This is a genomic window from Rummeliibacillus sp. JY-2-4R, assembly GCF_053847205.1.
Genome location: NZ_CM132623.1, coordinates 922,747 through 980,417 on the forward strand (window position 1 = coordinate 922,747; position 57,671 = coordinate 980,417).

The 57,671-nt window shown below is 36.5% G+C and carries 55 protein-coding genes (2 of these 55 only partly in view); 50 read left to right on the forward strand and 5 right to left on the reverse strand.

Annotated elements, in window-relative coordinates:
- The 14 genes from ileS to ACWV26_RS04335 form a co-directional block, all read left to right on the forward strand.
- On the forward strand, positions 1-2,045 hold the 3' portion of the coding sequence (gene ileS / locus ACWV26_RS04270; RefSeq protein ID WP_455897138.1) for an isoleucine--tRNA ligase. Its footprint begins 727 nt before the window's first position; only the last 2,045 of its 2,772 coding nucleotides appear in the window; the start codon falls outside the window, past its left edge; it ends in the stop codon at positions 2,043-2,045.
- 154 nt (positions 2,046-2,199) lie between these two features.
- A complete protein-coding gene (lspA, locus tag ACWV26_RS04275; RefSeq protein WP_455897139.1) occupies positions 2,200-2,676 on the forward strand; it encodes a signal peptidase II in 477 nt (158 codons plus the stop codon).
- Positions 2,676-3,587 (forward strand): RluA family pseudouridine synthase, encoded by a 912-nt coding sequence (locus ACWV26_RS04280; protein WP_455897140.1) that lies wholly within the window; start codon positions 2,676-2,678, stop codon positions 3,585-3,587. Before lspA ends, ACWV26_RS04280 begins: the two co-directional genes overlap by 1 nt.
- A gap of 242 nt (positions 3,588-3,829) precedes the next feature.
- Positions 3,830-4,372 (forward strand): bifunctional pyr operon transcriptional regulator/uracil phosphoribosyltransferase PyrR, encoded by a 543-nt coding sequence (gene pyrR, locus ACWV26_RS04285; protein ID WP_455897141.1) that lies wholly within the window; start codon positions 3,830-3,832, stop codon positions 4,370-4,372.
- A 39-nt stretch (positions 4,373-4,411) separates the two neighbouring features.
- Positions 4,412-5,746, forward strand: coding sequence for a uracil-xanthine permease family protein (locus ACWV26_RS04290; protein ID WP_455897142.1), 1,335 nt, complete (start codon positions 4,412-4,414; stop codon positions 5,744-5,746).
- A 158-nt stretch (positions 5,747-5,904) separates the two neighbouring features.
- Positions 5,905-6,786, forward strand: coding sequence for an aspartate carbamoyltransferase catalytic subunit (locus ACWV26_RS04295; protein WP_455897143.1), 882 nt, complete (start codon positions 5,905-5,907; stop codon positions 6,784-6,786).
- Positions 6,787-6,788: 2 nt separating this feature from the next.
- A complete protein-coding gene (locus ACWV26_RS04300) occupies positions 6,789-8,066 on the forward strand; it encodes a dihydroorotase (protein WP_455898172.1) in 1,278 nt (425 codons plus the stop codon).
- Entirely contained in the window at positions 8,063-9,166 is a 1,104-nt protein-coding gene (locus ACWV26_RS04305; protein ID WP_455897144.1) for a carbamoyl phosphate synthase small subunit, read from the forward strand. The genes ACWV26_RS04300 and ACWV26_RS04305 overlap by 4 nt, the downstream gene beginning before the upstream one ends.
- Positions 9,159-12,362 carry a carbamoyl-phosphate synthase large subunit gene (gene carB, locus ACWV26_RS04310; protein ID WP_455897145.1) on the forward strand — a complete coding sequence of 1,068 codons (3,204 nt, stop codon included), beginning with the start codon at positions 9,159-9,161 and terminating at the stop codon, positions 12,360-12,362. Before ACWV26_RS04305 ends, carB begins: the two co-directional genes overlap by 8 nt.
- Positions 12,359-13,135 carry a dihydroorotate dehydrogenase electron transfer subunit gene (locus ACWV26_RS04315; RefSeq protein WP_455897146.1) on the forward strand — a complete coding sequence of 259 codons (777 nt, stop codon included), beginning with the start codon at positions 12,359-12,361 and terminating at the stop codon, positions 13,133-13,135. The genes carB and ACWV26_RS04315 overlap by 4 nt, the downstream gene beginning before the upstream one ends.
- Positions 13,132-14,043, forward strand: a complete 912-nt coding sequence (locus ACWV26_RS04320; RefSeq protein ID WP_455897147.1) for a dihydroorotate dehydrogenase — start codon at positions 13,132-13,134, stop codon at positions 14,041-14,043. The genes ACWV26_RS04315 and ACWV26_RS04320 overlap by 4 nt, the downstream gene beginning before the upstream one ends.
- On the forward strand, positions 14,044-14,751 hold the full coding sequence (gene pyrF, locus ACWV26_RS04325; protein WP_455897148.1) for an orotidine-5'-phosphate decarboxylase: 708 nt from the start codon (positions 14,044-14,046) through the stop codon (positions 14,749-14,751).
- Between the two features lie 2 nt (positions 14,752-14,753).
- Complete coding sequence (gene pyrE / locus ACWV26_RS04330; protein WP_455897149.1) at positions 14,754-15,383, forward strand: orotate phosphoribosyltransferase; 630 nt, start codon at positions 14,754-14,756, stop codon at positions 15,381-15,383.
- A 214-nt stretch (positions 15,384-15,597) separates the two neighbouring features.
- Entirely contained in the window at positions 15,598-16,536 is a 939-nt protein-coding gene (locus tag ACWV26_RS04335) for a VOC family protein (RefSeq protein ID WP_455897150.1), read from the forward strand.
- 48 nt (positions 16,537-16,584) lie between these two features.
- Here the strand turns inward: ACWV26_RS04335 and ACWV26_RS04340 are convergent, their stop codons facing one another.
- From ACWV26_RS04340 to ACWV26_RS04355, 4 genes are all read right to left on the reverse strand, one after another.
- Complete coding sequence (locus tag ACWV26_RS04340) at positions 16,585-17,700, reverse strand: Ger(x)C family spore germination protein (protein WP_455897151.1); 1,116 nt, start codon at positions 17,698-17,700, stop codon at positions 16,585-16,587.
- Complete coding sequence (locus ACWV26_RS04345; RefSeq protein ID WP_455897152.1) at positions 17,697-18,776, reverse strand: GerAB/ArcD/ProY family transporter; 1,080 nt, start codon at positions 18,774-18,776, stop codon at positions 17,697-17,699. Before ACWV26_RS04345 ends, ACWV26_RS04340 begins: the two co-directional genes overlap by 4 nt.
- Positions 18,777-18,793: 17 nt before the next feature.
- Positions 18,794-20,266, reverse strand: coding sequence for a spore germination protein (locus tag ACWV26_RS04350; protein ID WP_455897153.1), 1,473 nt, complete (start codon positions 20,264-20,266; stop codon positions 18,794-18,796).
- A gap of 125 nt (positions 20,267-20,391) precedes the next feature.
- A complete protein-coding gene (locus ACWV26_RS04355) occupies positions 20,392-22,086 on the reverse strand; it encodes an Rqc2 family fibronectin-binding protein (protein WP_455897154.1) in 1,695 nt (564 codons plus the stop codon).
- A gap of 338 nt (positions 22,087-22,424) precedes the next feature.
- On the opposite strand from ACWV26_RS04355, the gene ACWV26_RS04360 reads away from it, so the two are divergent.
- The 15 genes from ACWV26_RS04360 (at position 22,425) to spoVM (ending at position 36,929) form a co-directional block, all read left to right on the forward strand.
- The gene (locus ACWV26_RS04360) at positions 22,425-23,303 is read left to right on the forward strand and encodes a YicC/YloC family endoribonuclease (RefSeq protein WP_455897155.1); all 879 of its coding nucleotides are present in this window, start codon (positions 22,425-22,427) and stop codon (positions 23,301-23,303) included.
- 50 nt (positions 23,304-23,353) lie between these two features.
- Positions 23,354-23,971: a guanylate kinase gene (gene gmk, locus ACWV26_RS04365; protein ID WP_455897156.1), complete on the forward strand. Its 618-nt coding sequence runs from the start codon at positions 23,354-23,356 to the stop codon at positions 23,969-23,971.
- A gap of 3 nt (positions 23,972-23,974) precedes the next feature.
- Positions 23,975-24,199 (forward strand): DNA-directed RNA polymerase subunit omega, encoded by a 225-nt coding sequence (gene rpoZ, locus ACWV26_RS04370; protein ID WP_455897157.1) that lies wholly within the window; start codon positions 23,975-23,977, stop codon positions 24,197-24,199.
- Positions 24,200-24,279: 80 nt separating this feature from the next.
- Positions 24,280-25,485, forward strand: coding sequence for a bifunctional phosphopantothenoylcysteine decarboxylase/phosphopantothenate--cysteine ligase CoaBC (gene coaBC, locus ACWV26_RS04375; RefSeq protein WP_455897158.1), 1,206 nt, complete (start codon positions 24,280-24,282; stop codon positions 25,483-25,485).
- The gene (gene priA, locus ACWV26_RS04380; protein ID WP_455898173.1) at positions 25,482-27,890 is read left to right on the forward strand and encodes a primosomal protein N'; all 2,409 of its coding nucleotides are present in this window, start codon (positions 25,482-25,484) and stop codon (positions 27,888-27,890) included. The genes coaBC and priA overlap by 4 nt, the downstream gene beginning before the upstream one ends.
- Positions 27,891-27,924: 34 nt before the next feature.
- Positions 27,925-28,425, forward strand: coding sequence for a peptide deformylase (def, locus tag ACWV26_RS04385; protein ID WP_455897159.1), 501 nt, complete (start codon positions 27,925-27,927; stop codon positions 28,423-28,425).
- Complete coding sequence (gene fmt, locus ACWV26_RS04390) at positions 28,425-29,366, forward strand: methionyl-tRNA formyltransferase (RefSeq protein WP_455897160.1); 942 nt, start codon at positions 28,425-28,427, stop codon at positions 29,364-29,366. Before def ends, fmt begins: the two co-directional genes overlap by 1 nt.
- Positions 29,363-30,736, forward strand: a complete 1,374-nt coding sequence (gene rsmB / locus ACWV26_RS04395; RefSeq protein WP_455897161.1) for a 16S rRNA (cytosine(967)-C(5))-methyltransferase RsmB — start codon at positions 29,363-29,365, stop codon at positions 30,734-30,736. Before fmt ends, rsmB begins: the two co-directional genes overlap by 4 nt.
- A complete protein-coding gene (gene rlmN, locus ACWV26_RS04400; RefSeq protein WP_455897162.1) occupies positions 30,736-31,833 on the forward strand; it encodes a 23S rRNA (adenine(2503)-C(2))-methyltransferase RlmN in 1,098 nt (365 codons plus the stop codon). The genes rsmB and rlmN overlap by 1 nt, the downstream gene beginning before the upstream one ends.
- A gap of 14 nt (positions 31,834-31,847) precedes the next feature.
- Positions 31,848-32,597, forward strand: a complete 750-nt coding sequence (locus tag ACWV26_RS04405) for a Stp1/IreP family PP2C-type Ser/Thr phosphatase (protein ID WP_455897163.1) — start codon at positions 31,848-31,850, stop codon at positions 32,595-32,597.
- A gap of 2 nt (positions 32,598-32,599) precedes the next feature.
- Entirely contained in the window at positions 32,600-34,561 is a 1,962-nt protein-coding gene (gene pknB, locus ACWV26_RS04410) for a Stk1 family PASTA domain-containing Ser/Thr kinase (RefSeq protein ID WP_455897164.1), read from the forward strand.
- An 11-nt stretch (positions 34,562-34,572) separates the two neighbouring features.
- Positions 34,573-35,454 (forward strand): ribosome small subunit-dependent GTPase A, encoded by an 882-nt coding sequence (gene rsgA, locus ACWV26_RS04415; RefSeq protein WP_455897165.1) that lies wholly within the window; start codon positions 34,573-34,575, stop codon positions 35,452-35,454.
- 2 nt (positions 35,455-35,456) lie between these two features.
- On the forward strand, positions 35,457-36,122 hold the full coding sequence (gene rpe, locus ACWV26_RS04420) for a ribulose-phosphate 3-epimerase (RefSeq protein WP_455897166.1): 666 nt from the start codon (positions 35,457-35,459) through the stop codon (positions 36,120-36,122).
- Positions 36,119-36,781: a thiamine diphosphokinase gene (locus ACWV26_RS04425; protein WP_455897167.1), complete on the forward strand. Its 663-nt coding sequence runs from the start codon at positions 36,119-36,121 to the stop codon at positions 36,779-36,781. Before rpe ends, ACWV26_RS04425 begins: the two co-directional genes overlap by 4 nt.
- Before the next feature lie 4 nt (positions 36,782-36,785).
- Complete coding sequence (spoVM, locus tag ACWV26_RS04430) at positions 36,786-36,929, forward strand: stage V sporulation protein SpoVM (RefSeq protein WP_455897168.1); 144 nt, start codon at positions 36,786-36,788, stop codon at positions 36,927-36,929.
- Between the two features lie 197 nt (positions 36,930-37,126).
- On the opposite strand, the gene rpmB is transcribed toward spoVM, so the two are convergent.
- Positions 37,127-37,315, reverse strand: coding sequence for a 50S ribosomal protein L28 (gene rpmB / locus ACWV26_RS04435; RefSeq protein WP_397537474.1), 189 nt, complete (start codon positions 37,313-37,315; stop codon positions 37,127-37,129).
- A 224-nt stretch (positions 37,316-37,539) separates the two neighbouring features.
- Here rpmB and ACWV26_RS04440 point away from each other — a divergent pair, with 224 nt between their 5' ends.
- From ACWV26_RS04440 to lepB, 21 genes are all read left to right on the forward strand, one after another.
- Positions 37,540-37,902: an Asp23/Gls24 family envelope stress response protein gene (locus tag ACWV26_RS04440; RefSeq protein WP_455897169.1), complete on the forward strand. Its 363-nt coding sequence runs from the start codon at positions 37,540-37,542 to the stop codon at positions 37,900-37,902.
- Positions 37,903-37,920: 18 nt separating this feature from the next.
- Entirely contained in the window at positions 37,921-39,585 is a 1,665-nt protein-coding gene (locus ACWV26_RS04445) for a DAK2 domain-containing protein (protein WP_455897170.1), read from the forward strand.
- Between the two features lie 261 nt (positions 39,586-39,846).
- On the forward strand, positions 39,847-40,509 hold the full coding sequence (sdaAB, locus tag ACWV26_RS04450; protein WP_455897171.1) for an L-serine ammonia-lyase, iron-sulfur-dependent subunit beta: 663 nt from the start codon (positions 39,847-39,849) through the stop codon (positions 40,507-40,509).
- Between the two features lie 12 nt (positions 40,510-40,521).
- Positions 40,522-41,418 carry an L-serine ammonia-lyase, iron-sulfur-dependent, subunit alpha gene (gene sdaAA, locus ACWV26_RS04455; RefSeq protein WP_455897172.1) on the forward strand — a complete coding sequence of 299 codons (897 nt, stop codon included), beginning with the start codon at positions 40,522-40,524 and terminating at the stop codon, positions 41,416-41,418.
- Complete coding sequence (gene recG / locus ACWV26_RS04460) at positions 41,411-43,456, forward strand: ATP-dependent DNA helicase RecG (RefSeq protein WP_455897173.1); 2,046 nt, start codon at positions 41,411-41,413, stop codon at positions 43,454-43,456. The genes sdaAA and recG overlap by 8 nt, the downstream gene beginning before the upstream one ends.
- Before the next feature lie 110 nt (positions 43,457-43,566).
- Positions 43,567-44,142, forward strand: a complete 576-nt coding sequence (gene fapR, locus ACWV26_RS04465; RefSeq protein ID WP_455898174.1) for a transcription factor FapR — start codon at positions 43,567-43,569, stop codon at positions 44,140-44,142.
- Positions 44,142-45,140: a phosphate acyltransferase PlsX gene (gene plsX, locus ACWV26_RS04470; RefSeq protein WP_455897174.1), complete on the forward strand. Its 999-nt coding sequence runs from the start codon at positions 44,142-44,144 to the stop codon at positions 45,138-45,140. Before fapR ends, plsX begins: the two co-directional genes overlap by 1 nt.
- Before the next feature lie 40 nt (positions 45,141-45,180).
- Complete coding sequence (gene fabD, locus ACWV26_RS04475; protein WP_455897175.1) at positions 45,181-46,125, forward strand: ACP S-malonyltransferase; 945 nt, start codon at positions 45,181-45,183, stop codon at positions 46,123-46,125.
- Position 46,126: 1 nt separating this feature from the next.
- Complete coding sequence (gene fabG, locus ACWV26_RS04480; RefSeq protein ID WP_455897176.1) at positions 46,127-46,873, forward strand: 3-oxoacyl-[acyl-carrier-protein] reductase; 747 nt, start codon at positions 46,127-46,129, stop codon at positions 46,871-46,873.
- A 59-nt stretch (positions 46,874-46,932) separates the two neighbouring features.
- Positions 46,933-47,169: an acyl carrier protein gene (locus tag ACWV26_RS04485; RefSeq protein ID WP_455897177.1), complete on the forward strand. Its 237-nt coding sequence runs from the start codon at positions 46,933-46,935 to the stop codon at positions 47,167-47,169.
- Positions 47,170-47,307: 138 nt separating this feature from the next.
- Positions 47,308-48,069: a ribonuclease III gene (rnc, locus tag ACWV26_RS04490; RefSeq protein ID WP_455897178.1), complete on the forward strand. Its 762-nt coding sequence runs from the start codon at positions 47,308-47,310 to the stop codon at positions 48,067-48,069.
- Positions 48,070-48,071: 2 nt separating this feature from the next.
- Positions 48,072-51,635, forward strand: a complete 3,564-nt coding sequence (smc, locus tag ACWV26_RS04495) for a chromosome segregation protein SMC (protein WP_455897179.1) — start codon at positions 48,072-48,074, stop codon at positions 51,633-51,635.
- 19 nt (positions 51,636-51,654) lie between these two features.
- Complete coding sequence (gene ftsY / locus ACWV26_RS04500; RefSeq protein WP_455897180.1) at positions 51,655-52,887, forward strand: signal recognition particle-docking protein FtsY; 1,233 nt, start codon at positions 51,655-51,657, stop codon at positions 52,885-52,887.
- Positions 52,888-53,032: 145 nt separating this feature from the next.
- Positions 53,033-53,368, forward strand: coding sequence for a putative DNA-binding protein (locus tag ACWV26_RS04505; protein WP_455897181.1), 336 nt, complete (start codon positions 53,033-53,035; stop codon positions 53,366-53,368).
- Between the two features lie 12 nt (positions 53,369-53,380).
- Positions 53,381-54,736 (forward strand): signal recognition particle protein, encoded by a 1,356-nt coding sequence (gene ffh / locus ACWV26_RS04510; protein WP_455897182.1) that lies wholly within the window; start codon positions 53,381-53,383, stop codon positions 54,734-54,736.
- 107 nt (positions 54,737-54,843) lie between these two features.
- Complete coding sequence (gene rpsP / locus ACWV26_RS04515; protein ID WP_455897183.1) at positions 54,844-55,116, forward strand: 30S ribosomal protein S16; 273 nt, start codon at positions 54,844-54,846, stop codon at positions 55,114-55,116.
- 14 nt (positions 55,117-55,130) lie between these two features.
- A complete protein-coding gene (locus tag ACWV26_RS04520) occupies positions 55,131-55,364 on the forward strand; it encodes a KH domain-containing protein (protein ID WP_455897184.1) in 234 nt (77 codons plus the stop codon).
- A gap of 302 nt (positions 55,365-55,666) precedes the next feature.
- The gene (rimM, locus tag ACWV26_RS04525) at positions 55,667-56,188 is read left to right on the forward strand and encodes a ribosome maturation factor RimM (protein WP_455897185.1); all 522 of its coding nucleotides are present in this window, start codon (positions 55,667-55,669) and stop codon (positions 56,186-56,188) included.
- Positions 56,188-56,916 carry a tRNA (guanosine(37)-N1)-methyltransferase TrmD gene (trmD, locus tag ACWV26_RS04530; RefSeq protein ID WP_455898175.1) on the forward strand — a complete coding sequence of 243 codons (729 nt, stop codon included), beginning with the start codon at positions 56,188-56,190 and terminating at the stop codon, positions 56,914-56,916. The genes rimM and trmD overlap by 1 nt, the downstream gene beginning before the upstream one ends.
- 132 nt (positions 56,917-57,048) lie before the next feature.
- Positions 57,049-57,393, forward strand: coding sequence for a 50S ribosomal protein L19 (rplS, locus tag ACWV26_RS04535; protein WP_102692685.1), 345 nt, complete (start codon positions 57,049-57,051; stop codon positions 57,391-57,393).
- Positions 57,394-57,501: 108 nt separating this feature from the next.
- A protein-coding gene (gene lepB / locus ACWV26_RS04540) for a signal peptidase I (RefSeq protein WP_455897186.1) crosses the window boundary here: on the forward strand, positions 57,502-57,671 show its start. 400 nt of this gene lie beyond the right edge of the window; only the first 170 of its 570 coding nucleotides appear in the window; the start codon lies at positions 57,502-57,504; its stop codon lies off the right edge, out of view.

The following is a 57,671-nucleotide window of genomic DNA, read 5'->3' on the forward strand; positions in this document are numbered from 1 at the left end:
TTTCAGTTAACCCTGAATTCACTTATGTTGTAGTAAAAGCAAATGGTGCTAAATACATTGTTGCTAAAGGCTTACTTGAAAAAGTTGCAGAAAAAATTGGCTGGGAAAATCCTGAAATTGATCGTGAAATCCAAGGTGCTGACCTAGAAAATGTAACAGCTAAACATCCGTTATATGATCGTGAATCACTAATTATGCTAGGTGACCATGTCACACTTGAAGCTGGTACTGGTTGCGTTCATACTGCTCCAGGTCACGGGGAAGATGACTATCAAGTTGGTAAACGCTATGGTTTAGAAATTCTTTCAGTAGTTGACCATAAAGGTTGCTTAACTGAAGATGCTGGCGAATTTGCAGGTATGTTCTACGATAAAGCAAATAAACCAATCTGTGAAAAACTTGATGAAGTGGGTGCGTTATTAAATCTTTCATTCTTTACACACTCATATCCACATGATTGGCGTACTAAAAAACCTGTTATTTTCCGTGCTACACCACAATGGTTTGCATCTATTGATAAATTCCGTCCAGAATTACTTCAAGCAATTCGCGACACAAGTTTCACACCAGTTTGGGGCGAAACTCGACTTTACAATATGATTCGTGACCGTGGTGATTGGTGTATCTCTCGTCAACGTGCATGGGGTGTACCAATTCCAGTCTTTTATGCTGAAAATGGCGAAGAAATTATCACAGAAGAAACAATTTCACACGTACAAGAATTATTCCGTGAACATGGTTCTAATATTTGGTTCCAAAAAACAGCAAAAGAATTACTTCCTGAAGGATTTACACACCCAGGTTCTCCAAATGGCGAATTCACAAAAGAAAATGACATCATGGATGTTTGGTTCGATTCTGGTTCAACTCACCAAGGTGTGTTAGAAGAACGACCAGAACTTCGTTACCCAGCTGATTTATATCTGGAAGGTTCTGACCAATACCGTGGATGGTTTAACTCATCATTAATCACTTCAGTTGCAATGAATGGTCATGCCCCTTATAAAGGCTTACTATCTCATGGTTTCGTATTAGATGGCGACGGACGTAAAATGAGTAAATCACTAGGTAATATCATTGCCCCAAGTAAAGTCATGAATCAATATGGTGCAGATATTCTTCGTTTATGGGTAGCATCTGTTGACTATACAGCTGATGTTCGTATTTCTATGGATATGTTGAAACAAGTTTCAGAAGTGTACCGTAAAATTCGTAACACACTGAAATTCTTACATGGTAATTTACATGACTTCAATCCAAATACAGACTATGTTGCTTACGAAGATCTTCGTGAAGTCGATCAATATATGTACATGGAATTACAAAACTTAATCAAAACGGCTCGCGTTGCCTATGATAACTATGAATTTGCGACTGTATACAAAGCTGTAAACAATTTTGTAGCAACAGAACTAAGCTCATTCTACTTAGACATAGCAAAAGACGTTGTATATATCGAAGGTGTAGATCAACACGCTCGCCGCGCAATGCAATCGGTTATGTATGATACATTAGATGCATTATTAAAATTGTTGACTCCAATCATCCCTCATACTACAGATGAAATGTGGTCATATTTACAATATACAGATGTAGAAAGCGTACAACTTACTGATATGCCAGCTGCTGTTGAAAAGGAAAACTTTGCAGCCTTAACAGAAAAATGGGCAAAAATCATGAACGTTCGAAATGTAGTATTAAAAGCATTAGAAGAAGCTCGTAATGCAAAAACAATTGGTAAGTCTTTAGAAGCAAAAGTAACTGTTTATGGTGTTGATGAAGCATTAGAACTTCTAAACGATGCCAATATTAACTTTGCACAATTAAATATTGTTTCAGAGTTTGTTGTCGGCACTTCTTTAAATGACGCTCCAGAAAATGCAGTGAAAACTGAAAAAGTTGCAGTAACAGTAGAAAAAGCAGAAGGCGAAAAATGCGAACGCTGCTGGACTATTTCAAAAACTGTAGGACACAATCACAATCATCCGACATTATGTGAACATTGTGCAGATGTGGTTGAAAAATATTATTCAGAAGTCGAATAAGTAAAATTAAATAATTTATGGCTGTTCACTTAAGGTGAGCAGCTTTTTTTTATTTTGCAGTAAAATATAGAACATCATTTGAATGGTCTGTTTTTGTCTTCAGGGCATTATATGATAAAATAGGTTAGATTCGGGAGTAAACGGAGGCTTTGCTGTGTATAAATATTATGGAATAGCTATTTTCGTGATTATACTAGATCAACTGACAAAATGGAGTGTTGTCAAAAATATGGAATATGGTGAAAGTATTTCAATCATTGATCCTTATTTTGGCTTATACTCTCATCGAAATCGTGGTGCTGCTTGGGGGATGCTGCAAGGGCAATTTTGGCTATTTGCATTAATAACTATTGTTGTTATTGTTGGTATTATTTATTACTACCATAAGGAAGCTAAAGGAAAGCCATTGTTCCAAACAAGTTTAATGTTTTTACTTGGTGGTGCCATTGGAAACTTTATTGACCGAGTATTTCGAGGAGAAGTAGTAGACTTTGTACATGTCATTATTCCAGTTATTAACTATGATTTTCCTATATTTAATATAGCTGATGCATCATTGACAATTGGCGTAATCATGCTTATTATCTACTTACTATTTGAAGACAAACAAGAAAAGAAAAAGGTGAAATAATGTCAGTCACATTTACTGTAACAGAAGAGGTCAAAGGGGAACGAATTGACAAAGCCCTTGCCTCACTGCAACAAGACTGGTCTAGAACTCAAATTCAAGGATTCGTACAAGAGGGTCTTGTAGTCGTGAACGGACAAGAAATTAAGCAAAAGTATAAAGTGCAAGTTGGAGATATTATTACGGTAACTCCTCCAGAGCCAGAACCACTTGAAATTATTGCAGAAGATTTGAATCTTGATATTGTGTATGAAGATTCAGATGTACTAGTTGTCAACAAACCAAAAGGTATGGTTGTCCATCCAGCACCTGGTCATACAACAGGTACTTTAGTTAATGGATTAATGTATCATTGTAAGGATTTATCAGGTATTAATGGTGTCATGCGTCCTGGTATTGTACATCGTATTGACAAAGACACATCAGGGCTTTTAATGGTTGCCAAAAACGATAAGGCGCACGAATCCCTTGTACAACAATTAGTAGATAAAACGGTAACGCGCCGTTATACTGCATTAGTTCATGGCCATATCCCGCATGATAAAGGTACAATTGATGCACCGATTGGTCGCGACCAAAAAGATCGTCAGAAAATGGGGGTTGTTGATAATGGCAAGCATGCCGTTACACATTTCCAAGTAATCGGTCGATTTGGAGTAGACTATACTTTAGTCGAATGTCGTCTTGAAACAGGTCGTACACACCAAATTCGTGTTCATATGAATTATATTGGTTATCCTTTAGTAGGAGATCCGAAATATGGTCCAAAGAAAACAATTGATTTTGGTGGACAAGTTTTGCATGCTGGCATTTTAGGTTTTGTACACCCAGCAACAAAAGAATATCTAGAATTCGAAGCACCACTTCCTGAAGATTATCAAGATCTATTGGATGAATTGAAAAAGAACTATTGACACTTTAAGTCATATGGGCATATAATGAGTTCAGTGAAAATCTAATATTCACCTTTTAAAGACAGTCCAGAGAGGCTGAAAAGGGATGCGAAGAATGTTAAGATTACTGTACATATTTTACAGTCTATTTGACATATCTATCAGTATACCTATATCCTCTTGGGCAAACTTGCTCAAGAGGTTTTTTTCTTGTAAAAAGAGGAAAACTTACGATTAGCTTTAAAGAAAAGGAGGTAGAAAAAATGACAGCAAAAAAAGCCGAACTTCTTGATCAAGCTGCGATGAACAGAGCGCTAACTCGAATTGCACATGAAATCATTGAACGAAATGAAGGAATTGATGAGTGTATCCTTGTAGGCATTAAAACAAGAGGAGCATTTCTTGCAAAACGATTAGCACAAAAAATTAACTCAATTGAGAAAAAAGAAATTCGTTCAGGAGAATTAGACATTTCTCTTTATCGAGATGATTTATCGGTTAAAACTTCCAATGGAGAAGCACTTGTACAACAAGTTGATATTACGGATGATGTAACAAATCAAAAAGTAATCTTAGTTGATGATGTTCTATATACAGGCAGAACTGTTCGTGCAGCAATGGATGCTGTGATGGATATCGGTAGACCTTCTCAGATTCAGCTAGCTGTGTTAGTGGATCGCGGTCATCGTGAATTACCAATACGTGCAGACTATGTTGGGAAAAACATACCAACAGCAAGCCATGAACGAATTGTCGTTAGTATGGTTGAAGTTGATGAAGAAGATTTAGTCGCAATTTATGAATAATATACGATAGATATTGTATGAATGTGAGGAAGTTTTGATATGTCAAATGCTGTTTTAGATATTAACGACAAGCCTTCGGGTGGTCAGTTGATTACATTAAGTTTACAACATATGTTCGCGATGTTTGGTTCAACAATTCTGGTACCAACTTTAACAGGTTTATCACCCGCAATTGCTTTACTTACAAGTGGTATCGCAACAATAGTATTCTTGCTAATAACAAGATTTAAAGTACCAGCTTACTTAGGTTCGTCATTCGCTTTTATAGCACCAATTCAAGTAGCATCTTCAACTGGCGATGGGCCAGGTAGTGCAATGATAGGCGCGATGGCAGTTGGTTTAGTATATGGAATCGTTTCATTACTCATTTGGAAAACGGGTTATAAATGGATTATGAAAGCTTTACCACCAATTGTTGTAGCACCAGTCATAATGGTCATCGGCCTAGGGCTAGCTGCAACCGCTGTTCATATGGCGATGTATAAGCCAATCAGTGATACAGAAGAAGTATATAGCGCATCATACTTCGTCATTGCTTTAATTACACTAGCAATCGCGATACTATGTAACAACTTCTTTAAAGGTGTAATAAGTACAATGCCAATTTTAATTGGAATGATTGGTGGATACATTGCTTCAATAATTTCCGATGCTATATTTGGTACTAACTTAATAGATTTTGGTAAAGTAATGCAAGCAAGTTGGTTCAAATCACCAAACTTCTTAATACCAGGAGTTGATTATGACTTTAAAGTAACTTCAACATTATTATTAGCAATGGTACCAATAGTCATTGTAACGATTTCAGAACACATCGGTCACCAACTAGTACTTGGTAAAGTTGTACACCGTAACTTCATTAAAGAACCTGGCTTAAATCGTTCACTATTAGGTGATGGTCTAGGAACATTAATTAGTTCAGTAATTGGTGGTCCACCAAAAACAACTTATGGTGAAAATATTGGAGTGCTAGTGTTAACACGAATTTTCAGCGTTTGGGTAATAGGTGGTGCAGCTGTTTGTGCAATTCTCCTATCCTTCTCTGGAAAATTAATGGCACTAGTCAGCACAATACCAACGCCTGTACTTGGTGGAGTGTCCATCTTACTATTCGGTATTATCGCTTCAAGCGGTTTAAGAATGTTAGTAGAAAACAAAATCAATTTTGATGATAAACGTAACTTAGTAATAGCTTCAGTGATTTTGATTCTAGGCATCGGTGGTGCAAAGCTAGCATTTACAGAAACCTTCTCAATTGAAGGAATGGCACTAGCAGCAATAGTAGGAGTACTATTAAACATCATTTTACCTGGAAAAGCACAACCTGATCTCGAACTTCAACAAGAAGAACTTAATGAAAAAATAGCAAAATAATATAATTGATCTACCTTTTAAAGGTTGCCCAGAGAGGCACAGAAGGGTGATTCGATACGATAACAATAGGTGAACTAGCCTAAAGTATCATGTCAAATCCTTTCTTTTGCCTCCTTGTATTCCAAGGAGGCTATTTTTAAAAAATCAGGAGGCACATGATGAAAAATTTACTGTCAATGGAAGAAGTATCTAACGAGCAAATTCAAGCAATACTGAAACGCGCTGCAGAGTTTGAAGCAGGTGCTAAACCACATCTAGAGAGAGACTACTTAGTAGCTAACCTATTTTTTGAACCAAGTACAAGAACAAAGACTAGCTTTGAAACCGCTGAACGCAAAGTAGGTGCAACTGTCATCCCATTTGAAGCTGGATTTTCAAGTACTCTAAAAGGCGAGACATTATATGATACTGTCAAAACGTTAGAATCGATCGGCATGGATGCAGTAGTTATTCGTCATAAAAAAGATGCCTATTATGAAGAATTATTAGAGGGAATTAACGTATCTGTAATTAACGCTGGTGATGGGGCAGGACAACATCCTTCTCAATCTATGCTTGATTTATACACAATTTTCAAAGAGTTCGGGAAATTTGAAGGATTAAATGTTACAATTGCAGGTGATATTTCGCATAGCCGCGTAGCTAAATCCGATGTAACAGCACTCGAAAGATTAGGTGCGAATGTGAATTGTGTTTGTCCACCTGAATGGCAGGGAGAATACAAAGAATCTCATTCTGAATGGGGAGATTTGATCGGCACAAGCGATGTGATTATGCTACTTCGTGTCCAACATGAACGCGATGCAGCATACGATGGATTTACAACAGAAAGCTATCATGCAAAATACGGTTTAACTGTTGAGCGTGAAAAACAAATGAAAGACGGTGCGATTATTATGCACCCTGCGCCAGTAAATCGCGGAGTAGAAATTGATTCGTCTTTAGTCGAATGTGAACGTTCCCGAATCTTCAAACAAGTACAAAACGGTGTATTTGTGCGAATGGCAATAGTAGAAACCATCTTAAAGGAGAGAAGATAGTGATGACCAAACTCATTCAAAATGTACAGTTAGTTGACGCGAAAGGGTTACTAACAGTAGGCGAAATCTTCATTGAAGATGGAAAGATTTCAGCAATTGGTGAAAATTTAGGATTGCAAGCAGACGAAGTAATCGATGGTAAGGGCTATGTTGCTTCACCAGGTTTTGTTGATGTTCATGTTCATTTACGGGAACCAGGATTTGAACATAAAGAAACAATTGCAACAGGTACTGCTTCAGCTGCAAAAGGTGGTTTTACAACAATTTGCGCAATGCCAAATACAAAACCAGTACCAGATTCAGTTGAAAACTTGCAATTGATTAATAGTTTAATTGAAAAAAGTGCTACTGTTCGAGTTTTACCATACGGCTCATTAACAGTTGCACAATCTGGAGATGCTCGCACAGATTTAAAAGCATTAAAAGAAAATGGCGCAGTTGCTTTCTCTGATGATGGAGTTGGAGTGCAAAATGCTGCAACTATGTTTGAACAAATGAAGGATGCAGCTTCGATTAACATGGCGGTTGTAGCTCATTGCGAAGATAACTCACTCATTTACGATGGGGTAATGCATGATGGAAAGCGCAATAAGGAACTTGGCCTACCGGGTATTCCTTCCATTTGTGAATCTGTTCAAATTGCACGTGATGTTCTTTTAGCAGAAGCAGCAGGAGCTCACTACCATGTGTGCCACGTATCAACAAAAGAATCCGTACGAGTTGTGCGTGATGCAAAAGCGGCTGGCATTAATGTGACTGCAGAAGTATGTCCGCACCACTTGCTGTTAGAAGAAATGGATATACCAAGTGATGACGCAAATTGGAAGATGAATCCACCTCTACGAGCAAATGATGACTGGCAAGCATTACATGAGGGACTCCTTGATGGAACAATCGATTGTATCGCAACAGATCATGCGCCACATACAAAAGAGGAAAAATGCTGTGGCATGGTTGGTGCACCGTTTGGAATCGTAGGTTTCGAGACAGCATTTCCATTACTATATACTCAATTTGTCAAATCAGGTAAATGGACATTACGACAACTGATTGACTGGATGACAGTTAAACCAGCAAAACTCTTTGATTTACCTTATGGAATATTAGAAGTAGGATCATCAGCTGATATAGTACTAATCGATATAGAAAAAGAAAAGTCTGTAAATGCAGAAGATTTTGTATCTAAGGGTAGAAATACACCATTTAATGGCTGGAAAGCAGTTGGTTGGCCAGCACTAACTATCTACAATGGAAATATCGTATGGGAGGATGCACAATGACAACAAGAAAACTCATTTTAGAAACAGGCGAAGTATTTGAGGGACAAGCTTTCGGAAGTGACAAAGGATCAGATGGTGAAGTCGTATTTACTACTGGTATGACTGGTTACCAAGAAACGATTTCTGACCCATCATTCTGTGGTCAAATTGTTACGATGACCTATCCACTAATCGGAAACTACGGTATAAACAGAGATGACTTTGAAACCATTTCACCAGCTATCAAAGGTTTTGTCGTTCATGAATTAGCAAAAGCTCCATCTAATTTCCGTAATGAAGGAACGTTAAACGATTATTTCAAATTAAAAGACATTCCAGGAATTGAAGGTATTGATACAAGAAAACTTACTCGATTAATTCGAAGTGTTGGTGCAGTAAAAGGATATTTATCTGCAGCAGGAGAGGAAGTAAATGTAGAAGAAGTGGTTGAACGTTTGCATAATACGACTTTCCCAACTAATCAAGTAGCGCAAGTATCTACAAAAGCAGCCTATCCATCACCAGGTCGTGGTAAACGCGTTGTATTAATGGATTTCGGTATGAAGCATGGTATTCTTCGTGAGCTAAACAAACGTGACTGTGATGTCATTGTTGTACCATATAATACAACAGCAAAAGAAGTACTAGCATACCATCCAGACGGAATTATGTTATCTAATGGACCTGGGGATCCACTTGATGTACCAGAAGCAATTGAAACTGTTAAAGAACTAATCGGAAAAGTCCCAATGTTCGGCATTTGCTTAGGACATCAATTATTTGGACTTGCATGTGGTGCAAAATCATTCAAATTGAAATTCGGTCACCGCGGTGCGAACCATCCTGTAAAAGATCTTCGCACTGGTCGTACAGAGTTAACTTCTCAAAATCATGGTTATGCAATTGATAGCGACTCACTTGAGGGAACAGATTTAGAAGTTACTCATATTGCATTAAATGATGGCACGTGTGAAGGATTACGCCATAAAAAACACCCAGTATTCACTGTGCAATATCATCCTGAAGCATCACCAGGACCTGAAGATCCAAACCACTTATTCGATGAATTCATTGAATTAATGAATAGCAATACTAGAGAGGAGTCTTTACAACATGCCTAAACGTCACGATATTAAATCCATTTTAGTAATTGGTTCTGGTCCAATTGTAATTGGCCAAGCAGCTGAATTCGACTATGCAGGAACTCAAGCTTGCTTATCTCTTAAAGAGGAAGGGTACCGAGTTATTCTGATTAACTCAAATCCTGCAACGATTATGACAGATACAGAAATTGCAGATACAGTGTATATCGAGCCAATTTCCCTTGAATTTGTCTCACGTATTTTACGAAAAGAACGTCCGGATGCCATCCTTCCAACACTTGGTGGGCAAACAGGATTGAATATGGCAATCGAGCTTCACAATTCTGGAATTCTAGATGAATTAGGAATAGAAATTCTTGGTACAAAATTAGAGGCAATTAATCAAGCTGAGGATCGTGACTTATTCCGTAATTTAATGTATGAATTGGATGTCCCAACACCTGAATCAGAGATTATCCACAATTTGGAAGAAGCTGAGAGCTTCGTAGAGAAAATTGGCTATCCAGTAATCGTACGTCCTGCTTTCACACTAGGAGGAACTGGTGGTGGTATTTGCTACAATGAACAAGATCTTCACGAAATTGTTTCATCTGGTTTGAAATATTCTCCAGTAACACAATGTCTACTAGAAAAATCAATTGCAGGATTCAAAGAAATTGAATATGAAGTAATGCGTGACTCAAAGGATAATGCCATTGTTGTATGTAATATGGAAAATGTCGATCCGGTTGGAATTCATACAGGTGACTCGATCGTAGTTGCTCCATCACAAACATTATCTGACCGTGAGTATCACATGCTTCGAAATGTGTCACTTAAAATTATTCGTGCACTAGGCATTGAAGGTGGATGTAATGTTCAATTAGCTCTAGACCCTAATAGTTTCAACTACTACATTATCGAAGTAAACCCTCGTGTATCGCGTTCATCAGCGCTAGCTTCAAAAGCAACTGGCTATCCAATTGCAAAACTTGCTGCTAAAATTGCTGTCGGCTTAACACTTGATGAGATGCTTAACCCAGTAACTGGTAAAACATATGCGTGTTTTGAACCAGCACTTGACTATGTTGTAGCGAAAATTCCACGTTGGCCATTTGATAAATTCGAAACAGCTAAACGTAATTTAGGTACACAAATGAAAGCAACAGGTGAAGTAATGGCAATCGGCCGTAACTTTGAAGAAGCAATTCTAAAAGCCGTTCGTTCTTTGGAAACAGGTCATAAACATATTTCAATGAAAAATGCAGAAGATTTAACAGATGCATGGATTGAAAAACGAGTGAAAAAAGCGGGAGATGAACGTCTATTCTTCTTAGGTGAAGCACTTCGCAGAGGTGTGACAATCGAGCAAATTCATGAATGGAGTAAAATCGATTTATTCTTCTTGGATAAATTCAAAAACATCGTTGATTTTGAAACAACTTTAAAAGAACATCCACAAGATTTAGAAGTCTTACGTCAAGCAAAGAAATTAGGATTTGCTGATGAAACAATTGCTAAACTGTGGGGTATGAAATCAGAAGAAGTATATGACTACCGTAAAGAAAATGGAATTATCCCAGTTTACAAGATGGTAGATACATGTGCAGCAGAATTTGAATCAGAAACTCCATATTTCTACGGCACTTATGAAGATGAAAATGAATCGATTCGTTCAGACCGTGAATCTGTCATTGTATTAGGATCAGGGCCAATTCGTATTGGACAAGGGGTTGAATTTGACTATGCAACTGTACACTCAGTTTGGGCAATTCAAGAGGCTGGGTACGAAGCAATTATTATCAACTCAAATCCTGAAACTGTATCAACTGACTTCTCAATCTCAGATAAACTTTATTTTGAACCATTAACAATAGAAGATGTTATGCATATTATTGAGCTTGAAAAACCTCTTGGTGTTGTCGTTCAATTTGGTGGACAAACAGCTATTAATCTAGCAGATAAATTAGAAGCACGCGGTGTGAAAATATTAGGTACTTCACTTGATTCAATTGACCGTGCGGAATCACGTGACCGCTTCGAAGAAGCACTTCATGAATTAGGAATTCCTCAACCAATGGGGAAAACAGCTACAAATACACCTGAAGCAATCACAATTGCAGAAAGTATTGGCTACCCAGTACTTGTTCGCCCTTCATACGTACTTGGTGGACGTGCAATGGAAATTGTCTATAATACGGAAGAATTAAAACATTATATGGAAAATGCTGTTGAAGCATCTCCAGAACATCCTGTATTAATCGACAGATACTTAACAGGTAAAGAAATTGAAGTAGATGCCATTTGTGATGGTGAGAATGTTTTAATCCCAGGAATCATGGAGCATATTGAACGTGCAGGAGTTCACTCTGGTGACTCAACGGCTGTATATCCTCCACAAAATCTATCAGAGAAACATATTGAAACACTAGTAGATTACACTACTAGACTAGCAAAGGGTCTAGGAATTATAGGGTTAATGAACATTCAATACGTTATCTCAAAAGATGTTGTTTATGTGATTGAAGTAAACCCTCGTGCATCACGTACAGTACCGTTCTTAAGTAAAATTACGAATATACCAATGGCAAATGTGGCGACAAAAGCAATCCTTGGTCAAACGATTCCACAACAAGGATATAGTGTAGGATTAGCTCCTGCTAAAGAAGGCGTATTCGTAAAAGTACCAGTATTCAGCTTTGCAAAACTCCGTCGTGTCGATACTACATTAGGACCTGAAATGAAATCAACAGGTGAAGTAATGGGAAAAGATAGCACACTTGAAAAAGCATTATATAAAGGATTTGTAGCAGCAGGTATCAAGATTAAAGACCACGGTTCAGTATTAATGACTGTAGCAGATAAAGATAAAGCAGAAGCAATTGAACTTGCAAAACGATTTGTTGAAATCGGCTACTCCATTCTTGCAACGCCTGGAACAGCGCAAAGCTTGCAACAAGCTGGGATAAAATCAACAATTGTTGATAAAATCGGTTCTAATGGTCCGACATTGCTTGATGTTATTCAAAAAGGTGAAGCACAATTAGTAATCAATACACTTACAAAAGGTAAACAACCTGCTCGTGATGGCTTTAGAATACGTCGTGAGTCAGTAGAAAATGGCATTGCATGTCTAACTTCTCTTGATACTGCAGAAGCCATTCTACGAGTAATTGAATCTATGACATTTACATCAAGTGCTATGCCAAAAGCAGAGTTAGAGGTGCACGCATGATCATCCAAGAAAAAATGAAAGTTGTTCGTCAAAAACAAATTGCAGACGATATTTACGAGCTGACCTTAATTGGTCAGCTTGCACTTCAAATGAAACAACCAGGGCAATTTGTACACATTCGTATTTCAGATAGTTATGAACCACTACTAAGAAGACCTATAAGTATTTGTTCAATTGATCCGGAACACATGGAATTTACGATGCTTTATCGTGCAGGAGGTCGAGGAACAAAGCTACTCGCTTTAAAACAACCTGGAGATGAAGTAGATGTATTAGGTCCATTAGGAAATGGTTTCCCCGTTGAAGAGGCTACTCCTGGACAAACCGCATTGCTAGTAGGAGGGGGAATTGGTGTACCTCCGTTATACGAGCTTTCAAAACAACTAAATGCCAATGGTGTTCATACCATCCACGTTTTAGGTTTCCAATCTGAATGCAATGTCTTTTATGAAAATCAATTTAATGAACTTGGTGAAACTTATATTGTCACTGCAGATGGTAGCCATGGCTCAAAAGGTTTTGTGACAGATTTATTGGCACAGCGTAATCCTGAATTTGATGTTTTCTATAGCTGTGGCCCCATTCCAATGCTAAAAGCATTAGAGCAAAGCTATCCCGATAAAAAAGGTTTCTTATCATTTGAAGAGCGAATGGGCTGTGGCATAGGTGCTTGTTATGCTTGTGTATGTGATACGACTGATGCAGTAGAACAAGATTATGTAAAAATCTGCTCTGATGGCCCAGTCTTTCCGAGAGGAGTGCTTGCACTATGAATCGATTACAAGTTGAATTACCAGGTTTAACACTAAAAAATCCAATTATACCTGCATCTGGCTGTTTTGGATTTGGTCAAGAATACGCGAAGTTATATGACTTATCAAAACTTGGCGCGATTATGATTAAAGCGACAACTTTGGAAACACGTAGAGGAAATCCAACTCCTCGTGTAGCAGAAACATCGTCTGGTATGTTAAATGCAATTGGCTTACAAAATCCAGGGTTAGCGCATGTAATGGAGTATGAACTACCTTGGCTAGAACAATACGATGTACCAATCATTGCAAATGTAGCCGGGACTGAAACTGCTGATTATGTTGCAGTCGCAGAAAAAATCTCAACAGCAAAGAATGTATTGGCATTAGAATTAAATATCTCATGTCCAAATGTAAAATGTGGTGGGATCCAGTTTGGAACGGATCCAAAAACTGCTAGCGAACTTACAGCTGCAGTCAAAGCTGTATCAAGTGTCCCTGTATATGTAAAATTATCTCCAAATGTTACAAACATAGTAGATATTGCGAAAGCAGTAGAAGCAGGCGGGGCAGATGGCATCACAATGATAAATACATTGATTGGCATGCGACTTCATCCCAAAACAGGGAAACCAGTTATCGCAAATGGAACTGGAGGATTATCAGGTCCTGCTGTAAAACCTGTTGCCATTCGAATGGTTTATGATGTAAGTAAACAAGTGGATATTCCAATCATTGGTATGGGTGGTATTTCAAATGCAGAAGATGTTATAGATTTCTTATCTGCAGGTGCAAGTGCAGTAGCAGTAGGCACTGCAAACTTTGTAGATCCTTTTGTATGCCCAAATATCATTGATGAATTACCACAAAAGTTAGATGAATTAAATTGTGAATTTATAACAGACATCATCGGAAGGAGCCATCGATAAATGACAAATAAGCCAATCATCGCATTAGACTTCCCCACAGAAGAGAACGTCACAAACTTTCTCTCACAGTATCAAGAATCACTATTTGTGAAAGTAGGTCTAGAACTTTATCTTCAAGAAGGTCCTTCTATTATAAAAAAAATAAAAGAACAAGGACACGAAGTATTTCTAGATTTAAAACTGCATGATATCCCAAATACGGTTAAATCTGCAATGCGTGGTTTAGCGAAATTGGGCGTAGATATTGTCAATGTACATGCTGCAGGTGGAAGTACAATGATGAAAGCAGCGCTAGAAGGTTTACAAGAAGGCACTCCTGCAGGAAAGAAACGTCCAAGCATAATAGCTGTTACACAATTAACTTCAACTAGTGAAGAACAAATGCAACAAGAACAACGAATAGAAACAACACTAGAAGAATCCGTTTTAAACTATGCAATATTAGCAAAAGAATCCGGACTTGATGGAGTAGTATGTTCGGTCTTAGAGGCTAAAGCTATTGAAGAAGTTTGTGGAAAAGAATTTTTAAAAGTAACGCCTGGCATTCGCCTATCTGGAGGTGCTACGCATGATCAAAAACGTGTGGCAACACCTGCATTTGCTAAGGAAAATGGCTCAACACATATCGTAGTAGGACGTGCTATTACGCAAGCTGATGACGTAGTAGAAGCATATCATACAGTACAAGCACAATGGGGAGGACAATAAACATGACAATACAAAAAGACGTAGCACAAGGATTATTAGAAGTAGGCGCAGTTACTTTAAGTCCAAATGATTTATTTACTTGGGCATCGGGTATAAAATCTCCAATATATTGCGACACACGACTAACAATCTCTTATCCAAAAGTTCGTAAAATTATCGCAACAGGTCTAGCTGAATTGATCAAAGAAAACTTCCCTGAAACGGATGTTGTAGCAGGAACAGCAACAGCAGGTATACCACATGCCGCATGGGTAAGTGATATCTTAGAATTACCAATGGTATATGTACGTTCAAAACCAAAAGATCATGGCCGTGGCAATCAAACAGAAGGTAAACTTCAAAATGGTCAGAAAGTAGTCGTTGTAGAAGATATTATTTCAACAGGTGGTTCAAGTATTAATGCGGTAGAAGCACTTCGTCGTGAAGGTGCAGAAGTTTTAGGTGTTGTCTCCGTTTACTCTTACATGCTACCTCGTGCACAAGAAAACTTTGATCAAGCAGAAGTACCATACAAAAGCCTATCAAATTTCGAAGCATTAGTAGAAGCTGCAAAAGAAACAGGTGCGATTGATGAATCAGATATCCCTGGTCTACTTCAGTGGCATGCTGATTTGAAAGCAGGAAAACTGTAAGATTAATTTTGCAAAAATAATAAAACGAATCATAGGACCTTTTGTGAATTTTTACAAAAGGTCCTTTTAAATTGCTTAATAACAGATGTTTAAAGAATGTAACAATTGGATATAGAACATGGGGAAAATAAAAAGTTGTTATATTTTCAAATATATAATAAAATTATATAAAACCTATAGAAAAACTATGCATTAATGAGAAAGAGGTTTATAAATGACTGAACAATTAGAAGAATATTTACCACAATATACATTAGATGCAGCTACAACAGTAGAACGTGTAGTGTTAAAAGTAATAGATTTAGCAAGACAAATAGCGTTTTACGAACAAGTTGTCGGCTTATCTGTAATTAGTAAAACCGATGACTATGCATTCTTAGGGGCAAAAGATGATTCAAAAGTACTTTTAGAATTACGCAAAACTGCTGAAAAATTACAACCTGCTAAAAGTACAGGTCTATTTCATATTGCATTCCTTGTGCCAACTAGAGAAGCGTTCGCTACCAAATTCTTCGAAATTTTACGCAATAAAAATACAGTAGACAGTCCTTTAGAACAATCAGATAGATATCCACATTTTGAACGAATGATTCCAATCGCTAAACTTGATAGTGCAAGTGATCATGGATATAGTGAAGCATTCTATATATCTGATATTGAAGGAAATGGTATCGAAATTTATGCGGATCGTCCAAAAGATCAATGGGATAAACATCCTCAAGGTAGTCATCCACTTAATTTTAAAGAGCTTGCTCAACTTGCGGAATTTGATACAGATGGTAAGTTGCCAAAAGGTACAACAGTAGGTCATGTGCATTTACGCGTTGATGATTTCGATGAAACATTAGCATTTTATGAACAAGTATTAGGCTTTGAACCTCAAGTTGTTTTAGATGATGTTTTCTTTATATCAGCAGGTGGGTATCATCACCATATTGCTGGTAATACTTGGTCAGGAAACAACGTTGCTCGCCCCCTTGCTATGCATAGCGGATTGCAAGAAGTACAATTTCAACTCCCAACCAAGAAAGCTTATTATGAGCTGAAAAATCACGTGAAACAATTTGTCCAAATGCAGGACTTAGAAAATTATTTTGCGGTTATTGATCCAAGTGGTAATCGGCTAGTATTTTTAATAGGTGCAGTTGAATAAAAATTAAAAGAGTGCGAACCAAAAAAGTTCGCACTCTTTTTTGAAAAGTTATTTTAATGTTCCAGTACTTAAAATCGATGAGTCGACATGAACATCTACTTTAACTTTTTTGATTAAATCTACTGTCATTTGTTGTGTCCACTTACCATGATAATGCATTCGGAAATTATCGGTAAAACCAATTGGATCGATTTCCTTTTCCTTAACTTTACCTAAAAATTCGAGAATTTCTTTTTCCACTTCTTTATTTACAGCATTTTCAAGGATGGCTAAATTCCTGGGATTATCGATTTCATTTTGCATTTCCCCTTTATACTCGGATAATAAGCCTTTTAATTTCAATGTAATCTTTAGCTTTGGTGATGATAGGTTACGGTTTGGTGTTGCCCTGATATTAGCTTTAATTAAATCAAGCATAACTTTTCCTTTTATTGCCTCTAAATTCAATTTGACGGGAGCAAGATTTTTCTTTCCTTGTAAAGCTTGAATGATAACAGCTTCGGATGGGGAGATTGTATCAATCATCTTATCATTTTTGAATAATGCGACGCCTTCAATTTCGATGTGTTCGCCTTTTTTCGCTATCACCGGAAGAATGGGATCATAAACTTTACTCGTAGATGTAAACATAAAAAAGTGGATATTTGTATTGGGATTAAATGCGGTAGTCATAGAAGGCTGTAGGAGATCCTTTAAATAATAGATAACGTTTTGTTTATCAGGATAATTCCCTTTGATTATATCTTCTGCACTTCCCTTTACAACAGCTATATAAGCTCTGTTCCCAACCTCAGCTTTTCTATAAAGATATTCAATAATTTTGCGCATATTCGTTTTCCGAGCGAACTCCTCATTAACTAGAATTACACGCAATTGATTGAGCACCACTTTTTTTTCGGACATTCTTCCAACTTTCACAATACCATTTGAAACTAAATCCGTAGTAACGGAAGAAATCTGAACGTTTTTTTTCACATTAGGTGAATATTGCGGAACAGCAACCGTTAATTTCATTTTATTATCTTCCAAATAATCGAATGACATAACACCTACCATTGCTTCATCTTCAATTGGAATTCTTGATCGATTCGATGATTCTTGTGAGCAGCTCACTAAAAGGGGAATCATCAAAAGTAAAAGAACTAAAAACAGTTTCTTTATCACGATTGCATCCCACCTTTTCGAAGTAAATAGATCAGGCATAAGAACACAGGCCAAATGACGATAGTGTAAGAAAGTAGATCTGTAATATCAAAAATTCGTTCTTGCAAGCTTCTACTAAATGGTATTTTTATGATGCAAAAGATGATAATCACCATTAGATAATAATAGAATGTTTGACGTTTTGAAAAAAGGCACTCTATTCCCTTTTTTGCGGACCAAAAGTATAGTGTTACCGTTGTAAGAATGAGGAATACCCATAGTGTAATGCCGAATATATCAATACGTTCTACAAAAGAAAATCCACCTGCTTTAAATAAATTTAAAACAGGAAACTCAACATGTTTTAGCTGCCAGGGAGAATTATATACGACAGATGTTGCTGTTGTGGCAAAGTATATAAGTGTACTAATCCAAATACCAATTGTGCCATGTTTAAATGCTTTTTTTTGATCCTTGATATTCGGAAAGTAGAACATCATTAGTTCAAATCCAAGCATACTAACAAAACCATTTTTAAACGCATGATAAAATTCTGGTCCCGTAAAGTTAAACAAAGGAAGGAGATGTCTCATATCTCCTTGTTGTAATCCCCAAGACAAAAAGAAAATCATTGGAATCGTTAAAAAGAAAGTGAGTATACAAAAACGTGCTATTGTTAAAACACCGCCATTGACAATATAAATAAGCAAAAGCAGTAGTACGAATATCGGAGCAGTGGTAGTTTGAAGTGGTAGTGCGGTACTCTGAATGAGATGCATGTAGTTATTAATAATCCCTGCTATAAAGAAAAGGTACACAACCACGATGTAAATATTGATAATTTTCCCTATAAACTTGCCGAGTAATTTTTCATTAATTTGAAATATGTTGTCATTTGGAAATCTCCTAAGGAGCCAAGTAATCATCCAAAAAATAACAGTTGCTATTAAACCAAACAATAGTGGAGCAAACGCTTGACTGATACCCAGGGGACTAAGCAGTTGCGGAAGTGTGAGCAGTCCCACTCCGACCATTGAACTTTGTACCAAAAAAATAACGTGATATTTATTAAGGATTTTTTCTTCTTTAGTAGTCACCTAATAACATCTCACTTTCATTCTGGTTTTTTACTTTCTTGCGCTTTCGAGACGCCGGTCTTAAATCTTAAAAACGCAATTGGAAAGCGAATAATATTATTTAATAAATCAGTCGCTTTTCGCGGAATAACGGGTGCCATATATTCTTCACCTAATGATTTGACGCGAAGTAAATGAGTCAATACCCAAGCAAAGGCAAGCATCTGGCCAAATAATCCAAAAAATCCTGCCGAAACAATGAAAATATAGCGTACGAATCGACTGGAATTACTCATTAAGAAAATAGGTGGCAGGAAGGAAAGTAAAGCGGATGTGGCCACTAATACAATCAAGAAATTACAAAATAATCCCGCTTGTACTGCTGCCGTTCCAATAACAATACCTCCTACAATACCGATTGTTTGACCTACCTTGGTCGGCAGCCTCGAGCCAGCTTCCCTTAACACTTCGATAATGAGCTCAATAAATAATACTTCACCTAGCGGGCTAAACGGGACTCTACTCCTAGATTCCTGTAAATTCATTAAGAGTTCATAAGGTAAAATTTCAGGGTGAAAAGTTAAAGCTGATATATAAGTTGGCGTAATAATGATCGTTAAGAAGAATCCCATGAACCTGAGAAAACGAAGTAATGAAGCAGTTGTCCAGCGGTTATAATAATCTTCCGAAGAAATGAAAAATTCAAAGAAGGTTGTCGGACAAACTAGTGCATAGGGGCTATTATCCATTAATACAACAATTCTTCCATCTATTAAGACCTTGTTGATTAAATCAGGTCTCACAGTCAAATAATATTGAGGAAAAGGAGAAAATGGATTATCTTCAATTAATTGCTTCAACATTGAAATATCCAAAAAAGTCGGAAAATGGACATTATCTAACCGCTTTTTTAAACGCTCTAAATGATCTTTATTTGCAATATTATCCATGTACATCACTGTCATTTTAACCGGAGCATCATCCCCCATGATTCGATCTTCATTTTTTAAATGAGAGTTCCGGATACGTCTTCTAATTAAAGAAATATTGGTTTCTAAGGATTCTGTAAATGTATCTTGTGGTCCAATAACAGTTGACTCTGTTTCTGAATTGGTGATAGTACGTGTAGGAGCACTATAGGTCTCAATAATTAGTAAATTATTCGTTTGATGGAAATATAAAAGGGATTGCCCAGCATTTAATTTATTTAAAATATTTTCAGTATCCTGCAGCTCTATTTTTTCACCTATTTGGTAGATTTGATTGATATGATTGGTTAAAGGAATCATTATGGTTGACTGCATGACCAGTTTCTCTATAAGTGACTTAGAATAGATGACAGTAACAGTTCCCTCAATCGTTTGAACTTTTTTAAAAGTAATATCATTCACGTTTTTAGTTAGTTCTTTTATCTTCTCAATCGTAAAATCTTCAGGTATACTTTGTATATTTTGTTCAGCTTTAAATGGGGATAACTTACCATCTGTGGTACGAGCTAATCTATATTTCATGATTATCTACCACGCCTTTCTTCATTGATTACCTTAATGTGCACATATTTCCTTTTAATATGCATAAAAAGGCAAAGAAAAAGACCAGAATTTTACCTGTATCATAAGGTTCTGGTCTTTTTGAATTAATCTTTTTTTAATTTCATAACGAGTTCTTCATCAGGCGTTACATAAATTGTTTTTTGTTCAAAATAGATAACAAATCCGGGTTTTGCTCCATTTGGCTTTTTCACTTGGCGAACTTCTGTGTAATCAACAGGCACTGATGAGGATTCTCTAGCCTTACTAAAATATGCAGATAAGGTTGCTGCTTCAAGCAGTGTTTGGTCATCAGGGTTGTCGTCATGTATGACCACATGGGATCCTGGTATATCCTTAGTGTGCATCCAAATTTCATACCTTTTAGCAAGTTTAAATGTTAAATAATCGTTTTGTTTATTGTTCTTGCCAACTGAAATCCGAATACCTGAAGAGGAGGCAAATTCTTCTGGCGCCGGTTTTGTAGGTTTTTTTCGGCGCTTGGAAGCTTTCATCTTCATAAATTCTTGTTCTGCTAACTCCTCACGTATTTCCTCAATATCATGTGGTGAAGCTTGTTGTACTTGTTGTGAAAGCATTTCGAAATATGCTAAATCTTCATCAGTTTTATCGATTTGTTGTTGCACCATAATAAGTGCATTTTTTGCTTTATTGTATTTTGTGTAATAGCTTTGGGCATTTTCAATGGGTGTTTTACGTTCGCTTATTGGAATTTTTACTTGTGCACCATTTTCATCATAGTAATTTGTTACGATTACTTCTTTTTGTCCCTTTTCGAAGTTATAGAGATTGGCCATTAATAATTCACCAAAAAGTTGATATTGGTCTAAATTGGATGCGTGATTTAAGTCTTTTTGGAGCTTTTTCAATTTTAATTTCAACTTACTAATTTCATTTTGTAGCCATCGCTCTAAATCACCTGCTTGCTGCTTTACGCGGTCTCGTTCAGCTCTTGCAAAGAAAACGCGGTCTAGTAAAGTGCTCAAAGTAGGATAAATTGTAGGCTTTCCTTCTAAATGAGTTAAAGCGATAGGGGAAAATTGAGTTTTCCCGTTTACTTCGATATAAGTAGGGTTACTTCCACCGTTCTTAAATTCATCTATAAATATTGGAAATAAATCACTAGCAGATTTCCCATTTTGTTTCACGCGATATAAAAATTCGTTGGCATGAAGTGTTGAAAATCCTGTGAAATGTTGGACCAATTCTTGTGCTGTTTTTTCTGTATCAAAGAATGTCTGTAACTCTTCGTAGGAAGGATTTACAGGATTTACTTTGTCTTGAGCTGGTGGTGCTACATATTGTTGGCCTGGTAAAACAGTACGGTAACTGTTCACAGTTGGTGGTAAGTGTTTTAAACTATCTACGATTTTTTGTGTTTCTTTTTCTACTAAAATCAGATTACTATGTCGTCCCATTATTTCAGCGTGTAATTCTCGAATAATCGGATCGCCGATTTCATTTTTACTTGAAATTGTTAATATAATAATACGGTCGCCATCAATTTGTTTAATCGATTCGATAAAGCCACCTTCAATATGCTTTCTAAGTAACATACAAAACATTGGTGGTTCGGCTGGATTTTCAACAGCCTGTTCAGTTAAATGTACGCGTGCGTAAGATGAATGTATTGAAAATAATAATTTATTGTTACTACCATTCGCTCGAATTGTTAAGATTATTTCTTGTGCATTCGGTTGATGCACTTTTGCAATGCGACCAGTAACAAGTTGTTGCAGTTCTTTGGTCATTGCTAGTGTAAATAAGCCATCATATGCCATATGTAATTCCTCTTTCAAAGCGTTTTGTTCTATCTTATCATTTTTTATTGCAAAATTGAAAAACGTTGAATTTTATTATGCAAATTTAGCTTTAATTTACGAACAGGAGATGCCATCTGCTGGTTTATAGTCATTTTTTATTTTTTTATGGTAATAAACTGTAAAAATATGGAGAGAATTAAGTCTGTAAAATTAAAAATTTTCTTTCTTTTATAAAAAGACAACAAAAAAAGGATTTTTAGCGTACAATGGAAAGATAACCAGTTAATCATTATACGCAATAACGTATATCTTATGCTATACTTATGGATAGTATGCAAAGAAGGATGTGACTGACCTTGGTGCGAAGTATGACTGGATTTGGCAGGGGTGTCACGACAACGGATCAAGTACAAATAACCGTAGAAATCCGTTCAGTAAATCATCGGTTTCTAGAAGTATCTACGAAGTTTCCGAAAGATTGGACAGAAGCGGAAAGTTTTGCGAAAAAAGTACTCTCTACTAAAGTAGCTAGAGGAAAACTCGATGTGTCCGTCTATGTGAAAGAATTAACGCCGCTTGGACAAGTAGTAAAGATTAATTGGCCGCTTGTCAATGCCTACAAACAAGCAAGAGAAGAGTTAAAACAACAACAAATTCCACTCGAAGAAAATTGGTCAATGTCAGAAATTTTACAACTTGAACAAGCTTTGATTATGGAAGCAAAAGAACTTCCAAAAGAAAATCTTTTAAGTGCAGTGGAAAAAGCAATCAATGAGGCAGCAACAGCTCTTATTCTAATGCGAGAAAGAGAAGGTCAGGAACTACTAGAAAAAGTAACGGGCTTTAAACAATCATTAGAAGAACAGATTGCGATTATTCAAAGTGTTTCTCAAAATGCAGTAGAAAAATATCGTCTAAAACTTGTAGAACGTATAAAGGAAATAAGTGAAGCAGATAATTTAGAAGAGCGTATTTTGACAGAGGTAGCAATTTTTGCGGAAAAGGCAGATATTGCGGAAGAATTAGATCGTCTAGCAAGTCACTTTAAGCAATTAGACGAAACACTAAAAGAAGATACATCAATTGGTCGAAAACTTGACTTTTTGATGCAAGAAATACATCGAGAAATTAATACAATTGGTTCTAAAAACCAATCAGTTGAAGCAGCAGCTACTGTTGTTCAAGCAAAGACAATATTAGAGAAAATGCGAGAACAAGTTCAAAATATTGAATAATAGCATCAATTAAAGTATGATTTATTATTTGGAACGATGAGGGAGAGTTAATGAGAAGAGAACGTGGATTATTGATTGTTTTATCTGGTCCATCAGGTGTTGGAAAAGGCACTGTGCGTAAGGAATTATTCTCACAACCAGATACGAATTATGAATACTCTATTTCTATGACTACTCGTAAGCCACGCGAAGGAGAAGTCGATGGCGTAGATTATTTCTTTAAAAGCAAAGAGGAATTTGAGGCATTAATCGAACAAGGTAAATTACTTGAATATGCACAATATGTAGGTAATTATTATGGAACACCTATTGATTACGTTAATGCAACATTAGATGCAGGTCGAGATGTTTTCCTTGAAATTGAGGTACAGGGAGCTGCACAAATTCGTGAAAAAGTCCCAGATGGCTTATTCATTTTCCTTGCACCACCTAGCCTTTCAGAATTGCAACAACGTTTAGTAGGTCGTGGAACAGAAACCGAAGAAGTGATTGCAACTCGTATAGCTGAAGCAAACAAAGAATTGGAAATGATGAATTTGTACGATTATGTCGTAGAAAACGATGAAGTACAATTAGCATGTGAACGTGTTAATGCGATTGTTTTAGCTGAGCATTGTAGACGCGAACGTGTAGAAAAACAATATTTAGCCATGTTGAGAGGAGAATAATAGATGTTATATCCATCTGTTGACGTATTAAAAACAAAAATTGATTCAAAATATTCACTTGTAAGCCTTGCTTCTAAAAGAGCCCGTGCAATGCAAGAAGGAAGTCCACAACTATTAAATTCATATGTTTCTTATAAAAACGTAGGAAAAGCACTTGAAGAAGTAGCTGCAGGTGTTCTTACAAAAGAAGAACAAGATGAAACACAAGTTTATGAAGATGAAATTTAACCTATTTGATTGACTAAAACGCTGTAGCTCCCAGAGATTTCTTCTTTGGGGGCTTGTGTTGTTTCGAGAGGATGTAAAACATGATTGCAAATAAGAACATTTTACTTTGTGTCTCTGGCGGGATCGCAGTTTATAAAGCAGTTGCACTTGTTAGTAAGCTTACACAAGCAGGTGCTCATGTAAAAGTAATAATGACAGAATCTGCAACCCGTTTTGTTGCCCCATTAAGCTTTCAAGTCATGTCAAAACATGATGTATATATAGATACATTTGATGAAAAAGATTCAAGCGTCATCGCACATATAGATTTAAGTGATTGGGCTGATCTAGTCATTGTAGCTCCAGCTACAGCGAACATAATTGGCAAGCTAGCAAATGGCATTGCTGATGATATGGTCACAACTACATTACTTGCAACAACAGCAAAAGTATGGATTGCTCCTGCTATGAATGTTCATATGTATGATCATCCTGCAGTTAAACGAAATATAGCACGTTTAGCAACAGACGGCTATGAATTTATAGAACCTTCCGAAGGCTTTTTAGCTTGTGGATATGTGGGAAAAGGCCGTTTAGAAGAACCAGAGAAAATCGTATCATTAGTTAATGAATATTTTACGCCGAAAACACTTCCTTTAACTGGAAAGAAAGTGGTGGTTTCTGCTGGGCCGACTCTAGAAAGAATTGATCCTGTAAGGTATTTATCGAATTTTTCCTCAGGGAAAATGGGTTATGCCATGGCTAGGGCAGCACAAAAACTTGGAGCAGAAACTATATTAGTTTCAGGTCCTGTATCACTTACTCCGCCAGCTGGAGTAAAACTAATTGCTGTCGAAAGTGCTGAAGAAATGTTGCAAGCTATTTTACAAGAATACGATTCTTCAGATATCGTCGTAAAAGCAGCAGCAGTAGCAGATTATCGTCCTAGAAATATTCAAACTCAAAAAATGAAAAAACAACCTGGTGATGCAAAAATTGAGTTAGAGCGCACAACCGATATTCTACTTACATTAGGTGAAAAGAAAAAAAATCAACTTTTAATTGGTTTTGCTGCAGAAACAAATGATGTATTGGATTATGCTAAAGGTAAATTAAAAAAGAAAAACGCAGATTATATTATTGCAAATGATGTTTCAAAATCGGATCGCGGTTTTGGTACTGATTCAAACACTGTTACATTAGTAGGGAAAGAAAATTTTTTAACATCATTTGATTCACTTCCAAAAGAGGAACTTGCAATTAAATTATTTGAGACCATTTTAAAAAGAGAAGGTTTATGGCAATGATTGCCCAAGTCATAGTCGATGTCTCAGCTTATCCAGTGGATAGGCCATTTGATTATGCAGTTCCTAAAAACCTTGAAGAGTTAGTAGAGTTAGGCTGTCGAGTGAAAGTACCTTTTGGACCACGGAATGTTCTGGGTTTCATAACAGCATTAAAAGACGAAACAGATGTACCAATAAATAAGCTTAAAAGTATTGCGCAGCTTTTAGATATAGAACCTGTGTTAACAGAAGAAATGTTAGAGTTAGCGAAATGGATGACGGAACATACTTTATGCTATGAAATTGATGCATTGCAAGTAATGTTGCCATCAGCAATGCGAGCAAAATATGAAAAATCTATTTTGCTTAAGACAGATCTGTCTAATTTACCGGATGAACTACAAGCTTTATTTGGTAAAAAAGAAATGATTCCATATAAAAAGGTTGAAGCGGCTAATCTACTAAAGCCGCTTAAATATTGTATGAAGCAAGGATTTATAGAACAAAAAACGATTGTTAAACAACAGGGGCAAGTTAAAGAAGTGCGCAAATTGAAAATTTTAGAGGATACGCTAAAATTACAAGAAATTGCTTCTTCTATTTCAAATAGAGCAAAAAAACAAGCCCAAGTTGTAGATTGGATGGTACATCATGCTGGCGAAGTGTTCATACCACATGAACTTTGTGAGCAATTAAATATAACACAAGCTGTTTTAAATGCGGTTGTTGAAAAAGGAGCGGCAAACTATTTTCAAGAGGAAGTTTATCGCGACCCATTTTCAAAAGATGCAAAGAAATCTACAGCACTTGATTTAACAGATGAGCAGAGTGTTGCATTAACGCAAATAATCGATTCTATGAAAAGTCAGAAGTCTACCACGTTCTTATTACATGGTGTAACAGGAAGTGGTAAGACAGAGGTATATTTACAGGCTATTCAAAAAGCGATAAATCACGGTCAAGAAGCAATTGTATTAGTACCGGAAATTTCATTAACACCTCAAATGACTGAACGGTTCCGAGCTCGATTTGGAGATTTAGTAGCAGTCATGCACAGTGGATTATCAAAAGGTGAAAAGTATGATGAATGGCGGAAAATTGACCGTGGAGAAGTAAAAGTTGCTGTTGGTGCTAGATCTGCCATTTTCGCTCCTTTTACAAATTTAGGATTAATTATTTTAGATGAAGAGCATGAATCTACGTATAAACAAGAAGATACACCGCGATATCATGCTAGAGATGTGGCCATTTGGCGTAGCCATTTTCATAATTGTCCAGTGATATTGGGGAGTGCAACGCCATCTCTTGAATCATTTGCACGTGCAAAGAAAAACGTCTATACATTATTAACATTATCTAAAAGAGCAAAGCATCAATCTCTTCCTGCAGTGCAAGTAGTTGATATGCGTGAGGAACTTCATAATGGGAATCGTTCAATGTTCTCTACTGCATTGACTGAAGCCATTCAAGCAAGACTTGAAAGAAAAGAACAAATGGTATTATTTTTAAACCGTCGTGGGTTTTCTTCATTTGTTTTATGTCGAGATTGCGGAACCGTTATTCAATGTAAAAACTGTGATATCTCGATGACTTATCATCGATCTACGGAAAGGTTAAAATGTCATTATTGTGGATATGAAGAGCATGTTCCATCAGAATGTCCAGAATGTCACAGTGAACATATTCGATTTTTCGGTACGGGAACTCAAAAGATTGAGGCTGAAATTCATAAAGTCTTTCCTGAAGCAAGAGTGTTACGTATGGATGTCGATACAACTAGACAAAAGGGTGCGCATGAACGCATTCTAGAGGATTTTGGTTCCTTTAAGGCAGATATTTTGTTAGGCACTCAGATGATTGCTAAGGGACTTGATTTTCCAATGATTACGTTAGTAGGGGTACTAAGTGCAGATACTTCATTAAATTTACCTGACTTTCGTGCAGCAGAAAGAACTTTTCAATTATTAACGCAAGTTAGTGGACGAGCTGGACGCCATGATTTACCTGGTGAGGTTATTATTCAAACATATACACCGGAACATTATGCAATTCAGTTATCAAAAGAGCAACATTACGAACCGTTCTATGAGCAAGAAATGGCAATGCGTCATAAGTTTGCCTATCCACCGTATTTTTACGTAGTACTTATTCAAGTTTCCCATGAAGATGTTATGATGGCAGCTGAATATGCAGGAAAAGCAATGGATTGGTTAAAATTGAAACTATCAAAACAAGTAGGATTGATAGGCCCTACAGCAGCATCCATTAGCCGAGTCCAAAATCGATATCGCTATCAATGTTTGATAAAATATAAAAAAGAACCGAATTTGACGGAAACATTACAACAACTAATTCGGATTTATCGTACGGAATGGATTAAAAAAGGAATTCAACTATCTGTTGATTTAGATCCTTCATCCATTTAATTTATACTTTATATGTTTAGAAAAGAGGTCCAAAATGGCATTATTAGAAATTGTAAAAAACCCCGCAAAAGTATTAGAAACGAAGGCGGTTGAAGTAACCACATTTGATAAGAAATTGGCACAATTACTTGATGATATGTATGAAACAATGGTAGAAAATGACGGAGTAGGAATTGCCGCTCCACAAGTAAACAAAAGCATACAAGCTGCAGTAGTAGAGCTTGGAGAAGAGCGTGACGTGTTAGAACTAATCAATCCTGTCATTGTTGCAAAATCTGAGGATACAGATGTAGATATTGAAGGCTGTTTAAGTTTCCCAGATTTATATGGGGATGTTGAACGCCCTGTATATGTAAAAGTACAAGCTCAGGATCGTAATGGCGAATTGTATGAATTGGAAGCCTATGATTATGATGCACGAGTTATTCAACATGAAATTGATCATTTACATGGAATATTATTCGATAAAAAAATAACAAAAACCTACACATTAGAAGAAATAGAAGCAATGGTTGCAGAGGAGGATGAAGAATAATGATCTCGATTGTCTTTATGGGAACACCGGATTTCTCTGTACCTGTCCTAAAAATGCTTCACGAAGAAGGCTATGATATTAAAGCTGTAGTCACACAACCGGATCGTCCAGTTGGTCGCAAACATGTATTAACTCCACCTCCTGTAAAGGCTTGTGCAGTAGAACTTGGATTGCCTGTTATTCAACCTGAGCGTTTAAAGGGCTCTAAAGAACTACAAGAAATCATTGATTTAAATCCTGATTTAATTGTCACTGCTGCATTTGGTCAAATCTTACCAAAAGAACTACTAGATACCCCAAGACTTGGTTGTATCAATGTCCACGCATCATTACTTCCAGCATATCGCGGTGGAGCTCCCATTCATCAAGCTGTCATGGATGGACAAAAAGAAACTGGCGTTACCATTATGTATATGGCCGAAAAACTAGATGCTGGAGATATTATTTCACAACAATCCCTTCCAATTGAAGAAGAGGACTATACAGGTTTACTATTTGAAAAATTAAGTATTGTAGGTCGTGATTTATTAAAAGAAACATTACCTTCTATTATTGAGGGAACTAATCAACGTATTCCTCAAGATGATTCGAAAGCAACTTTCGCACATAATATTTCTCGCGACCAAGAGCGCATTGATTGGTCAAAAAGCAATACAGAAATTTATAACCAAATCCGCGGTTTGCATCCATGGCCAACAGCTTATACAACGCAAAATGGACAAAACGTAAAAATCTGGTGGGCAAAGAAATCAACTGCTACGCATAACGAAAAACCTGGTACAGTCATTGGAATCTCTAAAAAATCCTTCACAGTTGCAACTGGTTTTGGTCAAGCAATTGATATTCTAGATTTACAACCATCCGGTAAAAAACGTATGGAAGCTGTCAATTACTTAAATGGAGTAGGGTCAAAATTACAGATTGGGGATCATTTTGAATGAGTAAAAAGAAAAATGCAACACCGATTTGGAATGGAAATGTACGTGATGCAGCGCTAACCATTCTGCTTGCTGTTGAAAAACAACAAGCTTACAGTAATTTGCTATTACACCAAACAATAGAGAAATATCAAATAGAGACAAAAGACCGTGGTCTACTAACAGAGATTACGTACGGTACATTACAATATAAAATGACGCTAGATTATTATTTAGAGCCCTATATTCGAGGGAAACTAGAAGATTGGGTACGCTGTTTGTTGCGTTTATCTTTATATCAAATTGTATTCTTAACGAAAATCCCTGACTTTGCAGCAGTAAATGAAGCGGTTGAAATTGCAAAACATAGAGCAAGACACAGAGGAATTAGTGCTACTGTAAATGGAATTCTACGTTCTATAATACGTGATGGAATTCGTGACACAACAGAAATTACTGATGATGCTAAACGTTTAGCAATTGAAACAAGTCATCCCGAATGGCTAGTGCGACGTTATATTGATGGCTTTGGAGTAGAAAAAACGACTGAAATGTTATTTGAAAATAATCTACCACCTATTCAAACAGTGCGTGTTAATACGACAAAAGCTACTGTAGAAGAAGCGCTACGCAGTTTATGGGATGATCAATTTTCGGTGAAGCGGAGTACTGTAATGCCAGAATGCTTACACATTCTTGAAGGGCAAGCAGCTCGTTCTACAGCGTTTAAAGAAGGTTTAATTACAATCCAAGATGAAAGTTCTATGTTACCAGCTAATGCATTAGAAGTTCATCCGGGTATGAGAGTTTTAGATATGTGTGCAGCTCCTGGTGGTAAAACAACGCATATTGCTGAAAAAATGCACAATAATGGGGAACTTTTTGCGACAGACTTGCATCCTCATAAGATCAAGTTAATACAACAAAATGCAGAGCGTCTTGGTTTATCAATCATACAGGCGCAAGTGTTAGATGGAAGAAAAGCAGATGAAGTCTTTGAGAAAGAATCATTTGATCGTATTTTAGTTGATGCTCCATGTAGCGGACTGGGTGTTATACGTCGTAAACCAGATATAAAGTACACAAAAAAAGAAGAAGATTTTGATTCCTTACAAAAAATTCAGCTTCAATTATTAAATACTGCATATACTTTATTAAAAAATGAAGGAAAAATGGTTTACAGTACTTGTACAATTGATAAAATGGAGAACAATGGTACTGTTGAAGCCTTCTTACAGGGACATCCTGATATGGAATTATCTCCAGTTCAAAATGTACCAGAACGCATGCAAACACTTAAAACAAAAGGGATTATGCAAATTTTCCCACAAGATTTTGGTAGCGACGGCTTTTTTGTTGCTGCTTTTAGAAAAAAAGGAGGATCCACAAACTAATGGATCAGGATATAAAAACAGTTAAAGTAAAAAAAGAAAAACCACAGCTTCGTGAATCAATTTATTCATTATTGCCTAATCAACTTCAAGACTGGCTAAAAGAACATGGTGAAAAACCATTTAGAGCAGGTCAAATTTTTGATTGGCTATATAACAAACGCGTCAAGAGTTTTGATGAAATGTCAAACCTTTCAAAAGATTTACGTGAAAAATTGCAACAAGAATTTGCATTTAGTACATTAAATACATTAGTCAAACAAGAATCAAAAGATGGTACAATCAAGTTTTTATTCCAATTACAGGATGGATTTTCAATTGAAACTGTATTAATGGCACATGATTATGGGAATTCTGTATGTGTAACTACTCAAGTCGGCTGTCGAATTGGATGTACTTTCTGCGCATCTACACTAGGAGGATTAAAACGTCACCTACTACCAGGTGAAATAGTTGAACAGGTAGTTAAAGTTCAACAAGCTTTAGATGAAAAAGACCAACGTGTAAGCTCAATCGTTATTATGGGAATTGGAGAACCATTTGATAATTATGATTCGATGATGCAATTCTTAAAAGTCGTTAATCACGAAAAAGGATTAAATATCGGTGCACGCCATATAACTGTTTCAACAAGTGGTATCATTCCGAAAATCTACAAATTTGCAGATGAACAATTGCAAATCAATTTTGCATTATCACTTCATGCTCCTAACCAAGAATTACGTCAACAATTAATGCCGATTGCCAAAGCTTACAAACTTCCTGAATTAATGGAAGCAGTAAAGTATTATACTGAAAAGACAGGACGTCGTATTAGTTTTGAATATGGTTTGTTTGGAGGTGTCAATGACTCAGTTGCACATGCAGAAGAATTAGCAAAGCTTGTTAAGGCTATAAAATGTCATGTCAATTTAATCCCGGTAAACTATGTACCTGAACGTGACTATGTTCGTACACCAAGAAATAAGATTTTTGAATTTGAAAAAACATTAAAAAATCATGGTGTTAACGTTACAATCCGTCGTGAGCACGGTTCTGATATTGATGCAGCTTGTGGTCAATTGCGTGCTAAGGAGAGAAAAGAAGAGACAACACACTAATGAGGTGATACGTTGTGAGATATACAGTTGTAAGTGATATTGGAAAGAAAAGAGCAGTTAACGAAGACTCAGCAACGTTTATCTCCCGTGACGATTCATACCAGCTGGCTATTGTAGCAGATGGTATGGGTGGTCATAATGCGGGAGATGTTGCGAGTCGTATGGCTGTTACGAATTTTGAAGAGTTATTTTTGCAAGCTGATGGAACTCATTTTACATCGGATCAACTGATTGAAGAGTGGCTAGTTGAAACAGTAAAGGAGCTTAACAAAGAGCTTTATCATTATTCTTTAACACATGAAGATTGCCAAGGTATGGGCACAACACTTATTGCGGTTCTTTTTGATGGGAACAACGCTACCATTTGTCACGTTGGTGATAGTCGTGTGTATTTTGTAACCGAAGAGGAAATTCGCTTAGTAACTAGAGACCACTCGTATGTCAATATTCTCGTAGATAATGGAGAAATCAGTGAAGAAGAAGCTGAAAGTCATCCAAAGAAAAACTATATTATTAAATCATTAGGAACAGAATCTACTATTGAACCTGATAGCTATAAAGTTGAATTAGTTGATAATTCCTTTCTGCTTATTTGTTCGGATGGATTGAGTAACAAAGTCTCAAACAATGACATGCACAACATTATTATGAATCAAGCATCCATTGAAGAAAAAGGAAACCAACTAGTACAATTAGCAAATGATAATGGTGGAGAGGACAATATTACACTCATCCTATTATCAAAAGATCTTGAGGAGGTGTAATGATGCTCGTTGGAAAGAGAATCAGTGGACGCTATAAAATTCTCGACGTCATTGGTGGCGGTGGCATGTCTAATGTCTACTTAGCTCACGATATGATATTAGATCGCGATGTAGCAATGAAAATTTTACATTATAATTTTTCAAATGAACAAGAGATGCATCGTCGTTTTCAGCGAGAGGCTTTATCAGCCACTAGTCTTACACATCCTAATATTGTAAGTATTTATGATGTTGGTGAAGATGGTGATATGCATTATCTAGTAATGGAATATGTAAAAGGGCAAACGTTAAAACAATACATACAAAAATATGCCCCATTGTCTGCTACAAAATGTGTAGATATCATGAAGCAACTAACTTCTGGTATTGCCCATGCCCATCAAAATCAAATTATCCATAGAGATATTAAACCCCAAAACATTTTGATGGATGAAAATGACAATGTTAAAATTACGGATTTTGGTATTGCAATGGCATTAGAAGATACCTCTTTTACAAGAACCAATTCAGTATTAGGAACAGTGCATTACTTATCTCCGGAACAGGCTCGTGGGGGTACTGCAACCAAAAAGTCTGACATTTATTCATTAGGAATTGTGCTTTATGAGTTATTAACTGGTCATCTACCGTTTTCTGGGGAATCAGCTGTTGCAATTGCCTTAAAACATTTACAATCTGAAACACCATCTGTTCGCGCAATTGTACCATCTATTCCTCAAAGTCTAGAAAATGTTGTTTTAAAAGCAACTGCTAAAGATCCACTTCATCGATATGCATCAGTAGAAGAAATGGAAGAGGATTTAGAAACTGTATTGTCTGAGGAAAGAAGTCAAGAGGCAAAATTCCATACCCCAGTTGATGATGATGTTACAAAGCTAATACCCGCTATAAAAGAACAACAAGATGAAGAAGATCAAGATTTAGAGAAAACAAAAGCATTACCTGTGAAAAGCAAAGAGCAGATAGAGGAAAAGCCAGTCAAGAAAAAAGGTAAAAAGAAAAAAGGGATTATTCTTTTGGGAGTACTGATTTTCTTATTGCTAGTTTTCTTAAGTGTCTTATTCTTTTATCCAGATTTATTTAGCGAAAAGAAATTTGCAATTCCTGATGTGACAAATCAAGAGGTCGAAAAGGCCATTAGTACATTAGAAGATGCAGGATTTGTTATTGGGGATCAAACAAAACAAAATTCAGATGATATTGATGAAAATCATGTAATTGCTACAACCCCAGAAGCAGGAAAAGAACGGACAAAAGAAACTAAAATTGACCTCATTATTAGCGAAGGTCCCAAAAAAATTGATGTACCAAATTACGTAGGCCGAAATATTGATCAAGTGCAAAAACTTATTTCAAATCAGGGCTTTAAAGACGTTAAAATCGAAGAAACGTACTCAGATGAAACTGTAGGTACGATTATCAAACAATCACCTGAAGAAGGCGAAAAGGTGATTCCAAAAGAAACTGTCATGACACTTACCGTAAGTAAGGGGGTAGAGCAGGCTACTGTTGCAAGCTTACTTGGTTATGATGAAAGTGCATTAAATACGTATGCAAAAAATTCGGGTTTCAACATCCATATTAGTAGAGAAAAATATTCGGACACGGTACCAAAAGGACAAGTTATCTCTCAAACGCCAAAAGCGGGTGAAACAGTGGATATGGGAAGCACAATAGAAGTTGAACTATCTAAAGGGGTAAAAGAGAAAGCAGTTAAAACTTATGTGAAAAAAATCACAATTCCGTATGAACCCAAGGTCGAAGGCGAACCACAACAAGTTCGTATTTATATTCAAGACCGTAACCATTCTATTGCAGATGTAAATCAAGAGTTCCAATTGTATTCAACCCAAGAAAAGCAGTTACAATTTGAAATTGAAGAAGGACAAAAAGCTATTTATCGTGTAATGCGTGACGATCAATTATTATTTGACGAAACGATCAATTACGAGGATTTACATTAAGGAGGAAACAAATGGCAAATGGCCAAATTCGAAAAGCTTTAAGTGGTTTTTATTATGTTCAAGACGGTAGTAACCTCATTCAATGCCGTGGAAGAGGTGTCTTTCGTAATAAAGGGATAACTCCACTTGTAGGAGATTTCGTAGAGTATGAAGTGGAAGGCGATAACGATGGAACCATTACAGCAATCAAGAATCGCCAAAATGAACTTATACGCCCACCAGTAGCGAATATTGATCAGGCAATTCTTGTGTTTTCAACAAAAGAGCCATCATTTAGTACCATTTTACTTGACCGTTTTTTGGTTGTATTAGAATCGTTTCATGTACATCCAATTATTTGTTTAACAAAAATAGATTTATTAACCGATCAAGAAAAACAAGAAATTTCAAAATACAAAGCTGACTATGAGAGTATTGGTTATAAAATAATTGAGACTTTTAAAGGTGACTCTGACTTGATCGATAAAATGACACCATTATTACAGGGAAAAACGACTGTATTAGCAGGTCAATCAGGTGTCGGTAAATCCACTCTACTTAATACAATTATGCCAGCATTGGAATTAAAAACAGGCAATATTTCTGAAGCGCTTGGCCGAGGTAAGCATACAACCCGTCACGTTGAACTGATAGAAGTTGCAAGTGGGCTAATTGCCGATACACCTGGATTTAGTTCTTTTGATTTTGAGAAAATTGAAAAAGAAGAGTTAACTCAATGTTTTCCAGAGTTCTTTGCCCTATCAGAGCACTGCAAATTCCGTGGGTGTTTGCATCTTAAAGAACCAAAATGTGCTATAAAGCAAGCTGTTGAAGATGGAACAGTAAATCAATACCGATATGATCACTATTTGCAATTTTTAACTGAGATTATAGAAAGAAAGCCGAGGTACTAACAATGATTCAAATTGCACCATCTATTTTAGCAGCTAATTTTTCTAAATTAGCAGATGAAGTAAAAGAAGTGGAAGAAGCAGGCGCAAAACTAATCCATATTGATGTTATGGACGGTCATTTTGTTCCTAATATTACAATGGGGCCAATTGTCGTTGAAGCATTGCGACCAGTAACAGATTTACCATTGGATGTCCATTTAATGATTGAAAATCCAGATCAATATATTGAAGACTTTGCCAAAGCTGGGGCAGACTATATTACTGTACATGTTGAAGCATGCCGCCATTTACATCGCACGATTCAATTAATCCGTTCTTTAGGTGTTAAACCAGGTGTAGTGTTAAATCCACATACACCAATTGAATCGATTAAGCATATATTAGAAGATGTAGACTTAGTTTTATTAATGACAGTAAACCCAGGTTTTGGGGGTCAGAAATTTATACAGTCAGTTGTACCGAAAATTGCAGAATTATCTACAATAATTAAAGAAAAGAATCTACATGTTGAAATCGAAATTGATGGTGGTATTAATTCGGAAACCATCGTACCATGCGCTCAAGCAGGGGCCACAATTTTCGTTGCAGGATCTGCTATATATGGTTCTGTTGATCGTAAAGTAGCATTACAAAATATCCTCACTGCTGGAGAACAAGCAATACGATGACAATCGTTGTTATTTGTGCAGGGGGACCTGAGGAGGAAATCGTTACAAGCGATTTCCTCCTTTCTTTCAATGATGCTAAATATATCGGTGCTGATCACGGTACAATTTACTTACTAAACTTGGGGATTACTCCAGATTTAGCAGTAGGTGATTTTGATTCACTAAATACTCGGGAGTGGCAATTGGTTCAAGAGCGCGTCCAAAATATTGAACGTCACATTCCAGAAAAGGATGAAACAGACACTGAATTAGCAATCTACAGGGCTTTAGAATTTAATCCAACTGAAATTATTATTACGGGTGTTACAGGTGGTCGATTGGATCATTACCAAGCAAATCTGCACATACTATATCGCATGCAAAAAATGCATCCAACTATTCAAATAAAAATGATAAATAAATTAAATTGTTTGCAATTTTTATTGCCAGGACAACATAGAATAGTAGCAGATCATTATTTCAAATATCTATCGTTCTTTGCGTTTCGTGATGTTGTAACAGATGTCACATTACGAAATGTACTGTACGAGACGACAGATGAAATAATTGATATTGGAACTACACGTTTTACAAGTAATGAAATAGTAGGTGAATATGCGTCTATTTCGTTTTCAAAGGGCATATGCTTAATGATAAGAAGTACTGATGATAAGGAGTGACCAAATGAAAGTATACACATTTCAATTACCAAAGGTAGTTAGTAGTTTTGCGCGTTTTTGTTTACAAATGGTCTCAAATGATCCCTCGGATTCAAAAAAAACAGCCGCTGTGAGTAAAAAGAAGAAGAAAGAAAAAGCGGCAGGTTGACAATCGTCTTCCTGTCGCTTAAACCTATGAAAAAAGGTATATTCTCCAAGTGAATAATCTTGCTTTTTTGTAAACTGTTTGTTTTATCTTCTTTATTTATACTAGTGACGTAGTTTATGTAATCATTTTTAAAAGACATTTTATAAAAAATAAAAACGCCGAGTTGAAAATTCAACTTGGCGTTTTTAAATGAACGATTAAACGCGTTCAACTTTACCTGATTTTAATGCACGAGCAGAAACCCATACACGTTTAGGTTTGCCGTTTACTAAGATACGAACTTTTTGAAGGTTAGCACCCCAAGTACGTTTGTTAGCATTCATAGCGTGAGAACGGTTGTTACCAGACACAGCTTTACGTCCAGTAATGACACATTGTTTTGGCATATTAATTCCCTCCTCATAAAGAAGTTGAAGATTTATATTTCACTTCGGTATTTCACATACTTTAATAATTTAACACACACTTTTATTCATTGCAACTCATTTCGCTAGACTTTCAAGAAAAAAACCTTTACAGTCTAAAATAGACGAAATAGAAGCTTTCTTTTATAATCGAAGTTTGTATAGTACAATATGAGATAGTCAAAAAGAAATCAGGAGGCATTTTAATGTCAGTAGAATTGAAGAACGAATTCGGTCGTATTGATATCTCAAATGATGTTGTAGCACAAATTGCTGGTGGATCTGCAATTGAATGTTATGGAATTGTGGGCATGGCTAGCAAACATCAAATTCGTGATGGCTTAACTGATATCCTGCGCAAAGAGAATTTTGCAAAAGGAGTAATTGTACGCCAAGAAGGTGAAGATCTACATATAGATATGTATGTCATAATAAGTTACGGTACTAAGATTTCAGAAGTAGCTTATCAAGTACAATCAAAAGTAAAATATACACTAGATAAAACACTTGGAATGTCAGTCAATTCGGTTAATATCTATGTGCAAGGTGTTCGCGTTGCGAACCTGTAAGAGGAGGAACTTATTCAAATGAAGTCGTTAGACGGGATTAAATTCGCGGAAATGGTACAAGCTGGATCAAACCATTTATCTCAAAATGCGGAATATGTCGATTCTTTAAACGTATTCCCTGTACCAGATGGTGATACAGGTACGAATATGAATTTATCGATGACATCAGGTGCGAAGGAAACTGCAGCTAATAAAACAGCGAGTATTGGTAAAACTGCTCAAGCATTATCAAAAGGATTATTGATGGGAGCTCGAGGTAACTCAGGTGTAATCTTATCTCAATTATTCCGCGGATTTGGTAAAGCTATTGAAAAAGAAGATGAACTAGATGCAACAAAATTTGCACAAGCATTTCAAAGTGGAGTTGAAACAGCGTATAAAGCTGTAATGAAGCCTGTTGAGGGAACAATTCTTACAGTTGCCCGCGCTGCATCCGAAAAAGCAGTAGAAGTTGCTAAAACAGACGATGATATAATTGTTGTTATGGAAGCGCTTTTAAATGCCGCAAAAGACGCCTTGGCTAAAACACCCGAGTTATTACCAGTTCTAAAAGAAGTTGGAGTAGTTGATAGTGGTGGTCAAGGTTTAGTATTTGTGTATGAAGGCTTTTTAGCTGCATTAAAAGGTGAAGAAATTCCATCTGCAACAAAAGTTGACTCAATTGAAGACCTTGTAAACGCAGAACATCATAAAGCTCAAGATTTCATAGATACTTCAGAAATCGTATATGGTTATTGCACAGAATTTATGGTTCGCTTTGAAAATGATAGAAAACCATTTGATGAATCAGCATTCCGAGAAGATATGAGTAAATTTGGTGATTCACTTCTAGTAATTTCTGATGATGAAGTTGTGAAAATTCACGTACACTCAGAAACACCAGGGGAAGTTATTTCTTATGGTCAACAATACGGAAGCTTAGTAAAAGTAAAAGTGGATAATATGCGACTTCAACATTCAGCAATTGTAGGGGAAGAACATCATAAAGAAGATGCCATAAAAACTGCAAAAAAAGAAATTAAAAAGCAACCATATGCAATTGTAACAGTTGCAATGGGTGAAGGTATTGCTGAACTTCTAGAAAGTGTTGGTGCTTCATATGTAATCGAGGGCGGACAAACTATGAACCCTTCAACTGAAGATATCGTCAATGCTATTCAAGAGTTAGGGGCAGAAAAGGTATTAATCTTGCCAAATAATAAGAACATCGTTATGGCTGCAGAACAAGCTGCTGAGTTATTAAACATTGAAGCGGCTGTCGTACCAACTAAAACAATACCTCAAGGTTTATCCGCTATTCTTGCTTTTAACAAAGAATTATCAGTTGAAGAAAACAAGCAACATATGACTAATGCATTTGCTAACGTAAAATCAGGTCAAATTACATTTGCCGTACGAGATACTTCAATTGATGGAGTTGAAATTCACAAAGATGATTTCATGGCAATCAAAGAAAATAAGATCATTCAAGCTACTCCGTCATTAAAAGTAGCATCTGAGTTACTAATTAGCGATATGATTGATGAGGATGCTGAAATTGTTACAGTACTTTATGGCCAAGATGTAGCAAAAGAAGCTGTAGATGAATATGTAGAATTTATCGAGGAAACATATCCGGATGTTGAAGTAGAGGTTCATGAAGGCAAACAACCTCTTTACCCATACATTATTTCAGTAGAATAATCGATTATATAAACTAACTAAAACGACTGAGACTAAAAGGCTCGGTCGTTTTTTTATATTGTTTCTACAACACTTTTTGTGCAAGATTTAGATTGTAATGGTACATTAAAAGTGTAGGAACGAATTAATAGATTACATCATTTTACATCTTTTGATGAAAATGATGTATCGAAAGTCGTTTGCTTTAAAAATTTGATACTAACCACATTATTCGTGTAATATGAGTTTAGAATTCTATTAAATAAACGATGGGGTGAAATAATGAAATTTACTTCAGTTTTTGATATTATCGGTCCTGTCATGATAGGGCCATCTTCGTCCCATACAGCCGGAGCTGCTAGAATTGGTCGTGTTGCGAGAGATTTATTTGGACGCCAACCAAAATGGGCTAAAATTTACTTATATGGTTCCTTCGCTGATACTTATAAAGGCCACGGAACAGATGTAGCAATCATTGGTGGATTACTCGATTATGATACTTTTGATGAAAGAATAAAAACTGCATTTAAAGATGCAGAAGATGCTGGTTTAACTTTTGAATTTATACCAGAAACAGACCATACCGAACATCCTAATACGGCAAGAATTGTCATCGGCGATGATGACATGGAAATGTCAATGGTTGGTATATCAATCGGCGGAGGTGCCATAGAAATTACAGAATTGAATGGTTTCCCACTTCGATTATCTGGAGGAATGCCTGCTATTTTAGTTGTCCATGACGACCGGGCAGGATGTATTGCAAATGTTGCAAATAACTTAGCTAAACATAATATTAATATCGGACACATGGAAGTTTCGCGTAAAGAACGTGGTAATATGGCTTTAATGGTAATAGAGGTTGACCAAAATATCGACACTTCTATTTTAAAAGAAATCGAACTTCTACCGAATATTACGAAGGTAACACGCATTAAAAACTAGGAGGAATATTAGATGGAAGCATTATTTCGTAATGTTAGAGAATTGGTAGAACTTGCAGAAAAAGAAAATAAATTAATATCAGAAATAATGATAGAACAAGAGATGTTAATGTCAGAACGTAGCCGAGAAGAAATAATGAGTCAAATGTCTAATAACCTCAAAGTAATGGAAGAAGCTATTGAAAGAGGTTTAAAAGGTGTTCAATCAGTAACGGGCTTAACTGGCGGAGATGCAGTTTTAATGCAAAATTATATAAAATCTGGCAAAGGTTTATCAGGTGATTTACTGCTTGATGCTGTAAGTAAAGCTGTTGCAACAAACGAAGTAAATGCTGCAATGGGCACAATTTGTGCAACACCTACAGCAGGTTCTGCAGGGGTTGTACCTGGAACGCTTTTTGCTGTTAAAAACAAATTGAATCCAACGGAAGAACAAATGATTCGCTTTTTATTTACTGCGGGAGCATTTGGATTTGTAGTAGCGAATAATGCATCTATTTCCGGTGCAGCTGGTGGTTGTCAAGCGGAAGTAGGATCTGCAGCTGCAATGGCCGCAGCATCGATTGTTGAAATGGCCGGTGGTACACCCTCTCAAAGTTCTCATGCCTTCGCTATTTCATTAAAAAACATGCTTGGACTTGTATGTGATCCTGTTGCAGGGCTTGTAGAAGTACCTTGTGTAAAACGAAATGCGATGGGTGCAGCAAATGCTATGGTAGCCGCTGATATGGCATTAGCGGGTATTACAAGCCGTATCCCTACTGATGAAGTAATTGGTGCTATGTACAGAATTGGACAAACCATGCCAGTAGCATTAAAAGAGACCGCTCAAGGAGGTCTAGCAGCTACACCAACAGCAAGAGCCCTTGAAGCTAAAATTTTTGGTGGGGCCGTGTTACAACGTGACTGATTTATCGCAACAAGTTACAGCGTTAAAAGGTGTGGGAAAGTCAACTGTCGAAACATTGAGTGCAATGGGAATCGAAACATACAATGATTTAATATGGACGTTTCCATATCGACATGAAGATTTTCGCTTAAAAGATTTAGCTGAAACACCACATAACGAAAGAGTAACAGTAGAAGGGCGGATTGAAAGCGAACCAACCGTCCTTTTTTTAGGTAAAAATAAATCGCGTTTGCAAGTACAAATGCTTGTTGGACGCCACTTAATCAAACTTGTTTTTTTTAACCAAGGCTATTTACGCAATAAATTATCGCAAGGCTCGATTGTTACAGTAACCGGTAAATGGGACAGAGGACGCCAGGTTATTAACGGAAGTAATGTCTCTTTTGGACCGAAAACAGACCAAGCAGATTTTGAACCTGTTTATAGTTTGAAAGGAAAGCTTACACAAAAAAAATTCCGTCAGTTTATGAGACAAGCATTAGATGACGTGAAAGATGGTCTGCCAGAGTCATTGCCTACTCATATAAGAAATAATTATAAGCTACTCTCAATTGCAGAATCATTAGAAGGTGTGCATTTTCCAAAAGATGCTAATCATGCAAAGCAAGCAAGACGTCGGTTTGTTTATGAAGAATTGTTACGGTTCCAATTGAAAATACAAGCATTGAGAAAGACACGCCGTGAAGGGGAACATGGTATTGAAATTCACTATGATTTACAAAAAGTTCGAGAGTTTATCAAATCACTTCCGTATGAGCTAACAAATGCTCAAAAGCGTGTTGTCAATGAAATTTCACGTGACTTACTTTTACCCCATCGCATGAATCGACTACTTCAAGGTGATGTAGGATCAGGGAAAACAGTTGTAGCTGCAATCGGTTTATATTCAGCTGTCACAGCAGGATTTCAGGGTGCTTTAATGGCTCCTACCGAAATTTTAGCTGAACAGCATGCTGAATCACTCGATGAATGGTTAAGACCATTCGGGGTAGAAGTAGCCTTACTTTCTGGATCTATTAAAACTAAAGCTAGAAGAGAGTTATTGGAAAGATTGGAAAATGGACAAATTGATATCCTGATTGGTACACATGCTTTGATTCAACCAGATGTAACATTTAAAAGATTAGGTTTTGTCATTACAGATGAACAACATCGATTTGGTGTTGAACAGCGCCGTGTATTACGAGAAAAAGGCGAAAATCCAGATGTACTATTTATGACTGCAACACCAATTCCTCGTACTTTATCAATTACCGCTTTTGGAGAAATGGATGTTTCAATTATCGATGAAATGCCAGCGGGACGAAAAAAAATTGAAACGCGTTGGGTCAAAAATGAACAATTTAATCAAGTTCTGTCAAGGCTGGGGAATGAACTTGCAAATGGACGCCAAGCATATGTTATTTGCCCCTTGATTGAAGAGTCCGATAAGCTTGATGTGCAAAATGCTGTTGAAGTTTATCAACAATTAGCAACATTGTTTAAAGGAAAATTTAAAGTAGGAATAATGCATGGCAGATTATCTTCGAGTGAAAAAGATGCAGTAATGCGTGAATTTAGTGAAGGAAAACTAGATGTTCTAGTATCTACCACGGTTGTAGAAGTTGGTGTGAATGTTCCGAATGCAACATTTATGATTATTTATGATGCCGAGCGTTTTGGGTTAGCACAATTACATCAATTGCGTGGTCGTGTGGGCCGAGGTGAACATCAATCATATTGCATATTAATTGCGGATCCGAAAAGTGAAGAAGGCAAAGAAAGAATGATCTCGATGACGGAAACAAACGATGGATTCCGTTTAGCAGAAAAAGACTTAGAACTCCGTGGTCCAGGAGATTTCTTTGGAAAAAAACAAAGTGGCCTACCTGAATTTAAGATGGCTGATTTGGTACATGATTATAGAGCGTTAGAAGTAGCAAGGCAAGACGCTGTTAAACTGATTGAGTCAGATTTATTTTGGCAGGATAAAGATTATCAAGTATTACGTGAAAACTTGCTATCATCAGGAGCTCTAGATGGTGAAAGAATGGATTAAATGAAGGGAATGCGAGGTTGAGTAGAAAAACAACACTTGCATTCTCTTTTTTTAATTTATATACTGATATTAGTACCAAGTGCTAATATTAAGGGGCGACGATGAATAATATGAAGTACTCTAAGAAAGAACGTCAACTATTATTACAGCAAACGATTCAAGAAAACCCATTCGTCACTGATGAACAACTTGCAACAAAGTTTAATGTAAGTGTTCAAACAATAAGACTGGATCGTATGGAATTGTCTATTCCAGAATTACGTGAACGAATAAAAGACGTTGCCGCTAATCATTATGAAAATGAAGTGAAAACTTTACCGATAGACGAAGTCATTGGTGAAATTATTGATATTGAATTGGATGAACGTGCTTTATCTATCTTCGATGTAGGTGTTGAACATGTTTTTCAACGAAACGGTATTGCAAGAGGACATCACTTGTTTGCACAAGCGAATTCTTTAGCAGTTGCTGTTATAGATGATGATTTAGCTTTAACAGTCCATTGTGATATTCACTTCTTGAAACCTGTTCGATCAGGGCAACGCGTTATTTCAAAAGCAATTGTAACAGACAAAGACAATGAACGTAACCGTACGTTTGTAACCGTAACTTCTACAGTGGATGGTAACACTGTTTTTACTGGACAATTTGAAATGTATCGAACGAAAGGTAAAGGTGAAAGTTAATGAAGTTAGCAGTAGATGGCATGGGCGGCGACAATGCACCGCAGGCCATTATTGAAGGAGTTTATCAAGCGTTAGAAGCATCACATGATTTAGAAATTTTGCTATATGGTCAACAAGAAAAAATGCAACCATTTTTAAAAGATTTAAGTCGTATTACTGTAATTGATTGCAAAGAAACCATTGAAGGGACAGATGAGCCTGTTCGCGCAGTTCGTCGTAAAAAAGATTCTTCAATGGTTAAAATGGCAGAAGCTGTTGCAAATGGCGAAGCGGATGCATGTATTTCGGCCGGTAACACAGGTGCTTTAATGGCAGCTGGGTTATTTATTGTCCATCGAATCGATGGTATTGATCGACCAGCATTATCTTCAACATTGCCAACATTAGATGGCAGTGGTTTTGATATGTTAGATTTAGGCTCTAACGCTGATGCAAAACCAGAAAATCTCGTACAATATGCAATTATGGGTAGTATTTACGCAAAGCAAGTCCGAGGGATTAACAATCCAACTATTGGTTTACTGAATATCGGTACAGAAGATAAAAAAGGAAATGAATTAACTAAACATGCTTTTCTTTTATTAAAAGAAGCACCGATTAATTTCATTGGAAATGTGGAAGCGCGTGAATTATTAAATCATGCAGCTGATGTTGTTGTAACAGATGGTTTCACAGGAAATATGGTATTAAAAACTCTGGAAGGCACTGCAGGCAGCTTGTTCAAAATGCTTAAAGAGGCATTTATGTCTTCTACAAAATCAAAAATAGCTGCTTTAATGATGAAGAATAATTTACTAGAGTTAAAAAACAAAATGGATTACTCAGAATATGGTGGTGCCGCATTATTTGGCTTAAAAGCGCCTGTAATTAAAGCGCATGGGTCATCTAACGCAAGAGCATTTGCTAGTGCCATTCGCCAAGCACGCAAAATGGTTGAACATAATGTATGTCCAACCATTGATACAACGATAAGTGAAATTCAAAAAAACGAAAAATAAATTCTATTTAATAGCTTTGACAAAGGGGACTTGAAAAATCATGGCCAAAATTGCTTTTGTATTTCCAGGGCAAGGTTCACAAACTGTAGGAATGGGACAAGAATTTGTTTCAAAAGAACCTGCTTGTAAAGAATTTTATGACGAAGCCGACAAACTTTTAGGTATCGATTTATCGAAATTAATGTTAGAAGGTCCACAAGAAGAACTAACATTAACTTACCATGCACAACCTGCATTATTAACAACAGGTGTAATGATTGCTGAAAAGTTAAAACAAGCAGGGATTAACCCCGATTTTACTGCAGGTCATAGTCTAGGTGAATATGCTGCGCTTGTAACTTCTGGTGTAATGTCATTTGCTGATGGTGTACAAGCAGTACATAATCGTGGCAAATATATGAATGAAGCAGTACCCGCAGGCCAAGGAGCAATGGCTGCTATTTTAGGTTTGGATCGTGACGTTCTAAAACAAGTAACAGATGAAGTATCATCAACAGGCGAAACGGTTCAACTTGCAAACTTAAATTGCCCTGGTCAAATTGTTATTTCAGGCACAGCAAAAGGTGTAGAAGAAGCATCTGCAAAAGCAAAAGAAGCGGGAGCTAAACGTGCTATTCCATTAGTAGTAAGTGGTCCGTTCCACTCTGAATTAATGAAACCAGCTGCAGGTAAACTTCAACAAATGCTTGCTGAAATTAAAATGCAAGATGCTACAGTACCAGTTGTGGCAAATGTAAACGCACAGCCTGTATCCTCTAAAGATATAATTCCAAATCTTCTAGTTGAACAATTGTATTCACCAGTTCTATGGGAAGATTCTGTGAGAACTTTACTTGGTGAAGGTGTTGATGTGTTTATCGAGTGTGGTCCTGGTAAAGTTTTAAGCGGACTAATCAAAAAAGTTGATCGTAAAGTAAAAACATATTGCGTTTATGATGAATCAACGTTTGAACAAGTTTTAGAAGCGGCAAAGGAGTGGGCTTAAAATGGCAGATTTAACAAATAAGGTAGCAGTTGTTACTGGCGCTTCAAGAGGAATTGGTCGTGCTATCGCACTTCATTTAGCAGAACTGGGCGCTAAAGTCGTTGTAAACTATAGTGGTAGCCAAGAAAAAGCAGAAGCTGTTGTAGCAGAAATTCAATCAAATGGTGGCACTGCAATTGCTGTTCAAGCAGATGTATCTGATGCAGATGCTGTAAGCGCATTGATGAAAGCCACAATCGATACTTATGGTTCACTTGATATTTTAGTAAACAACGCAGGAATCACTCGAGACAACTTATTAATGCGTATGAAAGAAGAGGATTGGGATGCTGTAATGAATACTAATCTAAAAGGTGTTTTCCTTTGTACTAAAGCGGTAACTCGACAAATGATGAAACAACGTGCAGGCCGAATCGTCAATATTGCATCAATCGTAGGAGTTGCTGGAAATGCAGGTCAAGCAAACTATGTTGCTGCTAAAGCAGGCGTAATAGGACTTACTAAAACGTCTGCAAAAGAGTTAGCTGCTCGTAATATTTTCGTGAATGCTGTGGCACCAGGTTTTATTGATACTGAAATGACAGAAGAATTACCTGAAGAGATTAAAGCTCAAATGCTAACACAAATACCTTTAGCAAAACTAGGAAAACCAGAAGATGTTGCAAAAGTAGTTGCATTTTTAGCTTCTGATGATTCAAGCTATATGACAGGCCAAACGTTACATGTTGATGGCGGAATGGTAATGTAGTTTTTTACTCTTGTTTTAAAACTAGTTTTTTGTATAATCATTGAGGGGAGGTGAACAATTTGGCAACAGTAATCGAACGTGTAACTAAAGTTGTCGTTGACCGTTTAGGCGTTGACGAAAGCGAAGTGAAACTAGAAGCTTCTTTCCGTGATGATCTAGGTGCGGACTCATTAGACGTAGTAGAATTAGTAATGGAATTTGAAGAAGAATTTGATTTACAAATTGATGACGAGGATGCAGAAAAAATTGCAACTGTAGGTGATGCAGTTAGCTTTATCGAAAGCAAAATCGGCTAATTTTTTGTAAACATTGCGATACTTAACAAACATCCTCTACAATACTTGTAGAGGATGTTCCTTTTATTTTTTGCACATTGCGAAAGAAAAAGGTAAACTAGAATATGTACCAAATGGAGAATAAGAAGGTTGATAAAGATGAGAATACAAGGACTCTCACAAAAAAATGGCGCGATTTCTGAGCAAGCACGTATTAAATTCGCCGAATTACAAGATCGGTTAGATTTGCATTTTGATAATGTGAACCTGCTATATAATGCATTCACACATTCATCATTTGTGAATGAACATCGTCGTAAATCATTTGAAGATAATGAACGTCTTGAATTTTTAGGTGATGCTGTGCTTGAGCTAACTGTTTCTAAGTTTTTATTCCTAAAATTCCCTAAGATGAGTGAAGGTGAACTTACTAAATTGCGTGCAGCAATGGTTTGTGAACCATCTCTAGTAATATTTGCCAATGAATTAAACTTTGGTGATTATGTATTGCTAGGTAAAGGGGAAGAAATTACAGGTGGTCGTGAACGTCCAGCATTACTTGCGGATTGTTTTGAAGCGTTTATAGGTGCTCTATACTTAGACCAAGGTTTAGAAACAGTTGTGGGCTTTTTGGAAAAAGTCGTTTTTCCAAAAGTTGAGCTCGGTGCTTTTTCACATGTTATGGACTTTAAAAGTCAGTTACAAGAAATGGTACAACAAAATAATTCAGGTACATTGCAATACGAAATTATTAAAGAAAATGGTCCAGCACATAACCGTACATTTGTCTCACAAGTTATGTTAAATGACAAAGAACTTGGTGTAGGTGATGGTAAATCTAAAAAAGAAGCAGAGCAAAAAGCAGCTCAATGCGCGATGCGTGCTTTAAAAATGCAGTTAGCTCAAAATCAGGAGGGTTAATTTTGTTCCTTAAACGGCTTGAAGTGATTGGTTTTAAATCTTTTGCCGATCGAATTGGTATAGACTTTGTACCAGGCGTTACAGCTGTTGTTGGTCCAAACGGTAGTGGTAAAAGTAACGTTACAGATGCGATTCGGTGGGTACTCGGCGAACAATCAGCTAAATCACTTCGCGGTTCAAAAATGGAAGATATCATTTTTGCCGGAAGTGATTCTCGCAAACCGCTTAATTTTGCAGAAGTATCGTTAATTTTAGACAATGAAGACGAACGCTTGCCGATTCCATACAATGAGGTAAGCGTTACTCGTCGTGTCTATCGTTCTGGCGATAGTGAGTATTTGCTAAATAAACAACAATGTCGATTAAAAGATATTACAGATTTGTTCTTAGATTCAGGATTAGGAAAAGAAGCATTCTCGATTATTTCACAAGGTCGAGTTGATGAAATATTAAATAGCCGACCAGAAGATAGGCGTACGATTTTTGAAGAAGCTGCCGGCGTTCTAAAATATAAACAACGCCGTAAAAAGGCAGAACATAAATTATTTGAAACAGATGATAATTTGCACCGTGTGCTTGATATATTACATGAGTTAGATAAACGGATCGAACCATTACATATTCAAGCATCTGCTGCAGAAGATTACTTGAAGATGACGAATGAATTAAAAGATATTGATATTGCTGTATTAGTTCATGATATAGAAAATCTAAAATTGTCTATTGAGAAAGTTGTAAATGAAAAGCAGGAACTATTTGCAAAAGAACAGATTCATGCAACTGAAATTGCAAAGAAAGAATCTACTATTACAATGCTTCGAAAACAATTAAATGAATTAGATGCTTTATTAGATGAATCTCAACATGAATTAGTAGATGTAAGTGCTGAAGCTGAACGATTTGAAGGCCGCAAAGTTTTAATGGCTGAAAAACGAATGAATGCTTCAGCTCAGCTTACTAAACTGCAACAATCACTTGAAAAAGCGGAAACTTCCCGTAACAACTGGAATAATGTAAAAGCTGATAAAGAACAACAGTTGTCAGTCCGTCAGCAAGAGTTGCAGATGCTAAAAAAAGCAGTTAAACAATTAGAAGATAATTTAAATCGTTCTACTTCAGAAATCGAAGCAGAAATCGATAAATGGAAAGATACGTATATCGATAGATTAAATGAAGAAGCAACAGTTAAAAACGAAGTAAAAAATATTACAAAGCAATTAGCTGAACAGAACGAAAACTCCGTAAAGATGACAAGTCAGTCATCGGAGATGGTTAAAGAGCTTGAAGAATTGCAGCATGAACAACAACTTGTCGCAGAAAAACTAAAAAAAGTAGAACAACAGGTTATAAAAAAGCTAGATGAATATAAAAATTGCCAACTAGAAGTTCAACATGCGAGAAAACAATACGATGATCAACAAGCGATGCTTTTTAAAGGCTATCAACATTTACAACAAATGAAGTCACGTCAAGAAACACTTGCAGAATTAGAAGCAGATTTTTCTGGATTTTATCAAGGGGTTAAAGCAGTTCTTGTTGCAAGAGAAAAGAAACAATTACAAGGTATTCATGGTGCGGTAGCTGAATTAATCCATGTCGATGGTCAATATGCTAAGGCAGTTGAAACAGCTCTTGGTGCAGCGATGCAACATGTTGTAACTGAAACAGATGCTGATGCAAGAAATGCAATTGCATGGTTAAAACAACAACGTGCAGGACGTGCTACATTCTTACCAAAAAATGTTATGAAATCACGTAAGCTTTCAAACAGTGTATTACAAAGTATTTCTAACCATCCATCATTTATCAATACAGCTGATGAACTAGCTACATTTGATCCTGCTTTCCAAACCATTGCAGAGAACTTACTTGGTCATGTTCTTGTATCAAAGGATTTGCAAGGTGCTTCTCAAATCGCGAAAGCTTGTGGCTATAGATATCGAGTAGTTACATTAGATGGGGATGTAGTTAATACAGGTGGTTCATTAACAGGTGGGTCTGTTAAACAGCAGGCTTCATTATTTAGTCGTAAAGCTGAACTTGAAGAATTAACTAGTCAGCTTGTTGAGATGCAATCATCTATTGAAAAAGCTGAAAAAGTTGTTTCAGAATGGAAGGATCAAGTTGCAAGTAAGTCCACGCTTCTAGAACAATTGCGAATTCAAGGTGAAGAAATACGCTCTGAAGAAGTAGAATTAAGCGCACGTCTCCGTGAGTTAGAAGGAACGACAAAACGGTTATCTTTGCGTGTTTCTTTATTTAGTGATGAACAACAAGATGCAACTGGTCGTAAAGCCTCTTTAGAAACTCAGTTAGCTAACTTTACAATTCGCAAAGATGAATTAGCTAAAGAGTTAGAAGAGATTAATCATACTGTTGATGAGCTAAATATTTTAAAACAACAAAGCGAATCAGAACGTGATGTATTACAAGAGCAATATGCGTTAAAACGTTCCGAATTAGCTGTTTTGAATGAACAAGTTGTCCAACTTAGATTGGCTGTTTCTGATGCCACTTCTCAATTTGATCAAGCAAGTGAAGAAGTCGAAAATCTTATTAAAGAAATTGAATGGTTAACAAATGATGGAGACTTAAATGGTCCATCTGAAGAAGAGATTGCTAGTAAAATAATAGATTTACAAAAGCGTAGAGAAGAGCTTGTCCAAACTGTCAATCAAACGAAACTTATACGGGCAAATGCACAACAAAAAGTGGATGAAACTGATATAGAACTCAAGGAATTGCAACGTGTACATCAAGGGCTACTTGATGGATTGCGTAATTATGAAGTGAAGATAAATCGACTTGATGTTGAACATGAAAATTTGGCAAAACAACTTGAAAAAGACTATGAACTAACATTCGAAGAAGCAGTACTTGAGAGTTCACTGGATATGGATGTAGACATAGCTAGACGTAAAGTAAAATTGTTAAAACAATCAATATTAGAACTAGGAACGGTTAATATTAGCGCTATTGAAGAATATGCTACAGTATCGGAACGACATCAATTCTTATCTAGTCAACGTAGTGATTTAATGGAAGCGCAAGAAACATTGCATGAAGCAATTCGTGAAATGGATGAAGAAATGACTCATCGCTTTAGAGAAACTTTCGTTGATATCCGCGAGCACTTCCAACAAGTTTTCAGGGAACTATTTGGTGGAGGGTTTGCAGATTTAGAATTACTAGACCCAGAAAATTTACTTGAAACAGGGATTGAAATTGTGGCACAACCACCAGGTAAAAAACTTCAAAAACTTAGTCTTTTATCAGGTGGAGAAAGAGCATTAACCGCAATCGCATTATTGTTTGCAATTTTAAAGACAAGACCTGTTCCATTTTGTATATTGGACGAAGTAGAGGCAGCTCTTGACGAATCTAATGTTGCTCGTTATAGTGAATATTTGAAAAAGTTTAGTAATGAAACACAATTCATCGTTATTACTCACCGAAAAGGAACAATGGAAGGTGCAGATGTATTATATGGTATAACGATGCAAGAATCAGGTGTTTCAAAACTAGTATCCGTTAAATTAGAACAGGAAGTAGCTGTTCCATCGTAGGACAAAGGAGCGAAACAACATGAGCTTTTTGAAGCGAATGAAAGACAAGTTAATGGGTGGGCCAAGGCCTGATCAAAAAGAAAATGAAAACGTAGAAAATTTTGAAGAGGTAGAAGAATCAGTAGTCGTTCCAGCAAACGAAGTAGAAGAGACGATAGTTGAGGAAAATGTTACAGAATCCATTTCTGAAACACTAGAACCTGAACAAGAAGAAGTGGAAGAAAACCTCCATGAAGATGAAGAAACTGAAGATGAAGAAGATAAAAAAGAAAAACAAAAACGTGGATTTTCAGCATTTTCAATAACAGAAAAATTTAAATCTGGTTTAGCAAAAACACGTAGTTCATTTACATCAAAAGTGAATGATCTAGTGGCCCGCTATCGACATGTTGACGAAGAATTCTTTGAAGAACTAGAAGATTTACTATTGCAAGCTGACGTAGGTATGGAAACAGTAATGGAGCTTACCGAAAAGTTACGCTTTGAAGTGCAACGCAAAAATATTAAAGATACAGAGGGCATTCAAGCATTAATCTCTGAAAAACTAGTGGAAATATATGAACAAGGCGAAGAAGATATCACGGAATTAAATATTCAAGAAGGAGATTTAACTGTTATTTTGTTTGTAGGTGTTAATGGTGTTGGTAAAACAACTACAATTGGTAAATTAGCACATCGTTTCAAACAACAAGGTAAAACAGTACTTCTCGCAGCAGGTGATACATTCCGTGCTGGTGCTATTGATCAGTTACAAGTATGGGGAGATCGTGTGGGTGTTGAAGTAATTAAACAATCCGAGGGATCTGATCCAGCTGCCGTTATGTACGATGCTATTCGTGCAGCTAAAAACCGTAAAGCAGATATTTTAATTTGTGATACGGCAGGTCGTTTACAAAATAAAGTAAATTTAATGAACGAACTTGAAAAGATTCATCGTGTCATTTCCCGGGAAATTCCGTCGGCTCCACACGAAGTTTTACTAGCACTAGATGCCACAACTGGTCAAAATGCGTTACAACAAGCTCAAATCTTTAAGGAAGCGACAAACGTAACAGGGATTGTGTTGACTAAATTAGATGGTACTGCAAAAGGTGGTATTGTACTTGCAATTCGCAATAAATTGCACATTCCTGTTAAATTCGTAGGCTTAGGGGAACAAATGGATGATTTACAACCATTTGATTCTGAACGTTATGTATATGGATTATTTGCCGATGCACTAGATGAACAAATAGCTAATACAAAAGAATAATTACTAGTAATATAGCGATTCGTAAAGTTTTTTACGAATCGTTTTTTTATGTTGCAAATAAAATAGACAAGTATTTTTACTTGACAGAATGTGTATTTATATTTATGATACAGAAGAATATGTAAAAATGAGGAGAGATTTCTTAATGCTACTTGAAAAAACAACACGCATGAACTTTCTCTTTGACTTTTATCAAGCATTATTAACAGATAAACAACGTAGTTATATGCAACTTTATTATCTAGATGACCTTTCACTTGGAGAGATTGCTGAAGCGTATGATGTTTCGCGTCAAGCCGTCTATGATAATATTCGTAGAACTGAATCAATGCTTGAAGAATACGAGGAAAAACTTCAACTTTTCGGAAAATTTCAAAACAGACAACAAATTCTTGAAAAGCTTACAAAAAGTTTAGCAGATGCAAACTCAGACAAAGAAGATCAGCTGTCACTTATCGAACAGTTAAAGCAATATGATTAGGAGGCGACAAGCATGGCATTTGAAGGATTAGCGGAGCGACTCCAAGGGACGATTAACAAGATTAAAGGTAAAGGAAAAGTAAGCGAACAAGACGTAAAAGAAATGATGCGTGAAGTTCGATTTGCTTTAATTGAAGCCGATGTTAACTTGAAAGTCGTAAAAACCTTTGTAAAAAAAGTAAGTGAACGTGCAGTAGGTCAGGACGTTATGAAAAGCTTAACACCTGGTCAACAAGTTATCAAAATCGTGCAAGAAGAGTTAACAGATTTAATGGGTGGAGAACAAAGTCAAATTAAGTTTTCTACAAGACCACCAACTGTTATTATGATGGTCGGCTTACAAGGTGCTGGTAAAACAACAACAACTGGTAAATTGGCCAATATTTTACGAAAAAAATACAATCGTAAGCCATTATTAGTAGCAGCCGATGTTTATCGTCCTGCAGCAGTACAACAATTACAAACACTTGGTAAACAGCTATCATTACCAGTTTTTGCACTAGGTACAGACATTTCACCGGTTGAAATCGTCCGTCAAGCTATAGAACAAGCAAAAGAAGAACACCACGATGTCGTATTGATCGATACTGCTGGTCGTCTACATATAGACGAAAAACTTATGCAAGAGTTAAAAGATATTCGTGCATTAAAAGAACCAGACGAAGTATTCTTAGTCGTTGATGCAATGACAGGACAAGATGCTGTGAATGTTGCCGAAAGTTTTGATGAAGCAGTCGGTATTACGGGGGTTGTATTAACAAAACTTGATGGTGATACTCGTGGTGGTGCGGCGCTATCTATCCGCTCTGTTACACAAAAACCAATTAAATTTGTTGGTATGGGTGAAAAAATGGATGCATTAGAACCATTCCACCCAGAACGTATGGCTTCTCGAATTCTAGGCATGGGCGACGTTATGTCGTTAATTGAAAAAGCACAAGCAACAGTTGATGCTGAAAAAGCAAAAGAATTAGAAGAAAAATTCAAAACACAAAGCTTCACATTAGACGATTTCCTTGAACAAATGGGCCAAGTTAGAAAATTAGGACCATTGGATGAAATATTAAAAATGCTACCTGGTGCTAATAAGATTAAAGGATTAGAAAACGCTAAAATTGACGAAAAACATATCGGTCATATTGAAGCGATTATTTTATCAATGACTCCAGCTGAAAAAACAAATCCTGAAATTATTAATGCAAGTCGCAAAAAGCGGATTGCTAAAGGATCTGGTTCGTCCGTTCAGGATGTAAACCGTCTGATTAAACAATTTGATGATATGAAAAAAATGATGAAACAAATGACAGGTATGGCACAAAAAGGAAAGAAGAAAATGAAACTTCCTGGCTTAGATTCCTTGTTTAAATAAAAAAAATAAGCTAAAATAAAGTGTGTTAAGAAAAAACACTTTACAAACAATCCAAAGCTTGCTATTATACTATCTTGTGTGAAACTATTCGGAGGTGCAATTAAACAATGGCAGTAAAAATTCGTTTAAAACGTATGGGAGCTAAAAAATCTCCTTTCTATCGTATCGTAGTAGCAGACTCACGTTCACCACGTGACGGTCGCTCAATCGAAACAATCGGTACTTTCAATCCACTAACTTCTCCAGCAGAAGTTAAAATTGACGAAGCTAAAGCATTAGCTTGGTTAGGAAATGGTGCGAAACCATCTGATACTGTTCGTAACTTGTTCTCAGAACAAGGAATCATGGAAAAATTCCATAACGCTAAAATCGGTAAATAATCGGAGGTGGCAACATGCAGCAGCTGATTGAGACAATCGTAAAACCTATAGTCGATTATCCAGACGAAGTAAAAGTTATTACAGACGAAAACGATAATCGAATTGTTTATAAACTTTCTGTTCATCCTAGTGATATCGGAAAGATCATTGGCAAGCAAGGACGAGTTGCAAAAGCAATACGGACAATTGTTTACTCAGCAGCAAGCAGTAATCACCAAAAGAAGACTTATATCGACATTCTAGATTAAACTAGGAAGGAGCAAACGTTCCTTCCTTTTTTTATTAAAAAGCGTAGGTGGCTCGTTCAGACCCAGAAATCATTGGAAGGCCCGACTCAAAAAGCGTCATCGCAGCTTTTGACCGAGGGAGTTTTTAAAGAAGATAGCCTAAAGGCGCCACATCATGTGGCAACGCAATCGGGTACACATCCTGTGCACCCTCAAGGGCTAGCGCATGGAGCCGGATAAAAATAAAAGCGGAACGCGCCCGAAGTTGGATAAAACCCACTGAAAACGCTAAAAATAATCCCATATTTAAAGAGGTGAACAATATGGAATGGTATAACGTAGGTAAAATTGTCAATACCCATGGAATACGCGGTGAAGTACGTGTCATATCTCAAACCGATTTTCCTGAAGAAAGATATGCTGTTGGTAAACAACTTGCTCTATTCAAACAAGGTGAAAAAAATCCAATATTACTAACCATTGCTTCTTCACGACCACATAAAAACTTTATCCTTCTATCATTTGAAGGCTATCCTAACATTAATGATGTAGAACATTTCCGTGATGGCATATTAAAGGTAAATGAGCAACAACTTGAAGAAGATGTATTGCTAGAAAATGAATTCTATTATCATGAAATTGTAGGATGTACAGTTTATGATCAAGATGGAAAAGAAATTGGTACAGTTAAAGAGATTTTTGAAACAGCAGCAAATGATGTATGGACTGTAAAAGGTGTAGATGGAAAAGATCACTACATTCCTGTAGTAGATGAATTTATAAAAGAAATTGATATTGATGAAAAGAAAATTGTAATCAATGTAATAGAAGGTTTACTATCATGATGAATATCCACGTATTATCTCTATTTCCTGAAATGTTTAGCGGAGTTTTTGGATCTTCCATATTAAAGAAAGCTCAAGACAAGGAAGCGGTAAAATTATCCGTTACAGATTTTAGACAATTCTCTAAAAATAAACATTCACAAGTTGATGACTATCCTTATGGCGGTGGAGCAGGAATGGTATTAAAACCAGAGCCCCTATTTAATGCTGTAGAAGCCCTTGTAGAGGAAGGAAAGAAACCACGCATTATACTTATGTGTCCACAAGGAGAACGCTATACACAGGCAAAAGCTGAAGAATTAGCGGGAGAAGAGGATTTAGTCTTCGTATGTGGTCATTATGAAGGGTATGATGAAAGAATCCGAGAATTCTTAGTAACAGACGAGCTATCAATTGGCGACTTCGTATTAACCGGCGGAGAATTAGCAGCAATGACTATAATCGATAGTGTCGTTCGACTATTGCCAGGAGTTCTTGGTAATGATGATTCACCTGTTCTTGATTCGTTTTCTACGGGATTACTAGAACATCCACACTATACACGACCTGCAGATTTCCGTGGTATGAAGGTACCAGATGTATTATTATCAGGAAATCATGCGAAAATTGAACAATGGCGCATGGAACAATCATTAAAACGTACTTTTGAACGAAGACCGGATTTGCTTGACCATATAGAACTGTCTTCTGAACAACAAAAGTATTTAGAAGAACTTAAAAAGCTGTAAAGTATAAACACTTGCAACTGATCATTATTTATGATAATATTTGAGATGCATTTCTATGAAATGCCGTATTACGGTGTTCCGCTGTAGCAACCAGTGTGACCTGCAAGAGCATCTGTCTAAGGAGAGAAAACAATGTCAAACATTATTTCAGAAATCACTAAAGAACAACTTCGTACTGATATCCCTGCATTTCGTGCTGGTGATACAGTGAAAATCGACGTTAAAGTAGTCGAAGGTACTCGCGAACGTATCCAAGTATACGAAGGAGTAGTTATCAAACGTCGTGGTGGCGGTATTAGCGAAACTTTCACAGTTCGCAAAATTTCTTACGGTGTTGGAGTTGAACGTACATTCCCATTACACACTCCAAAAATTGCTAAATTAGAAGTTACTCGTCGTGGTAAAGTACGTCGTGCTAAATTATACTACCTACGTAACTTACGTGGTAAAGCTGCTCGTATTAAAGAAATTCGATAAGCTTATTTTAAAGAAAAAGAGAGCTTGCTATACAAGCTCTCTTTCTTTTTGCCTGAATGAATAATTCCTTGTACAATATATAGAGAGATTAGTCAAGGGGGCATTGATATGGGGAAGCAAAAAAAGGATAAGAATGAGTTGTGGGAATGGACGAAAGCATTAATTATTGCATTCGCTCTTGCAGCAGGCATTCGATACTTGCTATTTACACCAATTGTGGTGGACGGTGAATCAATGATGCCTACACTAGTAAATGGAGATCGAATGATCGTAAATAA

Coding starts and splice junctions, on each gene's coding strand:
- ACWV26_RS04280 (WP_455897140.1), top strand. CDS start 2,676: ATGTCAGTCACATTTACTGTAACAGAAGAGGTCAAAGGGGAACGAATT.
- pyrR (WP_455897141.1), top strand. CDS start 3,830: ATGACAGCAAAAAAAGCCGAACTTCTTGATCAAGCTGCGATGAACAGA.
- ACWV26_RS04290 (WP_455897142.1), top strand. CDS start 4,412: ATGTCAAATGCTGTTTTAGATATTAACGACAAGCCTTCGGGTGGTCAG.
- ACWV26_RS04295 (WP_455897143.1), top strand. CDS start 5,905: ATGAAAAATTTACTGTCAATGGAAGAAGTATCTAACGAGCAAATTCAA.
- ACWV26_RS04300 (WP_455898172.1), top strand. CDS start 6,789: ATGACCAAACTCATTCAAAATGTACAGTTAGTTGACGCGAAAGGGTTA.
- ACWV26_RS04305 (WP_455897144.1), top strand. CDS start 8,063: ATGACAACAAGAAAACTCATTTTAGAAACAGGCGAAGTATTTGAGGGA.
- carB (WP_455897145.1), top strand. CDS start 9,159: ATGCCTAAACGTCACGATATTAAATCCATTTTAGTAATTGGTTCTGGT.
- ACWV26_RS04315 (WP_455897146.1), top strand. CDS start 12,359: ATGATCATCCAAGAAAAAATGAAAGTTGTTCGTCAAAAACAAATTGCA.
- ACWV26_RS04320 (WP_455897147.1), top strand. CDS start 13,132: ATGAATCGATTACAAGTTGAATTACCAGGTTTAACACTAAAAAATCCA.
- pyrF (WP_455897148.1), top strand. CDS start 14,044: ATGACAAATAAGCCAATCATCGCATTAGACTTCCCCACAGAAGAGAAC.
- pyrE (WP_455897149.1), top strand. CDS start 14,754: ATGACAATACAAAAAGACGTAGCACAAGGATTATTAGAAGTAGGCGCA.
- ACWV26_RS04335 (WP_455897150.1), top strand. CDS start 15,598: ATGACTGAACAATTAGAAGAATATTTACCACAATATACATTAGATGCA.
- ACWV26_RS04350 (WP_455897153.1), bottom strand. CDS start 20,266: ATGAAATATAGATTAGCTCGTACCACAGATGGTAAGTTATCCCCATTT.
- ACWV26_RS04355 (WP_455897154.1), bottom strand. CDS start 22,086: ATGGCATATGATGGCTTATTTACACTAGCAATGACCAAAGAACTGCAA.
- gmk (WP_455897156.1), top strand. CDS start 23,354: ATGAGAAGAGAACGTGGATTATTGATTGTTTTATCTGGTCCATCAGGT.
- rpoZ (WP_455897157.1), top strand. CDS start 23,975: ATGTTATATCCATCTGTTGACGTATTAAAAACAAAAATTGATTCAAAA.
- coaBC (WP_455897158.1), top strand. CDS start 24,280: ATGATTGCAAATAAGAACATTTTACTTTGTGTCTCTGGCGGGATCGCA.
- priA (WP_455898173.1), top strand. CDS start 25,482: ATGATTGCCCAAGTCATAGTCGATGTCTCAGCTTATCCAGTGGATAGG.
- def (WP_455897159.1), top strand. CDS start 27,925: ATGGCATTATTAGAAATTGTAAAAAACCCCGCAAAAGTATTAGAAACG.
- fmt (WP_455897160.1), top strand. CDS start 28,425: ATGATCTCGATTGTCTTTATGGGAACACCGGATTTCTCTGTACCTGTC.
- rsmB (WP_455897161.1), top strand. CDS start 29,363: ATGAGTAAAAAGAAAAATGCAACACCGATTTGGAATGGAAATGTACGT.
- rlmN (WP_455897162.1), top strand. CDS start 30,736: ATGGATCAGGATATAAAAACAGTTAAAGTAAAAAAAGAAAAACCACAG.
- pknB (WP_455897164.1), top strand. CDS start 32,600: ATGCTCGTTGGAAAGAGAATCAGTGGACGCTATAAAATTCTCGACGTC.
- rsgA (WP_455897165.1), top strand. CDS start 34,573: ATGGCAAATGGCCAAATTCGAAAAGCTTTAAGTGGTTTTTATTATGTT.
- rpe (WP_455897166.1), top strand. CDS start 35,457: ATGATTCAAATTGCACCATCTATTTTAGCAGCTAATTTTTCTAAATTA.
- ACWV26_RS04425 (WP_455897167.1), top strand. CDS start 36,119: ATGACAATCGTTGTTATTTGTGCAGGGGGACCTGAGGAGGAAATCGTT.
- spoVM (WP_455897168.1), top strand. CDS start 36,786: ATGAAAGTATACACATTTCAATTACCAAAGGTAGTTAGTAGTTTTGCG.
- rpmB (WP_397537474.1), bottom strand. CDS start 37,315: ATGCCAAAACAATGTGTCATTACTGGACGTAAAGCTGTGTCTGGTAAC.
- ACWV26_RS04440 (WP_455897169.1), top strand. CDS start 37,540: ATGTCAGTAGAATTGAAGAACGAATTCGGTCGTATTGATATCTCAAAT.
- ACWV26_RS04445 (WP_455897170.1), top strand. CDS start 37,921: ATGAAGTCGTTAGACGGGATTAAATTCGCGGAAATGGTACAAGCTGGA.
- sdaAB (WP_455897171.1), top strand. CDS start 39,847: ATGAAATTTACTTCAGTTTTTGATATTATCGGTCCTGTCATGATAGGG.
- sdaAA (WP_455897172.1), top strand. CDS start 40,522: ATGGAAGCATTATTTCGTAATGTTAGAGAATTGGTAGAACTTGCAGAA.
- fapR (WP_455898174.1), top strand. CDS start 43,567: ATGAAGTACTCTAAGAAAGAACGTCAACTATTATTACAGCAAACGATT.
- plsX (WP_455897174.1), top strand. CDS start 44,142: ATGAAGTTAGCAGTAGATGGCATGGGCGGCGACAATGCACCGCAGGCC.
- fabD (WP_455897175.1), top strand. CDS start 45,181: ATGGCCAAAATTGCTTTTGTATTTCCAGGGCAAGGTTCACAAACTGTA.
- fabG (WP_455897176.1), top strand. CDS start 46,127: ATGGCAGATTTAACAAATAAGGTAGCAGTTGTTACTGGCGCTTCAAGA.
- rnc (WP_455897178.1), top strand. CDS start 47,308: ATGAGAATACAAGGACTCTCACAAAAAAATGGCGCGATTTCTGAGCAA.
- ftsY (WP_455897180.1), top strand. CDS start 51,655: ATGAGCTTTTTGAAGCGAATGAAAGACAAGTTAATGGGTGGGCCAAGG.
- ACWV26_RS04505 (WP_455897181.1), top strand. CDS start 53,033: ATGCTACTTGAAAAAACAACACGCATGAACTTTCTCTTTGACTTTTAT.
- ffh (WP_455897182.1), top strand. CDS start 53,381: ATGGCATTTGAAGGATTAGCGGAGCGACTCCAAGGGACGATTAACAAG.
- rpsP (WP_455897183.1), top strand. CDS start 54,844: ATGGCAGTAAAAATTCGTTTAAAACGTATGGGAGCTAAAAAATCTCCT.
- ACWV26_RS04520 (WP_455897184.1), top strand. CDS start 55,131: ATGCAGCAGCTGATTGAGACAATCGTAAAACCTATAGTCGATTATCCA.
- rimM (WP_455897185.1), top strand. CDS start 55,667: ATGGAATGGTATAACGTAGGTAAAATTGTCAATACCCATGGAATACGC.
- trmD (WP_455898175.1), top strand. CDS start 56,188: ATGAATATCCACGTATTATCTCTATTTCCTGAAATGTTTAGCGGAGTT.
- rplS (WP_102692685.1), top strand. CDS start 57,049: ATGTCAAACATTATTTCAGAAATCACTAAAGAACAACTTCGTACTGAT.